This is a genomic window from Streptomyces sp. NPDC111606, assembly GCF_055656945.1.
Window position 1 is genome coordinate 112,069 of sequence record NZ_JBVKBY010000014.1, and the last position, 56,586, is coordinate 168,654.

The 56,586-nt window shown below is 70.6% G+C and carries 49 protein-coding genes and 1 tRNA gene (2 of these 50 cut by a window edge); 23 read left to right on the forward strand and 27 right to left on the reverse strand.

Translation table 11 applies throughout. The annotated features are described in order from the left end of the window. The 8 genes from ACZ7M7_RS38420 to ACZ7M7_RS38455 all read right to left on the reverse strand — a co-directional run. Positions 1–544: the 5' portion of a transglycosylase family protein gene (locus tag ACZ7M7_RS38420; RefSeq protein WP_472125231.1), read on the reverse strand. The gene continues 485 nt to the left of window position 1, outside the view; the window shows 544 of its 1,029 coding nt (coding positions 1–544); its start codon is at positions 542–544; its stop codon lies off the left edge, out of view. 167 nt (positions 545–711) lie between these two features. Beyond that, entirely contained in the window at positions 712–2,001 is a 1,290-nt protein-coding gene (locus tag ACZ7M7_RS38425) for a cytochrome P450 family protein (protein ID WP_472125233.1), read from the reverse strand. A 78-nt stretch (positions 2,002–2,079) separates the two neighbouring features. Continuing rightward, entirely contained in the window at positions 2,080–3,060 is a 981-nt protein-coding gene (locus tag ACZ7M7_RS38430; protein ID WP_472125236.1) for a nucleoside triphosphate pyrophosphohydrolase, read from the reverse strand. Positions 3,061–3,129: 69 nt separating this feature from the next. Further along, the gene (locus tag ACZ7M7_RS38435; RefSeq protein WP_472125239.1) at positions 3,130–3,774 is read right to left on the reverse strand and encodes a SurA N-terminal domain-containing protein; all 645 of its coding nucleotides are present in this window, start codon (positions 3,772–3,774) and stop codon (positions 3,130–3,132) included. A gap of 174 nt (positions 3,775–3,948) precedes the next feature. Then, a complete protein-coding gene (locus ACZ7M7_RS38440) occupies positions 3,949–5,442 on the reverse strand; it encodes a protein kinase domain-containing protein (RefSeq protein WP_472125490.1) in 1,494 nt (497 codons plus the stop codon). A 38-nt stretch (positions 5,443–5,480) separates the two neighbouring features. Continuing rightward, positions 5,481–6,134 (reverse strand): hypothetical protein, encoded by a 654-nt coding sequence (locus ACZ7M7_RS38445; protein ID WP_472125242.1) that lies wholly within the window; start codon positions 6,132–6,134, stop codon positions 5,481–5,483. Between the two features lie 188 nt (positions 6,135–6,322). Further along, positions 6,323–7,066: an N-acetyltransferase gene (locus tag ACZ7M7_RS38450; RefSeq protein WP_383613522.1), complete on the reverse strand. Its 744-nt coding sequence runs from the start codon at positions 7,064–7,066 to the stop codon at positions 6,323–6,325. 64 nt (positions 7,067–7,130) lie between these two features. Beyond that, positions 7,131–7,907, reverse strand: coding sequence for an HNH endonuclease family protein (locus ACZ7M7_RS38455; protein WP_472125493.1), 777 nt, complete (start codon positions 7,905–7,907; stop codon positions 7,131–7,133). Positions 7,908–8,099: 192 nt separating this feature from the next. Between ACZ7M7_RS38455 and ACZ7M7_RS38460 the strand changes: the two genes are divergently transcribed. Beyond that, entirely contained in the window at positions 8,100–8,285 is a 186-nt protein-coding gene (locus ACZ7M7_RS38460; protein ID WP_383613525.1) for an Rv0909 family putative TA system antitoxin, read from the forward strand. A gap of 227 nt (positions 8,286–8,512) precedes the next feature. Here ACZ7M7_RS38460 and ACZ7M7_RS38465 read toward each other — a convergent pair whose 3' ends face one another. Then, entirely contained in the window at positions 8,513–9,394 is an 882-nt protein-coding gene (locus ACZ7M7_RS38465; RefSeq protein WP_472125246.1) for an SCO6745 family protein, read from the reverse strand. A 113-nt stretch (positions 9,395–9,507) separates the two neighbouring features. Between ACZ7M7_RS38465 and ACZ7M7_RS38470 the strand changes: the two genes are divergently transcribed. Beyond that, positions 9,508–10,131 carry a TetR/AcrR family transcriptional regulator gene (locus ACZ7M7_RS38470; RefSeq protein WP_472125249.1) on the forward strand — a complete coding sequence of 208 codons (624 nt, stop codon included), beginning with the start codon at positions 9,508–9,510 and terminating at the stop codon, positions 10,129–10,131. A gap of 46 nt (positions 10,132–10,177) precedes the next feature. Beyond that, positions 10,178–10,666: an SgcJ/EcaC family oxidoreductase gene (locus ACZ7M7_RS38475; RefSeq protein ID WP_472125252.1), complete on the forward strand. Its 489-nt coding sequence runs from the start codon at positions 10,178–10,180 to the stop codon at positions 10,664–10,666. A 76-nt stretch (positions 10,667–10,742) separates the two neighbouring features. On the opposite strand, the gene mfd is transcribed toward ACZ7M7_RS38475, so the two are convergent. After that, the gene (mfd, locus tag ACZ7M7_RS38480) at positions 10,743–14,273 is read right to left on the reverse strand and encodes a transcription-repair coupling factor (RefSeq protein ID WP_383613537.1); all 3,531 of its coding nucleotides are present in this window, start codon (positions 14,271–14,273) and stop codon (positions 10,743–10,745) included. A gap of 364 nt (positions 14,274–14,637) precedes the next feature. Between mfd and ACZ7M7_RS38485 the strand changes: the two genes are divergently transcribed. After that, the gene (locus tag ACZ7M7_RS38485; RefSeq protein ID WP_472125255.1) at positions 14,638–16,089 is read left to right on the forward strand and encodes a DUF2079 domain-containing protein; all 1,452 of its coding nucleotides are present in this window, start codon (positions 14,638–14,640) and stop codon (positions 16,087–16,089) included. 100 nt (positions 16,090–16,189) lie between these two features. On the opposite strand, the gene ACZ7M7_RS38490 is transcribed toward ACZ7M7_RS38485, so the two are convergent. Further along, complete coding sequence (locus tag ACZ7M7_RS38490; protein ID WP_472125258.1) at positions 16,190–18,760, reverse strand: ABC transporter permease; 2,571 nt, start codon at positions 18,758–18,760, stop codon at positions 16,190–16,192. Next, a complete protein-coding gene (locus tag ACZ7M7_RS38495; protein WP_328427153.1) occupies positions 18,757–19,545 on the reverse strand; it encodes an ABC transporter ATP-binding protein in 789 nt (262 codons plus the stop codon). Before ACZ7M7_RS38495 ends, ACZ7M7_RS38490 begins: the two co-directional genes overlap by 4 nt. 384 nt (positions 19,546–19,929) lie before the next feature. Between ACZ7M7_RS38495 and ACZ7M7_RS38500 the strand changes: the two genes are divergently transcribed. Then, the gene (locus ACZ7M7_RS38500) at positions 19,930–21,489 is read left to right on the forward strand and encodes an MFS transporter (RefSeq protein WP_472125262.1); all 1,560 of its coding nucleotides are present in this window, start codon (positions 19,930–19,932) and stop codon (positions 21,487–21,489) included. On the opposite strand, the gene ACZ7M7_RS38505 is transcribed toward ACZ7M7_RS38500, so the two are convergent. Beyond that, complete coding sequence (locus tag ACZ7M7_RS38505) at positions 21,451–22,647, reverse strand: alpha/beta hydrolase family protein (RefSeq protein WP_472125265.1); 1,197 nt, start codon at positions 22,645–22,647, stop codon at positions 21,451–21,453. The two genes, ACZ7M7_RS38500 and ACZ7M7_RS38505, sit on opposite strands and share 39 nt — an antisense overlap. Before the next feature lie 100 nt (positions 22,648–22,747). On the opposite strand from ACZ7M7_RS38505, the gene ACZ7M7_RS38510 reads away from it, so the two are divergent. The 3 genes from ACZ7M7_RS38510 to ACZ7M7_RS38520 all read left to right on the forward strand — a co-directional run bounded on the left by ACZ7M7_RS38510 (position 22,748) and on the right by ACZ7M7_RS38520 (position 25,539). Beyond that, positions 22,748–23,254: a GNAT family N-acetyltransferase gene (locus ACZ7M7_RS38510; protein ID WP_472125268.1), complete on the forward strand. Its 507-nt coding sequence runs from the start codon at positions 22,748–22,750 to the stop codon at positions 23,252–23,254. A gap of 225 nt (positions 23,255–23,479) precedes the next feature. After that, positions 23,480–23,932 carry a DUF485 domain-containing protein gene (locus ACZ7M7_RS38515; protein ID WP_472125271.1) on the forward strand — a complete coding sequence of 151 codons (453 nt, stop codon included), beginning with the start codon at positions 23,480–23,482 and terminating at the stop codon, positions 23,930–23,932. Further along, entirely contained in the window at positions 23,929–25,539 is a 1,611-nt protein-coding gene (locus ACZ7M7_RS38520) for a sodium/solute symporter (RefSeq protein ID WP_383613556.1), read from the forward strand. The genes ACZ7M7_RS38515 and ACZ7M7_RS38520 overlap by 4 nt, the downstream gene beginning before the upstream one ends. 69 nt (positions 25,540–25,608) lie before the next feature. On the opposite strand, the gene ACZ7M7_RS38525 is transcribed toward ACZ7M7_RS38520, so the two are convergent. From ACZ7M7_RS38525 to ACZ7M7_RS38535, 3 genes are all read right to left on the reverse strand, one after another. Beyond that, positions 25,609–26,496 (reverse strand): cellulose-binding protein, encoded by an 888-nt coding sequence (locus ACZ7M7_RS38525; RefSeq protein ID WP_472125274.1) that lies wholly within the window; start codon positions 26,494–26,496, stop codon positions 25,609–25,611. 260 nt (positions 26,497–26,756) lie between these two features. Beyond that, a complete protein-coding gene (locus ACZ7M7_RS38530; protein WP_472125277.1) occupies positions 26,757–29,633 on the reverse strand; it encodes an SUKH-4 family immunity protein in 2,877 nt (958 codons plus the stop codon). A gap of 8 nt (positions 29,634–29,641) precedes the next feature. Then, complete coding sequence (locus ACZ7M7_RS38535; protein ID WP_472125280.1) at positions 29,642–30,667, reverse strand: SMI1/KNR4 family protein; 1,026 nt, start codon at positions 30,665–30,667, stop codon at positions 29,642–29,644. A 316-nt stretch (positions 30,668–30,983) separates the two neighbouring features. Between ACZ7M7_RS38535 and ACZ7M7_RS38540 the strand changes: the two genes are divergently transcribed. Both ACZ7M7_RS38540 and ACZ7M7_RS38545 read left to right on the forward strand, forming a co-directional pair. Continuing rightward, positions 30,984–31,499 (forward strand): YwqJ-related putative deaminase, encoded by a 516-nt coding sequence (locus ACZ7M7_RS38540; RefSeq protein ID WP_383613568.1) that lies wholly within the window; start codon positions 30,984–30,986, stop codon positions 31,497–31,499. Between the two features lie 76 nt (positions 31,500–31,575). Next, a complete protein-coding gene (locus ACZ7M7_RS38545; protein ID WP_383613571.1) occupies positions 31,576–32,070 on the forward strand; it encodes an SUKH-3 domain-containing protein in 495 nt (164 codons plus the stop codon). Between the two features lie 52 nt (positions 32,071–32,122). Here ACZ7M7_RS38545 and ACZ7M7_RS38550 read toward each other — a convergent pair whose 3' ends face one another. Beyond that, positions 32,123–33,475, reverse strand: a complete 1,353-nt coding sequence (locus ACZ7M7_RS38550; RefSeq protein WP_383626526.1) for a sensor histidine kinase — start codon at positions 33,473–33,475, stop codon at positions 32,123–32,125. Between the two features lie 264 nt (positions 33,476–33,739). Here ACZ7M7_RS38550 and ACZ7M7_RS38555 point away from each other — a divergent pair. The 7 genes from ACZ7M7_RS38555 to ACZ7M7_RS38585 all read left to right on the forward strand — a co-directional run bounded on the left by ACZ7M7_RS38555 (position 33,740) and on the right by ACZ7M7_RS38585 (position 39,424). Beyond that, a tRNA-Gln gene (locus ACZ7M7_RS38555) sits at positions 33,740–33,811 on the forward strand. Between the two features lie 123 nt (positions 33,812–33,934). Further along, positions 33,935–35,383 (forward strand): bifunctional UDP-N-acetylglucosamine diphosphorylase/glucosamine-1-phosphate N-acetyltransferase GlmU, encoded by a 1,449-nt coding sequence (glmU, locus tag ACZ7M7_RS38560; protein ID WP_383626528.1) that lies wholly within the window; start codon positions 33,935–33,937, stop codon positions 35,381–35,383. Between the two features lie 133 nt (positions 35,384–35,516). Continuing rightward, positions 35,517–36,497 carry a ribose-phosphate diphosphokinase gene (locus ACZ7M7_RS38565; RefSeq protein WP_383613580.1) on the forward strand — a complete coding sequence of 327 codons (981 nt, stop codon included), beginning with the start codon at positions 35,517–35,519 and terminating at the stop codon, positions 36,495–36,497. A gap of 181 nt (positions 36,498–36,678) precedes the next feature. After that, positions 36,679–37,278 carry a 50S ribosomal protein L25/general stress protein Ctc gene (locus ACZ7M7_RS38570; RefSeq protein ID WP_472125285.1) on the forward strand — a complete coding sequence of 200 codons (600 nt, stop codon included), beginning with the start codon at positions 36,679–36,681 and terminating at the stop codon, positions 37,276–37,278. Positions 37,279–37,467: 189 nt separating this feature from the next. Continuing rightward, positions 37,468–38,070 carry an aminoacyl-tRNA hydrolase gene (gene pth / locus ACZ7M7_RS38575; RefSeq protein WP_328427139.1) on the forward strand — a complete coding sequence of 201 codons (603 nt, stop codon included), beginning with the start codon at positions 37,468–37,470 and terminating at the stop codon, positions 38,068–38,070. Between the two features lie 65 nt (positions 38,071–38,135). Next, entirely contained in the window at positions 38,136–38,624 is a 489-nt protein-coding gene (locus tag ACZ7M7_RS38580) for a hypothetical protein (protein ID WP_383613586.1), read from the forward strand. A gap of 137 nt (positions 38,625–38,761) precedes the next feature. Continuing rightward, the gene (locus tag ACZ7M7_RS38585; RefSeq protein ID WP_383626534.1) at positions 38,762–39,424 is read left to right on the forward strand and encodes an LPXTG cell wall anchor domain-containing protein; all 663 of its coding nucleotides are present in this window, start codon (positions 38,762–38,764) and stop codon (positions 39,422–39,424) included. A gap of 81 nt (positions 39,425–39,505) precedes the next feature. Here the strand turns inward: ACZ7M7_RS38585 and ppc are convergent, their stop codons facing one another. Further along, positions 39,506–42,238, reverse strand: coding sequence for a phosphoenolpyruvate carboxylase (gene ppc, locus ACZ7M7_RS38590; RefSeq protein ID WP_383626536.1), 2,733 nt, complete (start codon positions 42,236–42,238; stop codon positions 39,506–39,508). 307 nt (positions 42,239–42,545) lie between these two features. Here ppc and ACZ7M7_RS38595 point away from each other — a divergent pair, with 307 nt between their 5' ends. Then, positions 42,546–43,553 (forward strand): acyl-CoA desaturase, encoded by a 1,008-nt coding sequence (locus ACZ7M7_RS38595; protein ID WP_383617112.1) that lies wholly within the window; start codon positions 42,546–42,548, stop codon positions 43,551–43,553. Beyond that, positions 43,550–44,227, forward strand: a complete 678-nt coding sequence (locus ACZ7M7_RS38600) for a TetR/AcrR family transcriptional regulator (RefSeq protein ID WP_427840923.1) — start codon at positions 43,550–43,552, stop codon at positions 44,225–44,227. Before ACZ7M7_RS38595 ends, ACZ7M7_RS38600 begins: the two co-directional genes overlap by 4 nt. A gap of 23 nt (positions 44,228–44,250) precedes the next feature. Here ACZ7M7_RS38600 and ACZ7M7_RS38605 read toward each other — a convergent pair whose 3' ends face one another. From ACZ7M7_RS38605 to ACZ7M7_RS38615, 3 genes are all read right to left on the reverse strand, one after another. Beyond that, a complete protein-coding gene (locus tag ACZ7M7_RS38605) occupies positions 44,251–44,424 on the reverse strand; it encodes a CsbD family protein (RefSeq protein WP_363039606.1) in 174 nt (57 codons plus the stop codon). Between the two features lie 63 nt (positions 44,425–44,487). Beyond that, positions 44,488–44,871: a VOC family protein gene (locus tag ACZ7M7_RS38610; RefSeq protein ID WP_472125289.1), complete on the reverse strand. Its 384-nt coding sequence runs from the start codon at positions 44,869–44,871 to the stop codon at positions 44,488–44,490. Further along, positions 44,871–45,680 carry a trans-aconitate 2-methyltransferase gene (locus ACZ7M7_RS38615; protein ID WP_472125292.1) on the reverse strand — a complete coding sequence of 270 codons (810 nt, stop codon included), beginning with the start codon at positions 45,678–45,680 and terminating at the stop codon, positions 44,871–44,873. Before ACZ7M7_RS38615 ends, ACZ7M7_RS38610 begins: the two co-directional genes overlap by 1 nt. A 103-nt stretch (positions 45,681–45,783) precedes the next feature. Here ACZ7M7_RS38615 and tamR point away from each other — a divergent pair, with 103 nt between their 5' ends. Continuing rightward, on the forward strand, positions 45,784–46,281 hold the full coding sequence (gene tamR, locus ACZ7M7_RS38620) for a MarR family transcriptional regulator TamR (RefSeq protein WP_059196100.1): 498 nt from the start codon (positions 45,784–45,786) through the stop codon (positions 46,279–46,281). Between the two features lie 128 nt (positions 46,282–46,409). On the opposite strand, the gene ACZ7M7_RS38625 is transcribed toward tamR, so the two are convergent. Then, positions 46,410–47,183 carry a LuxR C-terminal-related transcriptional regulator gene (locus tag ACZ7M7_RS38625; RefSeq protein WP_383617100.1) on the reverse strand — a complete coding sequence of 258 codons (774 nt, stop codon included), beginning with the start codon at positions 47,181–47,183 and terminating at the stop codon, positions 46,410–46,412. Positions 47,184–47,455: 272 nt separating this feature from the next. Between ACZ7M7_RS38625 and ACZ7M7_RS38630 the strand changes: the two genes are divergently transcribed. Further along, positions 47,456–47,911 carry a GNAT family N-acetyltransferase gene (locus ACZ7M7_RS38630; RefSeq protein WP_427842214.1) on the forward strand — a complete coding sequence of 152 codons (456 nt, stop codon included), beginning with the start codon at positions 47,456–47,458 and terminating at the stop codon, positions 47,909–47,911. Between the two features lie 5 nt (positions 47,912–47,916). Here the strand turns inward: ACZ7M7_RS38630 and galK are convergent, their stop codons facing one another. The 3 genes from galK to galT all read right to left on the reverse strand — a co-directional run bounded on the left by galK (position 47,917) and on the right by galT (position 51,250). Beyond that, positions 47,917–49,080 (reverse strand): galactokinase, encoded by a 1,164-nt coding sequence (gene galK, locus ACZ7M7_RS38635; protein WP_427840925.1) that lies wholly within the window; start codon positions 49,078–49,080, stop codon positions 47,917–47,919. A gap of 125 nt (positions 49,081–49,205) precedes the next feature. Then, entirely contained in the window at positions 49,206–50,168 is a 963-nt protein-coding gene (gene galE, locus ACZ7M7_RS38640) for a UDP-glucose 4-epimerase GalE (protein WP_472125295.1), read from the reverse strand. Then, a complete protein-coding gene (gene galT, locus ACZ7M7_RS38645; RefSeq protein WP_472125298.1) occupies positions 50,165–51,250 on the reverse strand; it encodes a galactose-1-phosphate uridylyltransferase in 1,086 nt (361 codons plus the stop codon). The genes galE and galT overlap by 4 nt, the downstream gene beginning before the upstream one ends. Positions 51,251–51,411: 161 nt before the next feature. On the opposite strand from galT, the gene ACZ7M7_RS38650 reads away from it, so the two are divergent. Further along, positions 51,412–53,103 (forward strand): sodium:solute symporter family protein, encoded by a 1,692-nt coding sequence (locus tag ACZ7M7_RS38650; RefSeq protein WP_472125301.1) that lies wholly within the window; start codon positions 51,412–51,414, stop codon positions 53,101–53,103. Positions 53,104–53,123: 20 nt separating this feature from the next. Beyond that, a complete protein-coding gene (locus ACZ7M7_RS38655) occupies positions 53,124–53,456 on the forward strand; it encodes a hypothetical protein (RefSeq protein ID WP_472125305.1) in 333 nt (110 codons plus the stop codon). 360 nt (positions 53,457–53,816) lie between these two features. Here ACZ7M7_RS38655 and ACZ7M7_RS38660 read toward each other — a convergent pair whose 3' ends face one another. Both ACZ7M7_RS38660 and ACZ7M7_RS38665 read right to left on the reverse strand, forming a co-directional pair. Then, entirely contained in the window at positions 53,817–54,494 is a 678-nt protein-coding gene (locus tag ACZ7M7_RS38660) for a helix-turn-helix transcriptional regulator (RefSeq protein ID WP_383606265.1), read from the reverse strand. A 307-nt stretch (positions 54,495–54,801) separates the two neighbouring features. Next, positions 54,802–56,586, reverse strand: the 3' portion of a protein-coding gene (locus ACZ7M7_RS38665) for an outer membrane protein assembly factor BamB family protein (RefSeq protein WP_472125308.1). 51 nt of this gene lie beyond the right edge of the window; only the last 1,785 of its 1,836 coding nucleotides appear in the window; the start codon falls outside the window, past its right edge; it ends in the stop codon at positions 54,802–54,804.

Below are 56,586 nucleotides of genomic sequence, written 5' to 3' on the forward strand. Positions count from 1 at the left end.
TCGACGAGCTCGACGGGCCGTCGCTCGCGTTCGACGAGTTCGAGGAGCCCGGCGAGTCGGACGAATTGGACGAATTCGATGAGCCGGGCGAATCGAGCAAGCCGGAGGATCCGGACACCTCGGAGGGTGAATCGCCCTCCACTCCGGTGTCGAGGTCGGCCAAGCCGTTCTTCGGGGTGAGCCCATTGAGCACCGCACAGGTACCCCAGGGCTTGGTTCCCTGGTCGGCGAGGACGGCCTGCGCCACGGAGATCTGCTGGGAGCGGCTCGCCAGGTCAGGGCGCGGGGCGTAGTCGAGGCCGCCGTACTGCTCCCAGTCGTCCTGGGTCAGTTGCAGGCCGCCGTAGCGCCCGTTGCCCTCGTCCGTGCTCCAGGAGCCGCCGCTCTCGCACTCGGCCACCTTGTCCCACACGGTGCCGTCGGCGGCGCTCGCGCTCGTGGCGCCGAGCAGCGGGATGGCGATGGCGGACCCGGTCACTCCGGCCGCGACGAGGAGAGCCGGGGCCTGACGGGGGCGACGGTGACGACCGTTCCCGGAGAGCATGCGGGGACCTTTCACGAGGCAGCATTGACCGCGGCGTTTGAAACCTCGACGCCGTCGTTGATCCGTGAACGTATAGGCAGACGATCACTTGTCACAAGTTAATGCCGCGTAGATCACGTGAAGATCACAGAATTGAGCGCGTGTCACGTTTGACGAGGTGGACACACTCACTCAACTGGTGTGAAATCCACCGGAAGTGTGCGCAGCCCGCGCATGATGAGACCTCCGCGCCACCTCAACTCCCCCGGGTCCACGGCGAGTCGGAGATCCGGGAGACGGGCGAGGAGCGTGGCGAGAGCCGTCTGGCCCTCCAGTCGGGCCAGCGGAGCGCCGAGGCAGTAGTGGATGCCGTGGCCGTAGCCGAGGTGCTGGTTGTCGCGGCGGCCGAGGTCGAGGACGTCGGGGTCGGCGAACCGCTCCGGGTCACGGTCGGCGGCGGCCAGGACGACGAGAACGGGGTCGCCGGCCGCGATGTCCTGCCCGCCGATGGTGAGCGGCTCGGTGGCGAAACGCCAGGTGGCGAGCTCGACGGGGCCGTCGTAGCGCAGGAGTTCCTCCACACCGGTTTCGAGGAGGCCGGTCTCCTCGGCGGCGAGGGACGCCTGCAGGCGGGCACGTTGCTCGGGGTGGGTGAGCAGCGCGTAGACGCCGTTGCCGATCAGATTCACGGTCGTCTCAAAACCGGCAAAAAGGAGGATGAAGGCCATCGCTGCGGCCTCGTTCTCGGTGAGGTGCTCTCCGTGGTCGGAGGCCCGGATGAGACCGGAGATGAGGTCCTCACCGGGCGTGGGTTCCTCGGGCAGGGCTTCCCGCTTGCGGTGGATGAGCTCGGCCAGATAGCCGCGCATCTTCTTCACCGACCGCGCGACACCGCCGCGAGGGCCGCCCTGGTGGCGGATCATCATGCCCGCCCAGTCCCGGAAGTCGTCCTGGTCCTCGCGGGGGACGCCGAGCAGGTCGCAGATGGCGTAGATGGGGAGCGGGAAGGCGAACTCGTGGATGAGGTCGGCGCTCCCCTTCGCCGCGAACTGGTCGATCAGACGGTCCGTGAGCTCCTGCACCCGAGACTCGAACTCGGCGACCCTGCGGGGCGTGAAGGCCTTGGAGACGAGCCTGCGCAGCCTGGTGTGGTCCGGCGGGTCGATGTTGAGCAGATGCGTCATGAGCTCGGCCTTGCGCTCACCGGGGATGCCGGTCTTGCCCTTGGCGTGCGCGGGCTCGTCGTGGTGGGCCGGGTTCTTGGAGAGCCGGTTGTCGGCGAGGGTCTGCTTGGCATCGGCGTACCGGGTGACCAGCCAGGCCTCCACGCCGCTGGGCAGCCGGGTCCGGTGGACCGGGGCGTGCTCGCGGAGCCAGGCGTAGGCGGGGTACGGGTCGGTCGCGAACTCCCAGGTGAAGAGCTCGGTGGGTTCGGGGGATCCGGAGGTGGTGCCGGTGGGGGTGGGCTGGTTGGTCACTCCCTGACGGTATCCGTTGCCGGTCCGGCCCCCGCTCCCTGTTCCGGCCCCCGTCGCCCTGTCACCGGCCCCCTCTCCCTACTGAGGGGACACCCCCTCGACGGCCCGCACCGCGTCCCGGTAGGTCCGGGCCGCGACTCTCAGGGCCGCCTCCGGGTCCACCCCGGCGGCCTCCGCGCGGACCGCCATCGCGAGGAGCTCGTAGCCGAGGCCGTCCCCCGTCGGCAGGGGCACCTCCAGGCCCGCCGTACGCACCCGGGAGGCCAGCTTCGCGGCCAGTGCCAGGCCCGGCTGTCCCAGCGGGATTCCGTCCGTCACCGACTCGCGCTGCTTCTCCGCCGCCTTCGTGCGCAGCCAGTGCTCCTTGACCTCCTCGGGGGTCGTCGCCGTCTCGTCGCCGAAGACGTGCGGGTGGCGGTGGATGAGCTTGGTGACGATGCCGCCGGCCACGTCGTCGATGGAGAAGGGGGACTCCGGGTCCTCCTCGGCTATCCGGGCGTGGAAGACGACCTGCAGCAGGACGTCGCCCAGTTCCTCGCGGAGTTCGTCGCGGTCGCCGTCCTCGATCGCCTCGACGAGTTCGTAGGCCTCCTCGATGCCGTACTTCGCGAGGCCCTTGTGGGTCTGCTGGGAGGACCACGGGCACTCGAGGCGGATGCGGTCCATGACCTGGACCAGGTCGAGGAGTCGGGCGCCGGGCAGGTCGTAGGAGGCGGGGAGCAGTTCCAGGTCCGGCATGCTGACGCGTCCGGAGCCCGCGAGGCGTGCCAGGCCGTCCGTCAGGGCCGGCTCGCCCTCGCCCGTCGCCACGACCACGACCGTGCGGCCGCCTCCGCACGCGTCGATCAGCTGCTCGGCGGTCGGAGCGTTCTCGTCGACCGCTATGCCTGCCTCGCGCAGATACGGCAGCTGGGGGTGCGCGCCGTCCGCGCACAGCACACGGTCGGCCGCGTGCAGCGCCTGCCAGGCGGGCCAGGACAGCAGGCCGGGCGCGACACGGTGGCTGGTGGTGAGCAGGACGATGCGGCCGGGGGCGGCTTCGGGACTGGTTGCGTTCACGATCCGAACGTAACCCACGTCACCGACAGCGCCCCGAGTTGTCCACAGGCAGCGCGGCTGCCCCTGCCGCTACGCCGTCTGCTGCGTCCCCGTCGCCGTCACCTCGCGCACCCACGGCGTCTTCGCGTCCGCCCGGCCGCTCTTTTGGACGTCCCAGGCGCCGTAGCGCGGGTTGAGGTCGATGTCGAGCTTCTTGGACGCCTCGGCCAGGGCGTTCCAGAAGGCGGGCTTGCCGGTGTCGGTACCGAGGGAGGTGGCGAGTTTCTGGGCCTCGAGCTGGAGGCGGAGGTTCTCGTCGAGGCGCTGCGGGGGGATGCCGTACTGCTGGAGCCAGGCCGTCTCCAGCGCCTTGGCGCCGCCGACCTGCTTCTCCAGGCCGCCGCGCATTTCCTGGAGCTCCTTGCGGGTGACGGTCACGCCCGCGTCCTGGGCGGCCCGGTGCAGCACCTGGTCGAGAACCATGGTGTGCAGGACGTCCCGCGGGAGGGTGCCGGACTTGGCGATGACCTGCGCGTACTGGGCGTCGTCGGGGACGGCCTCGCGCTGTGCGGCGCGTACCTCGCCGACCCGGTTCTCCAGCTGCGCGACGGTGATCCGCTGGCCGCCCACGACGGCCGCCGCACCGGGATGCGCGTCGCTTCCGCAGGCGGTCAGCAGGGGCGCCGCGGCGATCGCGGCGGAGAGAAGGAGCGCGGTACGACGGCGGCGGTGCAAGGAGACCTCCTGGGGGGAGCTTGTGCGGCGGTGCACAAAGTCTTGCGGTGATCGATGGTAGGCAGTGGGCAAGCTCTGGCCAACCCATTCGACCAACGATTCGCCAGGACTTCGGGCACCGGAGCACCCCCGCCCGGCCCACCGGCGCCGGGCAGCCGGGCAGCCGGGCAGGAACTAGCCGCGCACCTGCCCCAGCCACTGCAAGGTCCGCCGTACCTCCGTCGCGAGCGGGTGGCCGGGGCCGTGCAGGCGTTCCACGTCGTGCAGCAGGCGGGCCAGGGTGTCGTGGGCGGCGGGCCGGTCGCCGAGGGCGAGCAGGAGGTGGCCGATGCGGCGGCGGACGTCGTGGGCGAGCTGGGGGTCGCCGGAGACGTACTGGTTCTCGTAGTACGGCAGCAGCCGGCGGTACTCGGCGAGCGCGGCCGCGGGTTCGCCGAGCTGTTCCAGGCACTGGGCGGAGTCGTAGCGAAAGCGCAGGGACTGCGGGTCGGCCTGGCCGGCCTCGGCAGCGCGCTCGTCGGCGAGGCGGCGCAGCTCCGGCAGCGCGCGCCGGTACTGGCCGTCGTCCATGAGCGTGGCCGCGTACTGCTTGCGCAGGCTGCGCACGACCGGGGAGTGCTCGCCGTGCTGTTCGGCGGCGGCGGGCAGGATCGAGCCGAGGATGTCGACGGCCTGGGTGATACGGCCCTCGCCGAGGAGGCGCTTGACCTCGTCGACGGCGCGCGCGACGTCCGGCTTGTCGGTGGCGGGCGGGCCGGGTGTGGCCGGGGCGGGCTGCGGCGCGGGAGTGCGGGCGCGGTCCGGCCAGGGTGCGTGCGGGCGCAGGAAGGGGCGCGTGGGGTCGAGGGGTGAGCCGGTGGGCGTCCCGCGCGCGGGCAGGAGCGGTGCCAGATCCTCGTACACCTCCTGGGCGGAGGCGGGGCGCTGCTGCGGGTCCTTCGTGAGCAGGCGCAGGACCAGGGCCTCGAGTGCCTCGGGGACCTCGGGGCGGATACGGCGCACGGGCAGCGGCGGCTCGTACAGGTGCCGGTGCAGCACGCCGAGCGCGGTCGAGCCGGAGAACGGCACGTCACCGCTGAGGAGTTCGTGCAGGACCACGCCGAGCGCGTACAGGTCGGTGTACGGGCCGACCGCGCCGCCCATCGCCTGCTCGGGGGCCATGTAGGCGGGCGAGCCGATGGGGGTGCCGGTGTGGGTGAGGCGGGTGGTGTCGGCGTCCATGACGGAGGCGACGCCGAGGTCGAGGACGGTGACGGTGCCGTCCTGCTTCACCATCACGTTGCGCGGCTTGAGGTCGCGGTGGACGATCGGCACGGCGTGCACGGCGCTCAGTACGGCGCACAGTTGCGCGGCGACCGCCACGGCCCACTGCCAGGGATAGGGGTCGTGCTCGGCGAGATGGCCGGCGAGGTCGACGCCGTCGACGTACTGCATGACGAGGAACAGTTCCTCGCCCGCGCTGCCCGCGTCGTGCACGGTGACGAGCCCGGGGTGGTCGACCTGTGCGGTGACCCGGCACTCGCGCTCGAACCGGCGGCGCAGTTCGCCCGCCTCCTGCCCGGCCACCTTGTCGGGGCGCAGCAGCTTCACGGCCACGCGCCGGTCGAGCCGCTGGTCGTACGCCGTCCAGACCTGCCCCATGCCGCCCTGCCCGATGAGCGTGGACAGTTCATAGCGGTCGGCGACGACACGTCCTGTCGTCACGGTCACCTGTCGCCCTCGTGGGTGCCGTCCTGGCGGCCGTCGTGCTTGCGCAGGTAGTCACTGAGCTCGTCGAGTTCGGCGCGCACCTGGTCGATGCGCGCGGGCGCGGGACGCTGCGGGGGCGGCGGGACGGGGGTCCGGGGCATCGGCGTCTGGGACGTCGGGGTCTGGGGGCCCGGTGCCTGGGGTATCGGCGCCCGGGGTATCGGCGTCGACTGCGGCACCGTCGTGGCGGTGTACGGCGACCCGGCCTGCGGATAGCCGTACGACTGGGACGGGACGGAGGGCCGCTGGGCGCTGTAGCCCGGGAAGCGGAGCTGGTGGAAGTGGCGTATGTCCGCGGAGAGGTAGTACGCGATCGCGGCCACGAGGCCGCCCAGGAGGAGGGCGAGACCCAACCAGCCGCCCGCGGTGTGGATCTCGTCGCCGGGCTCGGAGCCGATCATGTACAGGCCGAGGAACTCCACCACGATCGACGCCGCGAACAGGCCCCAGTCGAGGGGCTTGCGGGTCACGATGGCCAGCCGCAGCATCATCGTCCACGTCAGCAGGCCGAAGCTCAGCACCGAGATCACGACGAACAGCAGGCGCAGGAAGACCAGCCACCCGGTGGGCGGCGGCTGCTTCACCGGCTGCGTGTAGCCGTGGCCTTGCATGGCTGCTCCTGATGCCTGAAGTGGGCGTACGGACGGCCGGTCCTGCCCGGTGCGGGGCAACCTCGGTCGTGCGATTGTCGCTTCGAGCGTATAGGCCGACACCGACATACGGTCACCGGTTGTACCGAACCGTTGCCGAGCTGATCACTTCGTACAACGGCGGAGGTCGCGGAGGCCTCGCTTCCGGGTCACAGCGGGTGCCGCATCCACACGTTGGGCTCGACATACACCGCGCAGTCCCGCTCCGGCTCGCAGCGCACCGGCACCAGCGCGCCCGGCACCTCGATGTCGCCCGCCGTGTCGAAGGGCAGTCCGGTCCAGTGGCGCCACTGCTCCAGGGAGCCGGCGACGGTCATGGAGGCCGGGGCAATGGAGTCGATGGTGGCGCCGGCGCGGGCATGGACGCGCAGCCACGGGTCGTGCGGCAGGCCGTCGGGGCGTACGCGGTGGGCGTACTCCTCGATGGGGGTGTGCGGTTCGAGGTGCTTGGCGCTGGGGCGGACCGGGGCGACGACCTCGCTGAAGCCGTGGGCCCGGGCGTTGTCGCGCATCGCGGAGAGCATCCGGGCGGACAGGCCGCTGCCCTGGGCGTGCGGGGAGACGACGACGGAGATGGCGCTGACCGTGTCGGGGCGGACGCCGGCGCGCAGGTCGGCGAAGGCCCACACGAGCACCTCGTCCCAGCCTCGGGCGGGCAGCCGGCCTCGGTCCTCGGCGGCGAGGGCGAACGGGACGCTGAAGGCGTGGGCGACGACCTCGCCGCGCTCGTCCTCGGCGAACAGCGCGTACTCGGGGAGTTCGCGCGGGATCCGGCCGTAGTGGGCGTTGCCCACCGGGTCCTGGGTCGTGAACCGGTGCCAGGTGTCCGGCATTTCCATGACCCGGTCGAGCATCTCGGGGCGTTCCGCGAGGCTCGATGTCTTCAGCTCCATGCCGGTCACCGTAGGCGTGGGACGGCCACACCGGGAAGCTGTTTTCGGGGCGTGGACCAGGATGTCAGCCGGCGCACTGGCTGAGCATCATCTCCTTGTCGGCGGCCGTCACCGGAAGTTCGTACTTCAGCGAGACCTGGGCGAAACGCACCGCGTACGAGCAGCGGATCCGCTTGTTCGGGGGCAGCCAGGACGCGGGGCCGGAGTCGCCCTTGGAGCTGTTGGTCGGGCCGTCGACCGGCATGAGGTTGAGGGGGTCGTTGGCGATGTCCTGGCGCTTGCCCTTGGGCCAACGGGCGGCTCCCATCTGCCAGTCGTACGACAGCGGCATGACATGGTCGATCTGTACGGTCGTGGCGCGGGACTTGGCCCACTCGATCGTCCGGCCCGTGTACGGGTCGTGCAGGGTCATGGAGGCCACGACACAGTCGGAGCCGGAACGGAACCGGACCTCCTCGCCGTCGCGCTTGAGCAGGTCGTTGCGGGTGTCGCAACCGTTGCGGGAGAACGGGATGCCGCCCGGGGCCGAGTCCATCCAGGCGTAGCCGAACTCGTCGCGGTCGTAGCCCGTCCTCGGGCCGCGGCCCTTGGTCGCCACCTTCTCGATCAGGGCCCGTGCCTCGGCCCGGTCGGCGTCCGAGGTGAGGGGCGCGAGGCCGACTTTCGTGCCGTCCGGGTTGTCCAGTGGGCTCACTGCCCGGCCGGTGCCCGCGGCCGGGGCGGAGCCGGAGGGCTCCTCGTCCACGTGCAGATCGACGTTCTCGCACCCCGCCAGTACCAGCACCATGCCGAGCACCGCGGCGGCGCCGGCCGCCCCGCCCCTTCGACCCCTTCGACGCATCACGATGCGTCCCCTCCCCTGCCGCCCGTGCCGCCCCGCACAGGCGGCTTTCCCCGGTACACCGTCGTGCACACGGTAGCGACCCGGCGCACGGCGGCGTTCGAGAGGTCCAGACCACCCCTGGGCCAGGCGGGCATACTTCGCAACTCGGGCGTATCGTCGGTGGTGAGTCACCTCGGGAAGGAGCTCTGCATGGGCATCTTCGACAAGTTCAAGAACCGTCACGCGCAGGACAAGGCCAGGGACATGTCCGACACCGCGGAACGGAAGGCGAACGAGAAGACGGGCAACAAGTACGAGAGCCAGGTCGACGACGCGCAGCAACGCATGGAGCGCGGAATGGGCATGGATCGCGACCGGCCGCCCGAGCAGCCGTAGGACCCAAGGCCCACGGAGGACCACGCGACCGTAAGGCAGGGCGCCGACGCCGGGGCACACCCCAGCGCACCCGTCGGCGCCCGCGTCACAGGCTTTCAGCGCGCCACCTCAGACCCGGAGGCCGTCCGCGGGACCCAACTCCCGCGGGCGGCTTCACGGTTGCCGGGTTGCATCCAGCCCTCCTGCTCCCCGGCTCCCGCTCCCCCAGCGGGCCTCCCCGGAACTCCTCAGACCTTCCCGATCCCCAACGTGGTCTCCGACGGCAGCAGGCCGGAGGACAGCACGGCCACCCAGAACTCCCCCAGCAGCTCCACGAGACGGTCGATCTCGTCCCGAGCAAGTGACTGCCAAGGCCCGGCGGCGAGTTGGTCGGTGTGCTCCTCGACGGTACGGCGGAGTTCCCGGCCCGCCTCCGTGGCCGTACCGTCGGCATCGATCAGGCCCCGGGCGGTAAGGCGTTCTCGGGCTGACGTCCATTGCGCCGGGGTCCAGCCGCGACTCTCGAAGCGCTCGACCGACGCGGCACCTATCGCGGCGAAGGACACCAGGGACTCGACCGGGTCGAGGCCGGCCACCATCAGGGCCGCTATGTGACCGTCACCTCGGTGCTCGCGCAGGATTGTGGCCGCGTGCCAGAGCTGGAGGTGCGGGGCGCGCGGCCACTCCAGGGCGGCATTGGCCGCGGCGAGCGGGCGGCCCGCGATGTCCGCCGCCTCGGCAGCGCGGCGGGCGAGGGCTGCGGCTTCCGCCAGCTCGGGGCTGTCCGCCCGGTCGGCGAGTATCGCGCGATACGCCCGGTCGATCCCCCGCACCCGCGCCTGAAGCAGAGCCTCGGCACTCGCGATCTTCCAAGCGGGGTCGATGTGTTCGACGACCATGCGAGGGCTGAAGCTGTAGAACGCGGACGTGACCCGTTCCGCACCGATCGCCCCCAACGGCGCGGCACGGTAAGGGAAGTAGCTCTGCCAGCGCTCCTCGGTGTCATAACCGAGCGCCGCGGCCTCCTCGAAGACGGCCGGCGCGTAGTACAGCACCGCGTGAAGAGGCTCCAGCAGGTGCCAGAGCTGACGTACGCGGTCCAGTCCCAGCTGCCCCTCGTGCTTGACCATGACGCAATCCCCAGTTCGAAGTTCCGGATCCCCACCCCTGCAACTTGACACTGACAAGATTGCCCGACGCGCCAAAACTTGTCAATGCCTAGATTGTGCGTACGCTGCTGCCCATGCCCCCCGCACCGCAGCCATCCCCTTCCCAGCAGCCGGCGCCCCGCGGCGCTCGCAGCCCCCGCCGCCCCTACCACCACGGCGACCTGCGCCGCGCCATCCTCACCGCCGCACTGGATGTCATCGCCACCGACGGCCCCTCCGCACTGAGCCTGCGTGACCTCGCCCGGCGCGCCGGTGTCTCGCACGCCGCACCGGCCCACCACTTCAAGGACCGCACCGGGCTGCTCACGGCGATCGCCGCAGAGGGATTCGGTCTGCTCGCGGACACGCTCAACGAGGCCGCGGAACTGAAGGACGCCGGCGTGCGCTACGTCCGCTTCGCACGCGAGCACCCTGCACATTTCCAGGTGATGTTCACACCCGAACTACTGCGCGCCGACGATCTGGAACTGACGACGGCGCGCACCCTGGCCGGCGACGCGCTGCGCGGCGCCGTCTCCGCCGTACGGCCCGAGAGCCTCGGTATCGACGCCCGCCTGGCCGGCGTCGCCGCCTGGTCCCTGGCGCACGGCTTCGCCACGCTGCTCCTCGGCCACAACCTGGACGGCCCGGTCGGCGACAAGGACCCCGAGGAGGTGTTCCGGACACTGGCGGCGACGCTGTTCCGGACCGGGCCCTGAGACATCGCTTGACCTCAAGTCAACTTGAGGTCCCAGAGTGGTCCGCATGACCACCGAAACCGCAGACGCCAATTCCGCGCAGCCCGCCGGCAGCGAGGCCGGCCAGACCGCCGAGACCGAGTCCGTCCGGACCGCCGGCATCAAGGCCGTCGAAGAGGCGGACCTCAAGGCCATCGCACAGGTCGTCGCCACCGTCGAGCGCACCCAGCGCGCCAAGGACGCCGAAGGCTTCCTCGCGCTCTTCCACCCCGACGCCCTGTGGACGACCGCCCACGGCAAGGTCCTCATCGGCTTCGACGCCATCGCCGAGTTCACCCGTGCCGTGCTGCCCGCCGCCACCTGGGACGGCGAGGTCACCTACGAGGTGGCGCACGCGCAGTTCCTGCGGCCCGACGTGGCGGCCGTCAAGGTCCGGCAGGTGTACCACTCACCGAGCGGCGACACGGAGGGTGCCCCGCTGTACGTCATGACCAGGCAGGACGACGGACGGTGGCTGCTGCACGCCTGCCAGAACACCGAGGTGCGGGTCGACTAGGACGCGCCCGGGCCCGCCGCCGACCGCCCGTTCACGGCATCGGGATCGCCCGCTCACGATCCCGGCACCGCCCCGCTCACGACCCCAGAATCGACGCCAGGAACTCCCCGACCCACCCCAGCAACTCCCGCCCGACCAGCGGCTTCCCGCCCACCTTCGCGGTCTTCGGGCGCGGGACCAGCAACTGGTGCACCGCCGGCTTGATGACGGTGCCGGGGTACAGGCGCTTGACCCTGAGTTCCTGGGACTCGCGCAGCTCCACGGGGGCGAAGCGGATGTTGGTGCCCTGCAGGACGATCTCGCCGACGCCGCACGCGCGGGCCAGCATGCGCAGGCCCGCCACGAGGAGGAGGTTCTCGACGGGCTCGGGCAACTTGCCGTAGCGGTCGACGAGTTCCTCGCGTACGGACTTGATGTCCTCCTCCGTGTTGGCGGAGGCGATGGCGCGGTAGGCCTGCAGGCGGAGGCGTTCGCCGGGTGCGTAGTCGTGGGGGACGTGGGCGTCGACGGGGAGCTCGATCTTGACCTCGAGCGGGGGCTCCTCCTCGACGCCGCCTTCCAGGGACGCCCGGTAGTCCGCCACGGCCTCGCCGACCATGCGGACGTACAGGTCGAAGCCGACTCCGGCGATGTGCCCGGACTGCTCGCCGCCGAGGAGGTTGCCCGCGCCTCGGATCTCCAGGTCCTTCATCGCCACGTACATGCCCGCGCCCATCTCCGTGTGCTGGGCGATGGTGGCGAGGCGCTCGTGGGCGGTCTCGGTCAGCGGCTTCTCCGGCGGGTACAGGAAGTACGCGTACCCGCGCTCGCGCCCACGGCCGACGCGGCCGCGCAGCTGGTGCAGCTGGGAGAGGCCGAAGTTGTCGCCGCGCTCCACGATCAGGGTGTTGGCGTTGGAGATGTCGATGCCGGACTCGACGATCGTGGTCGACACCAGGACGTCGAACTTCTTCTCCCAGAAGTCGACGACCACCTGCTCCAGCGACTGCTCGGACATCTGGCCGTGCGCCGTCGCGATGCGTGCCTCGGGGACGATCTCGCGCAGGCGCGCGGCCGCCCGGTCGATCGACTCGACCCGGTTGTGGATGTAGAAGACCTGGCCCTCGCGCAGCAGTTCACGGCGGATCGCGGCGCCGATCTGCTTCTCCTCGTACGGGCCGACGAAGGTCAGGACCGGGTGGCGCTCCTCGGGCGGGGTCGTGATGGTCGACATCTCCCGGATGCCGGTGACCGCCATCTCCAGCGTTCTCGGGATCGGGGTCGCGGACATCGTCAGGACGTCGACGTTCGCGCGCAGCTTCTTCAGCTGCTCCTTGTGCTCGACGCCGAAGCGCTGCTCCTCGTCGACGATGACCAGGCCCAGGTCCTTGAACTTGGTCTCCGAGGAGAACAGCCGGTGCGTGCCGATCACGATGTCCACCGCGCCCTCGCGCAGACCCTCCAGGACCGCCTTCGCCTCGGTGTCGGTCTGGAAGCGGGACAGGGCCCGGGTGTTCACCGGGAACTGGGAGTAGCGCTCGGAGAACGTCCCGAAGTGCTGCTGCACCAGCAGGGTCGTGGGCACCAGTACGGCCACCTGCTTGCCGTCCTGGACCGCCTTGAAGGCGGCGCGGACCGCGATCTCCGTCTTGCCGTAGCCGACGTCGCCGCAGATCAGGCGGTCCATCGGGACCGACTTCTCCATGTCCTCCTTGACCTCGGCGATGGTCGTCAGCTGGTCGGGAGTCTCGGCGTACGGGAAGGCGTCCTCCAGCTCGCGCTGCCAGGGGGTGTCCGAGCCGAAGGCGTGCCCGGGGGCCGCCATGCGCGCGCTGTACAGCTTGATCAGGTCGGCCGCGATCTCCTTGACGGCCTTCTTGGCCCGCGCCTTGGTCTTCGTCCAGTCCGCGCCGCCCAGGCGGTGCAGGGTGGGGGCCTCGCCACCGACGTACTTGGTGATCTGCTCCAGCTGGTCGGTGGGGATGTAGAGCCGGTCGCCGGGCTGGCCGCGCTTGGCCGGGGCGTACTCCACCACGAGGTACTCGCGCGTGGCGCCCTGCACGGTCCGCTGCACCATCTCGATGTAGCGGCCGACGCCGTGCTGCTCGTGGACGATGTAGTCGCCCGCCTCCAGGCTGAGCGGGTCGATCGTCTTGCGGCGGCGGGCGGGCATGCGGGCGCCGTCCTTGCCGGCCGCCTTCTGCCCGGACAGGTCGGTCTCGGTCAGGACGGCCAGCCGGAGCGCCGGGTCCACGAAGCCGTAGTCGATCGAGCCGCAGGCGACATGGACGACCGACGGGGAGATCTCCCCGAGGTCGGACTCCAGACGGGCCGCCACGCCCTCGCTGCCGAGCACCTCGACCGTGCGGGCCGCGGGGCCGTGCGCCTCGGTCACGAAGACCGTGCGCCAGCCGTCGGCGAGCCAGCCCTTGGTGTCGGCGAGGGCCTTCGCGGTGTCGCCGCGGTACGACTCGGGCGCGTGCATGCCCAGCTTGAGAGTGTCCGCGTCGAGCGTCTCGTCGGCGGCGAACGGCGACACCGACCACCACATCATCTCCAGCTCGCGCGCCCTGTCCCGGACGTCCGCGATGGACCACAGGGAGGCCGCGCCGACGTCGATGGGCGCCTCGCCGCCGCCGGCCGTGGCGGCCCAGGAGGCCTGCAGGAACTCCTGCGAGGTCGCCACGAGATCGGCGGCCCGCGTGCGCACCCGCTCCGGGTCGCATACGGCGGCCATGGCGCCCTTGGGCAGCACGTCGAGCAGCAGCTCCATGTCGTCGACGAGGACGGGGGCGAGGGACTCCATGCCCTCGACCGCGATGCCCTCGGCGATCTTGCCCAGCAGTTCGCCGAGCTCCGGGTGCTGTTCGGCGAGGGCACGCGCGCGTGCCCGTACGTCGTCGGTGAGGAGGAGCTCGCGGCAGGGCGGGGCCCACAGGCCGTGCTCGGCCACTTCGAGGGAGCGCTGGTCGGCGACCTTGAAGTAGCGGATCTCCTCGATGTCGTCGCCCCAGAACTCGATGCGCAGGGGGTGTTCCTCGGTGGGCGGGAAGACATCCAGGATGCCGCCTCGTACGGCGAACTCACCGCGCTTCTCGACGAGCTCCACGCGCGCGTACGCGGCGGCCGCCAGGGCGTCCACGACGGCGTTCAGGTCGGCGGTCCGGCCAGTTCTCAGAGCCACCGGCTCCAGATCGCCGAGGCCCTTGACCTGCGGCTGGAGCACGGAGCGTACGGGCGCCACGACCACGGAGACCGGGCCCGTCTCGGGGTCGTCGGTGCTGGGGTGGGCGAGGCGGCGCAGGACCGCGAGGCGGCGGCCGACGGTGTCGCTGCGAGGGCTGAGGCGCTCGTGCGGGAGGGTCTCCCAGGACGGGTACTCCACGACGCCCTCCGGAGGGAGGAGGGAGCGCAGGGCTGCCGCGAGGTCCTCGGCCTCCCGGCCCGTCGCCGTCACCGCGAGGACCGGGCGGTCCGTCTCACGGGCGAGGGCGGCGATCGCGAACGGACGGGCCGCCGGGGGGCCGACGAGGTCGACGTGCATGCGGTTGCCGTCTGCGGCCGCCGTGATCGCTTCCGCGAGGGCGGTGTCCTTGACTACGGCGTCGAGCAGACCGTGCAGGCTCATGGAGGGGGGCTTTCCGTCCTGGGTGGGCAACACGAAGGGCCCGACGCGTGTTGCGGGCCGGGGGCTTCCAGCGTACGTCGCTGCGGGGGCGGGTGCCGGGGCTGTGGATAACGTCCGTTCTCCGGTCGCCGGCGTTGACGTGACGTCGTGAAGAGGCTCCGCCCCTTCGACCCCGCCGGCGCTGCCGCCCCGGACCCCGCTTCGGCCCTGAACGGGCCTCGTCCTCGAACGCCGGACGGGCCGGATTGCCCGGACCGGCGCCTCACACGTCCGACCAGCCGGAGTGCCCGGACCGACACCTGGAAGTGACCGAGTCGCACAGGCAGGCGAAAACTCGAACGCGCGTACCGCGTAAGGTCCCCCCATGCCCACCCCCGCCACCTCCCCGACCCGGGACACGTCCTCGGACCCCCACATACCGGCGCCCGCCGCGCGCGAGCCGGAGCACGGACAGCCCGGTCCCGGGCGGCGTGATCCCTGGGTGCTCGCCGTCGTGCTGTTCGTCGGGTATGCGGTCATCTCGGTCGGTCGTTACCGGCATCTGGGGCAGCGGTCGTGGGATCTGGGGATATTCGAGCAGGTCATCCGGTCGTACGCGCATCTTCAGGCGCCCGTCGCCGATCTGAAGGGGCCGGGGTTCAACATCCTGGGGGATCACTTCAGCCCGGTGACCGTGCTGCTGGCCCCGGTGTACCGGGTCTTCCCCTCGTCGGTGACGCTGCTCGTCGCGCAGGCGGCGCTGTTCGCGCTGTCCGCCGTGCCCGTCACGCGCGCCGCGGCCCGGCTCCTCGGGCGGCGGCAGGGGCTCGCGATCGGTATCGCGTACGGGCTGTCGTGGGGGCTTCAGCAGGCCGTCGACTTCGACTTCCACGAGATCTGCTTCGCCGTCCCGCTCATCGCCTTCAGCCTCGAGGCGCTTCTCGGGCAGCGCTGGCGCGCCGCTCTGCTGTGGGCCGTTCCGCTCGTCCTCGTGAAGGAGGACCTGGGGTTCACCGTCACCGCCCTCGCCCTGGTCGTCGCCTGGCGGGCCCGCCACCTCTCGCCGCGCGCGTTCCGGTACGCGCTCGGTGTCGCCGTGTTCGGCGTGGTGGCCGTCGCTCTCACGCTGCTCCTGGTCATACCGAGCTTCAACTCCGCCGGCACCTACGACTACTGGAACAAGGTGAGCGAGTCCGGCGGCGGCGGACCCTTCGACGGTCTCGACACCAAGCTCCGCACGCTGTGCTGGCTGCTCATCCCCACCACCGGGCTGCTCGCGCTGCGGTCCCCGATCCTGCTCATCGCCCTGCCCACCATCGGCTGGCGTTTCGTCTCCTCCTACTCGCAGTACTGGGGCACCGACTGGCACTACAGCGCCGTACTCATGCCCGTCGTCACCCTCGCGCTCGTCGACGCCCTCAACACCGCCCGGCACAGCACGCGCGCGTGGCTGCGGTCCTATGTCCAGCACCTGCCGGCCGCCGTCGCCGCGGCCTCGGTCGCGCTGACGACCTCGCTGCCGCTGTCCGCGCTGGCCGAGGGGGAGATCTATCGCAAGCCCGCGCGCGTGAGTGCCATCGAGCGGCTGCTGGGCACGGTTCCGGACGGCGCCTCGGTCGAGGCGAACATCGCCCCGATCAGCCGGCTCACCTCGCGCTGCCGCGTCTTCTGGGTCACCAACACGCGCGGCATCGAGCCGGACTTCATCGCCCTCGACAACTCCCGCAAGCGCTACCGCGATGTCGAGGCCTACGCCCGCACCCTGCACCCCGACGCCCGGTACACGATCAAGGGCACCGCCTACGGGGTCGTACTCCTGGAACGCCGGACGGGATAGCGGACGGAGCGGCAGGGGGCGCCCCCGCACACGTCCGGGCCCGGTCCGAAGGTGTCGCCTTCGGACCGGGCCCGTCCCCCGCAACCCCCGTGTGCGGTGGCTATTCGGTCGCGATCGCGTTGAGTACGTTCATCCGGCCCGCCCGGAACGCCGGCACCAGGGCCGCGAACAGGCCCACGAAGGCCGAGCCGATGAAGACCCCGATGATCGTCGGCCACGGGATGTCGAGGACGTTCAGGCCCTCCAGGGCGAGCAGCCGCTGGGCCGTCGCGCCCCAGCCCATGCCGAGCCCGAGGCCCAGCAGGGCACCGAACAGGGCGATCACCACGGACTCCATACGGATCATGCGGCGCAGCTGGCGGCGGGAGAGGCCGATGGCGCGCATCAGGCCGATCTCGCGGGTGCGTTCCACCACCGACAGGGCCAGGGTGTTCACCACGCCCAGGACCGCCACGATGATCGCCAGGGCGAGCAGGCCGTAGACCATGTTCAGGAGCTGGCCGACCTGGTCCTTCAGCTCCTCCTTGTAGTCGGTCTGGTCGCGGACCTGGTACTGCGGGTAGCCGTCGAGCGACTTCTTCAGGGCCGCGTACGCCGCCTCCTCCTGGCCCTCCTTCGCCTTGCCGAACATGATCACGCTCTGCGGGGTCCGGTCGGCGGGAAGGTACTTCGACAGGGTCTCGATGCTCATGTAGCGAGCGCCCTGGTCGATGGAGGTGTCGTCGTCCGTGATGGCCGCGACCTTCAGCTTGGCCGTCTCGCCGCCCTTGAAGGCGACCGTGATGGTGTCGCCGACCCGCACGCCGTGCTTCTTGGCGTAGTCGGAGCCGACCGACATGGCGTCCTTGCCGTAGGCGGCGGAGAGGGTGCCCGCGGTGGTGGTGCGGCGCAGGTCCTCGGCGTACGTCGGGTCGGCGGCCGTGAGCCCCTCGTCGTCGGTCTTGCCGTCGGGCGAGGTCAGGGTGGCGTCGACGTCCTTGTAGCGGGTGACGTGGGCGAGGCCCGGCGTCTGCTCCATCGCCTTCTCGGCCTGCGGCACGATGCGCCCCTGCTGGGGCATGACGATGAAGTCCGCGCCCACCGACTTGTCCAGCTCGCTCGTCGCCGAGGCGACCATCGAGGAGCCGACCACCGACAGACAGGCGACCAGCGCGAGGCCGATCATCAGGGCGGCGCCCGTGGCACCGGTACGGCGCGGGTTGCGCAGGGCGTTGCGCTCGGCCATGCGGCCGACGGGGCCGAAGGCACGCAGCAGCACCGCGCTGATCACGCGGACCACGGCGCCCGCGAGGAGCGGGCCGATGACCACGAAGCCGATCAGGGACAGCACCACGCCGCCGCCCAGCATCAGCGCGCCGTCGCTCGCCTTGTCGGCGGTGGCGGCCGCGAAGAGGGCGAAGGCGCCCGCGCCCGTCAGGACCAGTCCGATCAGACCGCGGATCCAGCCCGCCTTGCCGTCGGCCGGCGTACCGGCGTCGCGCAGGGCGGCCATCGGGGAGACCTTGCCGGCTCGGCGGGCCGGCAGGTAGGCGGCCAGCACCGTGACCACGACGCCGAGGATCAGGCCGACCACCGGGGTCGTGACCTTGACCGTGAGGTCGTCGGTGGAGAGGTTCATGCCGGCCATCGACATGAGCTTCATCAGGCCGACCGCGATGCCGACACCGGCGCCCACGCCGAGGACGGAGCCGATGAAGCCGAGCAGCAACGCCTCCACCAGCACCGACCGGTTGACCTGCCGGCGCGAGGAGCCGATCGCCCGCATCAGGCCGATCTCACGGGTGCGCTGGGCGACCAGCATCGAGAAGGTGTTGATGATCAGGAAGATGCCGACCAGGAACGCGATCCCGGCGAAGCCGAGCATGGCGTACTTGATGACGTCCATGAACGCGCCGACGTCCTTGCGGTTCTCGTCGGAGTTCTCCTTGGCCGTCTGGATCTTGTACGTGCCGTCCAGGGACTGTGCGACGTTCTGCTTGAGCTGCGCGTCGCTCACACCGTCCGCCGCGGTGACGGAGACCTGCGTGAAGCGGCCGGTGGCGCCGAGCAGGGTGCGCTGGGCGGTCTCGGTGTCGAAGTAGACGACGGCCGCGCCCGGGTTGGTGACCTTCCAGGAGGCGATGCCGACGATCCGCGCGCGGGTGTCGCCGGTGGCGGCGATGGTGCGCAACTCGTCGCCCAGCCCGAGGTCGTGCTTGTCGGCGGTGTCCGCGTCGACCATCACCTCGGTGGGCCCGCGCGGGGCGTGCCCGGAGGTGATCTCCATGGACCTCTTGTCGTTCTCGGTCCAGTTGCCGGCGAAGGTGGGCGCACCGGTGGAGGAACCCATGTTGTCGTTCTCGGAGTTGACGACGGTCACGCTCGTCGAGGCGACCGCGCCCTCCGCCTTCTTGACGCCGTCGACGGCCGCGACCTGCTCGACGGCCGAGGCGGGCAGCGAGACGGGCTTGCCCGTGCCGCCGCCGTTGTCCTCATCCTCGGCGTCCTTGGGGCTGACGGTGACGTCGGAGGAGGTGACGGCGAAGAGCTTGTCGAAGGTCGTGTTCATCGTGTCGGTGAACACGAGCGTGCCGCACACGAAGGCGACCGACAGGAGCACCGCCACGGCCGAGAGGGCCATGCGTCCCTTGTGCGCGAAGAAGTTGCGCATCGAGGTCTTCAGGACGGTCATGACGTACGTCCCCGGGCGTCGAAGTCCTTCATGCGGTCCAGGACGGCCTCGGCGGTCGGCTTGTACATCTCGTCGACGATGCGCCCGTCGGCGAGGTACAGCACCCGGTCCGCGTACGAGGCGGCGACGGGGTCGTGCGTGACCATCACGATGGTCTGCCCGAGCTCGTCGACGGACCGCCGCAGGAAGCCGAGGACTTCGGCGCCCGCGCGCGAGTCGAGGTTTCCGGTCGGCTCGTCCCCGAAGATGATCTCCGGCCGCGCGGCGAGCGCACGGGCGACGGCGACACGCTGCTGCTGGCCGCCGGAGAGCTGGGTGGGCCGGTGCTTGAGCCGGTCGGAGAGCCCCACCGTGTCGACGACACGTCCCAGCCAGGCCCGGTCCGGCTTGCGGCCGGCGATGTCCATGGGCAGCGTGATGTTCTCGAGGGCGTTGAGCGTCGGCAGCAGGTTGAACGCCTGGAAGATGAAGCCGATCCGGTCCCGGCGCAGTTGCGTGAGCTTCTTGTCCTTGAGCCCGGTGATCTCGGTCTCGTCGAGGTAGATCTGGCCGCCGGTGACGGTGTCGAGCCCGGCGAGGCAGTGCATCAGGGTGGACTTGCCGGACCCGGAGGGGCCCATGATCGCGGTGAACTGGCCCCGCGCGATGTCCACGTCGACGTGGTCGAGAGCGACGACCCGGGTCTCCCCCGACCCGTACGCCTTGACGACCTGCCGCGCCCGCGCGGCAACGGCCGTACGCCCTCCAGTACCCCCGTGCCTGGGAATGGTTACAGCCGATGTCACGGTATGTCTCCTATGTCTTGCGACGGTCGGTCACTGCTACGACCGTCAGTCTCGTGGTGGGAGAGGGGCCGGCGCGCTGGTGCCCAGCCCCCTCTTGTGCGGGGGAAAACCCCACCCCCGCCGGTTCGGTGAGCCGCCCCCCAGCGGCGTAAAGCCAGGTTAAGGACGGGCACCGGGGCGTCTCGTCCTCCGCCGGTACGAACCCTCCCCGACCCCTGGTACGGAGGTACCCCTAGGGGCACTCCACCCTTCGATGGAGAACAGCTCGGGGTCGTCTCCTCCCTCGGACCCATTGAGCCTCCACCCTCCCGCCGCGTGAGGGTCAAGTGGGAAGCTGTTCCGCGGCAGATAGGTGCAAGGGGAAAGCAACAGGAGAGGACCCCGGTGGGCAGTACGGGACCCGCGATACGCGACACCGCGCAGAGCACCGGAACCCCGAAGCGGGGAGCCGTGGTTGCGGCCCTGATGCTCGCGATGGCGCTGGCGGCACTCGACGCCACCATCGTCTCCACCGCCGTACCGCAGATCGTCGGCGACCTCGGCGGCTTCTCCGTCTTCTCCTGGCTGTTCTCCGGCTATCTGCTGGCCGTGACGGTGACCCTCCCGGTCTACGGCAAGCTCTCCGACTCCTTCGGCCGCAAGCCGGTGCTGATCGCGGGCTCGGCGCTGTTCCTGCTGGGGTCGCTGCTGTGCGCGGTGGCCTGGAACATGGGGGCGCTGATCGCGTTCCGGATCGTGCAGGGGCTGGGCGGCGGGGCCCTTCAGGGGACGGTGCAGACGCTGGCCGCCGACCTGTACCCGCTCAAGGAACGCCCGAAGATCCAGTCCAAGCTGTCGACGGTGTGGGCGGTCTCGGCCGTGGCCGGTCCCGGGGTGGGCGGGGTCCTGGCGGCCTACGCGGACTGGCGCTGGATCTACCTGATCAACCTGCCCATCGGGGCGGTGGCGTTGTGGCTGATCGTGCGGTACCTGCACGAGCCGCAGCGCGCCAAGGACGCACGTGCGGATACGACGGCCACGCGCGCGCGTGTCGACTGGGCGGGCGCGCTGGCGGTGTTCGCGTGCGGGGGCGTGCTGCTGACGGCGCTGGTGCAGGGCGGGGTGGCGTGGCCGTGGCTGTCGGTGCCGTCGATCGCCTTGTTCGCCACGGGACTTGCGCTCGCCGCGGTCGTGGTGATCGTGGAGCGCCGGGCGGCCGACCCGATCATCCCCGGGTGGGTGTGGCGGCGCCGGACGATCGCGGCGGTAAATCTGGCGCTGGGCGCGCTGGGGCTGCTGATGGTGGCGCCGGCGGTGTTCCTGCCGACGTACGCCCAGTCGGTGCTCGGGCTGGCGCCGGTGGCGGCCGGATTCGTGCTGTCCGTGTGGACGTTGAGCTGGCCGGTGTCGGCGGCGCTGAGCCAGCACGTGTATCGCAGGATCGGCTTTCGCAACACGGCGATGCTGGGCATCGGGACGGCGTCGCTGATCCTGCTGGCGTTTCCGTTCCTGCCGTATCCCGGGCAGGCGTGGCAGCCGACGCTGCTGATGCTTTTGCTGGGGGCGGCGCTGGGGTTGTTCCAACTGCCGCTGATCGTGGGCGTGCAGTCGACGGTGGGCTGGTCGGAGCGGGGTACGGCGACGGCGTCGGTGCTGTTCTGCCGTCAGACGGGGCAGACGCTGGGCGCTGCGATCTTCGGCGCCGTCGCCAACGGGGTGCTGGCGTCGAGGCTCGGCGGGGCGAGCGACCTGGACTCGGTGACGCGGGCCCTGGATTCCGGCAGCGCGGCGCCGGAGGCGACCAGGCGGGCCATCGCCGACGCGGTGCACGCCGTGTACCTGGGGGCGTCCGCCGCGGCGGCACTGGCGTTCCTGATGCTGTTGCTGCTGGCGCCGAGACGGTTCCCGGTACTCGACGAGGACGGCTCACGGAAGACGGACATGGACCTCGGGGTTGGCCGGTGACGGCCCGTCGAGGACGGGCTGCGGGACGCCCTTCAGGTGCAGGTCGAAGAATGCGGCGACGTACGCACGCGTGAGGGCCAGTGAACGCCCGTAGGGCAGCGGCGCGGTGTCCGGGATGCCGAGGAGTTCCCCGAGCAGAGGCGCGTCGGTGAACGAGCCGTGGTCGGTTCCGTCGAAGGTGAGCCAGCGCTTCCAGCCGTCGAGGTCGGCCCAGGCCTCGTCCCATGTCGTGTCGCGCGGGGGCCTGTTCTCGGCTCCGATCATCAGGAAGGGCCGGCCGTCGAGTCCGCCTGCCGGCACCGGGGAGAAGAAGGTGCCGTCCATGTTCACGCCGGCCTTCACGCGCGCGTCGGCGGCCATCGTCGCGGCGGCTGCGTTGCCGCCGATGGAGTGCCCGGCCATGCCGATCCGCTTCGCGTCGATCACGCGCGCGTACCGCCACGCAGGGTGCCGCCCCGTCAGCCGGTCGAGCACGAAGGAGACGTCCTCGGCACGGCTCCGAGCAACGGCCGAACCGCCGATCGAGGAGAACTCGTCGCAGATGGCGCAGGGCAGCGTCCGCCCGTCGGGGAGGGTCGTACCGGCGTTCTCGTACGGGTGGTCGACCAGCGCGACGACGTATCCGCGGCTGGCGAGGTCCTCGGCGAGAGCGGTCAGGGTCGCGCGCGGCAACGTGAAGCCGGGCGAGAGCACGACGAGCGGGAACCGGCCGTGCGCCGGACGGGCCTCCCTGTGTGCCCAGGTGCGTACGCCGCTGATCTCCTCCGGCGGAATCGTGGCGTCCGGGACCCTCAACTCCAGCAGCAGACGTGCCTCTTCGGGGGTCATGTAGGGAGCCGTCGGTCCGCCCGTGCCGGGGCGGGCGGGGTAGTACATGGACACCATCAGCTGACGGGCGCCGGCGGACGGCACCCAGGGGTCCGGTCGGTCGTGGTCGACGAGGTGGAGGGTGCTGCGGCCGACGGCGTGCAGACCGGTGGGGCCCGGGAGCCGGGCCGACCCGGCGAGGGTGGTGGAGGCCGCGGGGTCGGCGAGGGCAGAACCGGCGGACACGGGCGCGGCGGAGCCGGGCCCCGTGGCGACGGCGGGCGCGGTCAGGGCGGGCGCGAGCGCGAGGACGGCGGCCGCGGCGACGGCTGAGAAGCGTGATCGGTTCATGCAAAGGACGGTAGGCCGCTGCCCCTGACCGGGCGTCGCCCCGGAGTCCCCTCCTCCGGACGCCCGGTGGTACCGCGGACGGACCCTTACCCTGGCCGTCATGCTGACCCTCGAACGCCTGCGCGCCGACCACGCGCCCGCCCTTCTCGCCTTCGAGGCGGAGAACCGGGCGTACTTCGCCCGTACCATCCCGGACCGCGGCGACGCGTACTTCGAAGCCGCCGGGTTCGCCGCCCGGCACCAGGCCCTGCTGGCCGAACAGGACGCCGGAATCTGCCACTTCCATGTCGTACTGGACGACGAAGGCCACATCGTCGGACGGGTCAACCTGATGGACGCCGAGGACGGCTGCGCCGAACTCGGGTACCGCGTCGGTGAGCGAGCGGCCGGCAAGGGCGTCGCCACGGCGGCGGTGGCACAGTTGTGCCGGATGGCCGCGACGACGTACGGACTGACGTCGCTGGTCGCCGTCACCACCCTGGACAACCGCGCCTCCCGGATCGTCCTGGAGAGGAATGCCTTCACGGTGGTGGAGGACATCACCATCGACGGACGGCCCGGGGTCCGCTACCGGCGCTCGCCTGACGCGCCGGCTCACCTGAAGTAGCGCAACCGTCGCCTGCTGTAGCTCATAGCCGACTCAAAAGTCAGAGTTAACGGGGGTAACACACCAGGTCAGACACGGTTCGGTGAAGGAAGTGCATACCGACCACTCAGTTTGACGAAACCCTCGCGTTCAACAGGTACTCCGAAGTAACGTGCGTGGCTCGCCCGCCCCCCACACTCCCTGCGGTCCGCCGCACCGGACCCGAGTCACGCAAGGAGCACCGGGATGTCCTCCCCGTACGACCCATACGCCGGGTACCCCTGGCAAACCCCCGACCCGCCGCAACCACCCCCACCCCCACAGCACCGAACCCCCGATCACCCACCCCTCGGCCACCACCGTGACCTGCGGATCCTGCGCACCGCCTACCGCTGGCAGCGGCGCGTGGCGACGCTCACCGCGCTCGGCTACTTCACCCTCTTCCTGATCCTGTCCGCGTTCGCGCCCGGGTTCATGTCGAGTACGGTCGCCGACGGTCTGCCCGCGGGCCTGCTGCTCGCGCTGCTCCAATTGCCGGTCACCTGGCTGGCGATATGGCTGTACGAGCACACCGCCCGGCGTTACGTCGACCCGCTCGCGGACCGTATCCGCAGGGAGGCCGCGGTGGACGCCAAGCGGGAAGCGGGCAAGCGGGAAGCGGGCAGGCAGAGCACGGGGCAGAGGGAGACGTGGCGATGACGGACTTCAGCGATAACGCGCAGGCGATGTCGCTGGTCGCCTTCTGCGCGGTGGCCACCGTCACGCTGCTGTTGTGCGTGATGACCGGCCCGGACCGGGACGACCTCGACGAGTTCTACACGGGCTACAGCTCCCTGTCGCCGATGCGCAACGGCCTGGCGATCGGCGGCGACTACATCAGCGCGGCCACCGTCCTCGGGACCACCGGTGTGGTCGCGCTGTGCGGTTACGACGGGATCGTGCTGGCCCTGAGTACCGCCCTGTCGCTGATGCTGCTGATGTTCCTGCTGGCCGAACCCCTGCGCAATGCGGGCCGGTTCACCATGGGCGACGCGCTCGCGCGCCGGATGCCGGGGCGGGGTGTACGGATCGCCGCCTGCGCGGTGACGCTGGCCGCGCTGGTGCCGCTGATGCTCGTGCAGCTGGCCGGGACCGGGCAGCTGCTGGCGTTCATCCTCGGATTCTCGAGCGACAGCCTGAAGACGGGGTGCATCGTCGGCCTGGGCGTGCTGATGATCAGCTACGCGGCGATCGGCGGAATGAAGGGCACCGCGCTCATCCAGATCCTGAAGCTGGTCATGCTGCTCGGATCGGGCGCCGTGGTCGCCGTAATGGTGCTGGACCGGTTCGACTGGGACCCGGGCGCCCTGTTCAACGCGGCAGCGGACGGGAGCGGGGTCGGCTCGGCGTTCCTGGAGTCGGGCCTGCAGTTCGCGGGTGGTCCGCACCCCCGGCTCGACATGATCAGCTCCCAGCTCGCGGTCGTCCTCGGCGGTGCGGTCCTGCCGCACATCACCATGCGCATGTACACGGCGTCGGGCGCCCGTCAGGTGCGCCGCTCCATGTCCTGGGCGGTGTCGAGCGTGGCGCTGTTCGTGCTGGTGATCACGGTGGTCGGCTTCGGCGCGACGGCACTGATCGGACGCGAGGTGATCGCCGGGGCGGACCCGCAGGGCAACACGGCGTATCTGCTGGGCTCCAGGGCCGCGTTCGGCGCCGAGGTCTCCACCGCGGAGACGCTGCTGTTCACGGCGGTCACCACGGCCATCTTCCTGACCGTGCTCGCCTCGGTCGCCGGCATGATCCTCGCCTGCGCCAACTCCCTGGCCCACGACGTGTTCGCCACCCGGCTGCGGGAGCTGTCCGGCCGCCGCGAGATGATGGTGGCCCGGCTGGCGGCGCTGGCGGTGGGCGTCCCGGCGATCGTGCTGGCGACGATGGTCCAGCACCGCAGTCTTCAGCCCTTGGTGACGCTGTCCTTCACGCTGGGCGCCTCGGCGATCGCCCCGGCCCTGGTCTACAGCCTCTTCTGGCGCCGGTACACGCGGTCCGGTCTGCTGTGGACGCTGATCGGCGGCTCGCTGGTCGTGCTGGTGCTGATGCCGGGGACCAATCTGGTCTCCGGGTCGCCGATCTCGGCCTTCCCCGAAGCCGACTTCAACTGGTTCCCGTTCACCACACCCGGGCTCGTGTCGATTCCGGCCGGGTTCCTCTTCGGCTGGCTGGGGACGGTCGTGTCGGGACGGGGCAAGTCGGAGGAACATCGGCGGCAGTACGAGGCCGTCGAGGGGTGGATTCTGGCGGGGGCGGTACGCAGGGGGAACTGAGCCTGCCTCACGAAGGCCGGGGCCTCACGGAGGCCGGGGTCGGGGTCCGCCCCGGATCCCGGCCCCGCTTCACTCCAGGGCCGCCTGCCGCTCCAGCGTCGAGAGGCTGTTGCGCATCTGGTCCATCTGCATGCGCACCTCGTCCCACGTCTCCCCGTGCTCGCGCAGCACCTGCTCCGTGTCCCGGGCGATCTCCTCCGCCCGCTTGCGCGCCTGCTCGACCACCTCCTCCGCCCGTGCCCGCGCCTCCTCCTGGAGGGTCTTCGACGTGGTCTCCGCGTCCTTGAGCTCCTGCTGTGCCTCGGCCAACGAGGCCTCGGCCCGCGCCACCCCCTCCTGCTCCGACGTCTCCACCGCGGCCAGCCCCTTCTCGGCCTCCCGCGCGGCCTCCTCCTCCCGCTCGGCGTGCTCCTTGGCCTGCTGGGCGAGCAACACCTTGGTGCGCTGGCGCGCCTCACGCATCGGGCCGAGCACCTCCCCGCGTTCCTCCTTCACCTCACGCCGGGCGGCGATGCGGATCTCGCCCGCCTCACCGCGCGCGGCGAGCAACCGCTGACGGGCGCACTCCTCGGCCTCGGCGTTCACGGCGTCGGCGTGCGCCTGTGCCGCGTCACGCACCTCGTCCGCGTACGTCTGAGCCTCCTCCATCAGCCGCTGCGCCTCCTTGCGCGCGCCCTCCCGCACGGCGGCGGCCTCCTCCTGCACCATCTCGAACAGCCGCCACGCCCGATGCCCGAGTTCCTCGTACGTCTGCGGGTCGAGTTCGTCCACCACCTCGCGCAGCCGCTCCGCCTCCGCATCCATCTCCCTGGCGAGCACGGTGAGCCGGGCGGCCCGCTCCCAGGCGGCGTCACGGTCGCGAAACAGGTCGTCGATGTAGGCGTCGACCTGTTCGGGACGGTAGCCACGCCCTCGTACGACCACGAAGTCGTAGAGCGGGACCGGTGCGCTGCTCATCCTTGAACCCCTCTCCGCCGAACGGATGCGAAATGATGATTTAGCGCACATCTTGATGTATCGGGCGGAAGCGTTCATAACGCGACACTCCGCGCAGGAGGCACGGCTCGGTGGGCACAGAGGCACAAAGGCGCGGCGAGTAGCGCATACGCAAAGGGCCGGCCCCGGTCGCACAACCGGGAGCCGGCCCTTTCACAACCCGCACGCCGCCGTCAGCGGCAGTCGGGTGACATCACCTCACATCGAGCAGCCGCACGGCGTCACAGCAGCCCGTCCCACATCTGCTCCAGCAGCACCGACCACCAGCTCTCCGGCGACCCGAGCGCCGCCGGGTCGAGCGAGGCGAGCTGGGCCTGGAAGTCGACGGTCCAGCGGCCCGCCTGCTCCTGGTTCAGGCCGAAGCGAAGACGCCACATCCGGCCCAGCAGCGCCAGACAGCGCTGGAACTCGGGCAGGCCCGTATTCACGAACTGCGGCGGTACGGGCGCGCCGCCCGGGCCCGCCTCCACGGGCACGGCGACGATGTTCGCCGTCCCGTACTGCACACAGAGCGCCTTGCCGAAGTCGCTGCCCATCACCAGGTACGACCCCGCGTCCGACGCCGGCTGCACCCCGCGCTCCTGCGCCAGCTCCGCCAGCGTCGGAACGGGCCGCCCCGGCTGGGCCTGCGCCCAGAAGAACGGACCCATGTCCATCGGCAGACCACCGACCACCAGGCAGTGCGCCACGACCGGCGGCACACCCTGCCGGGACACGGCGGCCTGCTCGAACCGGAAGAGCCCCGGCCCGAACGCCCCCGCCAGCTCCTGCGCCACACCCTCCGGCGGAATCGGCGGCACCGGCTGCACCGGCTGCACCGGGACACGCACCGGCGCCGGCCGGGCGGGCCCGTCGGCGACCTGGTGCAACTCGCCCTGATGGGCGATCAGCTGCTGCATGCCCTGCTGCCGGCTCGCGTGGTCCGTGCCGTACGGCGCGATCGACGTGATCCGCGCCTGCGGCCACTGCTCCCGGATCATCCGCGCGCAGTACGCGCCCGGCAGCTCACACGACTCCAGCTCGGTGTGCAGCTCCAGTACCTGGTCCGGGGGCACGTTCATGCCCCGCAGCTCGTGGAAGATCTGCCACTCCGGATGCGGCGTACCCGGCGCCGAACGCCGGATCAGCTGCTGCTCCGACCCGTCCTGCGCGCGGTAGCGGAGAACGGCCTGGTAGCCGGGGCCCACGGTCGGCTGACCGGCGGGCGGCTGCGGGTAGCCGTACGCCGGGGGCTGCCCCGGGCCGGGCGGCATCGGGGGCTGGGGGGCGCCGGGCGGCGTGCCCATCGCACCGGGCGGCATACCCGGGGCTCCGGGCGGGGCACCGGGGACGCCGGGCGGCACGCCGAGTGCGCCCGGCGGCATGCCTGGAGCCCCGGGCGGCTGCGGCGCGCCGGGCGCGGACGGTGGGGGCGGCACACCGGGTCCGCCCACCGAAGGTGCGGCGAACACCGTCTCCGCGTGGTGAACGCCATCGCGAGCGCCGCCAGGGGCACCCGGAGCACCGGGCGCGCCAGGGGCACCCGGCGGCTGCGGCGCACCGGGCATACCCGGAGCGCCCGGAGCACCGGGCGGGTTCGGGATGCCGGGCGCATGCGGCGCACCAGGCATACCCGGAGCGCCGGGAGCACCAGGCGGGTTGGGAAGACCGGACGGATTCGGCGCACCCGGCGCCCCAGGAGGTCCAGGCGGTCCCGGCGGCTGCGGGGCGCCGCCCATCAGGCTCGGGTCGGCCAGCACGGTCGCGGCATGGTGCACACCGCCCGGGGGCGTACCGCCGGGCGTGCCGGGCGGGTTGGGGATGCCCGGAGGCTGCGGGGCGCCGGGCATGCCGGGCGCACCCGGGGCACCCGGCGGCTGCGGAATACCGGGCCCGCTCGCGGCACCCGGACCCTGCGGAGCCCCCGGCCCGGCAGCGCCCTCGGGCCCGTCGGGGCCGAGCGACGACACCAGCTGCGTCGGAACGTACCCGCCCCCCGGCGTACCCGGAGCGCCCGGTGTCCCCGGAGCCCCTGGCGGAGGCGGCGGCGTGGCCCCACCCCGCGCACGAGGGGGCGCCGCCTTGCTGGTCGCGGCATCGGCGATGTCACCGGCGTTGGGCGCGAGCGAGCGCCCGGGCGTCTCCGGAGCCTGCGGCGCACCCTGCGGGTATCCGTAGGAAGGTGCGGGCGGCGGCGTGGCACCCGCCCCGGGGACACCCGGCGCAGGCGTACCCGGCGCACCCGGTCCCTGCGGATAGCCGTACGAAGGCGCACCCGGCGGCGGAGGCGGCGTACCCGGACCGGCCGCACCTTGCGGATACCCGTACGAAGGAGGCGCCCCCTGCGGCGGAGGCGTCGCGCCCGGCACGTCGGAACCGTCCAGCGCCGGCGAGACCGCGGTCTTCGGAAGCTGGCTGCCGCCCGACATCAGTGCCGTCTTGGCGTCCGGCGGCGTGGCGTCGTCACCGCTCAGCGGCGGTGCGAACACCGTCTCCGGCAACGGCACCGAACGGTCCTCGCCGGCATCGGCGTTGGTGTCCGTACCGGCCCAGGGAGTCGCCCCTTCAGGCACCCCGGGCTCCCGCGGCGGAGGAGTGGACGAAGACGCGGCACCCACCGGCACCCCGCCCTGCGTCTCGGGCAACGACCCGGCACCCGACGTACCGCCGACCGCACCGGTGTCGAAGTCCGAAACCGAAGCCGAGCCCGAACCGGAACCCGAGCCCCCGTCCCGCCGGTCCGGAACCCCTATCCGGTCCGCCGCCTCCTGCAACCACTCCGGCGGAGTCAGCAGGAACGACGTCTGATTCAGATCCACCCGCGCCGGAGCCGCCGGCGCCGGTTGCGCAGCCGCGTCCCCACGGCCGTACTCCTCCTCGTACCGGCGAATCACCTCACCCACCGGCAGCCCGGGCCACAACGTGGCCTCCCCGCTGTCCCGGGCGATCACCAGCCGCTGCGCGCCCCCGTCCGACCGCGGACCGTCGGCGCGGTCCTCGGCCCACACCACGAAGCCGAGCCCGAACTCCCGTACCCGCACCTCACGATGCTGGTACGCCGGCACCTCGCCGTTGATCCACTCTTCCGCACGCTCCTGCGCCTGTGCGAACGTCACCATCGCGAAGCTCACTCCCCCACAGCCGCGGCAGCGACGGGCACCACACGCGCGAACCCACCGTCCACCATCAGATTCGCCACCGTCTCCAACTCCGGCGGAGAACCCGCCAGCCGGGACAGAAACGCGTCGAAGTCCTCACCGCAGGGCATCAACAGCCGCTCCACACGCTCCGCAGGCGCCCACGAAGGATCGACGTCCCGCGCGTCGTCGTACGCGCAGAACCACACCGAACCCAGCCGGTCGCCCTTCACCTTCACGGCCAGCAACCCGCCCTGCACGAACCCGACGCCCAGGTAGTCCTTGGTCAGATGGTCGCGCAGACACTTGTTGACATAGACCAGGTCATTGACCGCGGCCTCGTCCCGCACCGTGAACAGCGGCTGGTCGACCAGCAGACCCAACTCCGCGTCCAACGCCGTCCCCACCGGCGCACATCCGCCCGCGGCCTTCAGGAACGACCGATACGCCCCCGGCAACCGGTACCCGAGATCCTCCTCGACCCCCAGCGCCTGCGCCTCCGTCACCGCCACACCCGACTTCGGCAGCCGGAAGTGCGCCGGCCGCGTCTCCTGCAACGGCCGTGTCCCCCGCTTGTCGTGCTCCACCGCCGACGTCGCGATACCGCCGTGATGCCGCAGCAACGCCTTCACCTCGACCGGAACCAGCTCCAGCCGCCGCGAACCCACCACGTGATGCCACGTCCAGCCGTGCGGCGTCGCCACCGCCGGCACCGTGTCCCACAACTCGTGCCCCGACGCCGCCAGCGCCGCGTTCGCCGACACATAGTCCGTCAGCCGCAACTCGTCGACCCCGAAGCCCTCCGGCGGCTCCGCGATCTCCACCGCCGCGCGCGCATACGGCGAGAATTCGGGGTGACCACGCTCGTCCACCCGTACTCCTCTCGGGTGACGCGACGCGCGAACCGGATCCGGGAAATGCACGACCTGCCCGGCGTAGGCCGCGTTCGGCGGCGCGGCGTGTCCCCCGGCCTGGCGGCCGGGAGGTGCCCCCAGCCCGAGCCGACCTGTCGTCATGGCGGTTGCCCCCTGCGGCGTTCAGATACGGTCCGCCATGACCACTCTCGGTCACAACGCCCCGTATCAACTGTCTCGTCCCCGTCCACACGTCACTGCATGGAAAGCGGTGCCGACAGCCTATGCGGTACGACGACACCGGTCACCGGCGCCGGTTGTGACCCCCTCCGCTTCCGTGACCAGCCGTCACCCTGCCGTGACAGCCTGCCCAAACCCGGGCGTGTCGCGGCGCCCCAGCTTCCGCACCCGCCACGCCATTTGGCACTCTGTGACGTCCGAGAGCATGCCCGGGGGATGCTCGGGAGGGGATGAGAACATGAACGCGACGCAGACAGGCCAACCCGCCGCCAGATCAGGCGACCCCCGCATCGGCTGGAGCGCCACCGAAAACCCCCACGCGCCCGCCCTCCGCCACCGCCGCGACGGCATACTCCCCACCGTCGCCGCCGCCCTCTCCGTCCGCGGCGAAACCCTCACCGGCACCGCCGCCCGCGGCGACCAGCCCCCCGCACTGCACCCGCTCGTCCAGGACTTCCTCGACACCCTCACCAGCGGTCAACGCGACCGCTTCACCGGCCGCTGCGCCGAAACCATCCTCATCTCACGCCACATCGCCGCGGCCGACACCACGCGCAGCAAACGCGCCGCCCGCAAACCCATGACCAACGGCGAAGCCCGCAAAGCTCTCAAACAGGCCAAACTCACCGCCCGCCGGATCCGCGAGGACGGCGACCCCCTGCACGGCAGCTTCGCCACCCCCTGCCGCGCCTGCACCGCCCTCAGCGCCCACTTCGGCGTCCGCGTCGTCGACCCGGCAGCGGCGGACGGCTGACCTCACCCCGCCACGGACTGCCGACCCACCCCCACCCCACACGCACATCCCATAGGCACCGACGAACGAAGGGCAGATGCACACCGACCGCACCTCCACCACCCGCTTCCCCGTCCCCGTCGACGCCGCCCTGCGCGCCGCCGGCTGGCAACCCGGACGCTGGGACATCAAACAAGCGGAGATCTGGGCCGACACCCTGCGCGAACACGCCTCACCCGCGGGCCACCGCCACGCCGTCTTCCCCGCCGCCGTGGAAGCCTGGGCCGAATTCGGCGGTCTGCACCTCGCACCCACCGGCCCCGGCCGCCAGGTCGCCCCCGCCACCCTCCACTTCGACCCGCTCCACGGCCTCCACATGGCCCGCACCCTCGGCGACCTCGGCCGCGCCCTCGACACCGAGGTCTGCCCCCTCGGTGCCGAAACCGACACCGAGGCCCTCCTCGCCATCGACACCGAGGGCCGCATCTACGCCCTCGACCACACCGGCGACTGGTACCTCGGCCCCGACATCGACCAGGCCCTCGCCGGCCTCGTCGCCGGGATAGAACCGGCACGGCTGACAGCGGGCTGACACACGAAGACGGCCGCACCGGCACCACCGGCCCAGCGTCCGTGGACTGCGGCTACGCCGCCGGAATCACCGCCGACACCCGGAAACCCCCGGCATCCGTCGGCCCCGACACAAACACCCCGCCGAGCGCCACGACCCGCTCCTTCATCCCCACCAGGCCGTTGCCCCCCGACGGCAGCCGGGCCAGCGACGCCGACGACAGCTCCGGCGGCGGCTCGTTCTCCACCTGCATCGCGATCTCCGACACCCGATGCGCGAGCCGTACATGCGTCTTCGCGCCCGCCGCATGCTTGTGGACGTTCGTCAGTGCCTCCTGCACCACCCGGAACGCCGTCTGCTCGATCTCCGGCGCGTACGCCCGCGAGTCCCCCTCCACGGACAGATCTACCACCATCCCCGCCGCGGCCGACTGCCCGATCAGCTCGTCCAACTCCGACAGGCAAGGCCCCTCGGCGCCGACGTCGTCCCCGCCGACGCCACGCCCCCGATCGGCCGCCGCAGCGGCAGCGGCCCCCACAGCGGCAAGCGGTACGGCAGCCCCCCGGGGCTGATCCACATCCGAAGGCTGCCGCGCGGCACCCCCACTGCGCAGCACCCCGAGCATCTCCCGCAACTCGGTCAACGCCTGTCGTCCCATGTCTCCCACGAGCGCGGCGTTCTTCACGGCCTTCTCGGGGTCCTTCCGCGCCACGGCCTGGAGCGCCGCCGCATGCACCACCATCAAGCTCACCCGATGCGCGACGACGTCATGCATCTCCCGCGCGATCCGTGTCCGCTCCTCGTTGCGCGCCCACTCCGCACGCTCCTCCGCGCGCTCCGCGAGCAACTGAAGCTCCCGCTCGAGACTGTCCGCCCGCTCGCGCAGGCTCTCCATCAGCCGTCGCCGGGCGCCCACATACAGCCCGAGCAGCAGCGGAGGCGCCGTGACACCGAGAGCTGTGGTGATCGACGCGAATGGGATCACCCAGTCCCCGAAGGTCAGATTCCCCCGCGCCACGTCCTGGCGCACCCACACGAACGTCACGATCAGCGTCCCGACGAACGACATCCCGGCGAGCGACGCGATGATCCGCCGCGGCAGCTCGGACGCGGCGAGGGTATAGAGGCCCACGATGCCCAGCAGGATGCCCATCTGGGCGGGCATGACGGCGATCGACACGAGCACGACGGCTATCGGCCACCGGCGCCGCACCAGGAGCACCGACCCGGCAAGAACCCCGAACACCACCCCCGCGGCCACCGGAATCCCGGCATCCCGCGCGAACCGAACCCCCTCGGCTCCGCACTCCAGCGCGGAAACGACGGCCAGACTCACGTCCAGCACGGCACTGCGCAACCTGCCCCACCACCACGGCCCCGCCCCCGGTGGCGGTTCCCCGGCCTGCTCTTCCCCCGTCGTGGTCATGCCTCCAGCCTACGGGCGGGCAGCCGTGGTTTTCCGGCGACTTTTATGGACTGGCCTACACCACACTCCGTGACCGGCCGTAAGCGAAACAACCCGATATCCCTCGAACTGCGAAGCCGGCCGCAGGCGCCGCCGCGGCGCCGTCCCGAGAGCGCCGGCGATCGCCGGGCCGACCTGTACCGTCGCGTGGAAGGCGCCCGGTACGGCATAGTGTTGGGTGCCGACTCGGCGACCCGACCAAAGGTCCGGTTCAGTCGAGTTAATTCCCCCGTGGTGTAATTGGCAGCACTGTGGCTTTTGGTGCCATCTGTCCGGGTTCGAGTCCTGGCGGGGGAGCACATGCTCGGTTCGGGCTCTGACTGCTGACAGCTCAGTCAGGGCCCGCTCCCATGTCCCCCACGAAACACCCCGGTATCCTGCGGATGTCACCCCACCCCCTCCACAGCCGAAGGGCATCCCGTGAGCGCCATTCGCCCGGCAGCCGTCGTCGTTCTCGCAGCGGGTGAGGGCACCCGTATGAAGTCGGCCACACCGAAGGTCCTGCACGAGATCTGCGGACGCAGCCTCGTGGGTCATGTGCTCGCCGCCGCGGGTGAGTTGCAGCCCGAGAACCTGGTCGTGGTCGTGGGGCACGCCCGCGAGAAGGTCTCCGCACACCTCGGTGAGATCGACCCCGGCGTACGCACCGCCGTACAGGCGGAGCAGAACGGCACCGGGCACGCCGTACGGATGGCCCTGGAGGAGCTCGGCGGGGCCGTCGACGGGACCGTGGTGGTCGTCTGCGGCGACACTCCCCTGCTGACCGGCGAGACCCTGACCCGCCTCGCCGCCACCCACTCCGCCGACGGCAACGCCGTGACGGTGCTGACCGCCGAGGTCCCGGACGCGACCGGGTACGGGCGGATCGTGCGCGACGGCGCCTCGGGTGCCGTGACGGCCATCGTGGAGCACAAGGACGCGAGTGAGTCGCAGCGGGCGATCCGGGAGATCAACTCGGGCGTGTTCGCCTTCGACGGGCAGCTGCTGGCCGACGCCCTCGGGAAGGTCCGTACGGACAACTCGCAGGGCGAGGAGTACCTGACCGACGTGCTCGGGATTCTGCGCGAGGCCGGTCACCGGGTCGGCGCCTCCGTGGCGGGCGATCACCGCGAGATCGCCGGGATCAACAACCGTGTGCAGCTGTCCGAGGCCCGTCGGATTCTCAACGACCGGCTGCTGACCGACGCGATGCTCGCCGGCGTCACCGTCGTCGACCCGGCGACGACCTGGGTCGATGTGACCGTCACGTTCGAGCAGGATGCCGTCGTCCTGCCCGGTACGCAGTTGCAGGGGTCCACCCATCTCGGCGAGGGCGCGGAGGTCGGCCCCAACAGCCGGCTGAAGGACACGCGTGTCGATGCGGGTGCCCGTGTGGACAACACGGTGGCCGAGGGTGCGCATGTGGGCGCGAACGCGACGGTGGGGCCGTTCGCGTATCTGCGGCCGGGAACGCGGCTGGGCGCGAAGGGCAAGATCGGTACGTACGTCGAGACGAAGAACGCCTCGATCGGTGAGGGGACGAAGGTGCCTCACCTCTCTTATGTCGGTGACGCGACCATCGGCGAGTACACGAACATCGGCGCCGCGAGTGTCTTCGTGAACTACGACGGACAGGACAAACACCACACGACGGTCGGCTCGCACTGCCGTACCGGCTCGGACAACATGTTTGTGGCGCCTGTCACGGTCGGGGACGGTGCCTATACGGCGGCCGGGTCCGTGATCACGAAGGACGTGCCGCCCGGTTCGCTGGCTGTGGCCCGCGGTCAGCAGCGGAATATCGAGGGTTGGGTGGCCCGTAAGCGTCCGGGCAGTGCGGCCGCGAAGGCGGCTGAGGCGGCGTCTCGCCAGGAGGACGGCGAGGGCTGACCGGAAACAGGTGCGTCAAACACGGCGTACCGTGATAAGTGCACACCCGCACCCCACCAGCTGAGACGGCCTCCACCATGCCCAGCCGAGGTCGCTCTACAGGCAGCTGAGACACCTCTGAGGAGACAGTGCTGTGACCGGGATCAAGACGACCGGCGAGAAGAAGTTGATGTTCTTCTCCGGCCGCGCCCACCCCGAGCTTGCCGAGGAGGTCGCCCAGCAGCTGGGTGTCGGGGTTGTCCCGACGAAGGCCTTCGACTTCGCGAACGGTGAGATCTACGTCCGCTATCAGGAGTCGGCGCGCGGTGCGGACTGCTTTGTGATCCAGAGCCACACGGCTCCGATCAATCAGTGGATCATGGAGCAGCTGATCATGATCGACGCACTGAAGCGTGCGTCGGCGCGCTCCATCACCGTGATCGTGCCGTTCTACGGTTACGCACGTCAGGACAAGAAGCACCGTGGGCGTGAACCGATTTCGGCGCGTCTGATCGCGGATCTGATGAAGACGGCGGGTGCGGACCGCATCCTGACCGTGGATCTGCACACGGACCAGATCCAGGGCTTCTTCGACGGCCCTGTCGACCACCTCTTCGCTCTGCCGCTGCTCGCGGACTACGTGGGCCGGAAGGTGGACCGGGAGAAGCTGACGGTCGTGTCTCCCGACGCGGGGCGTGTGCGGGTGGCCGACCGGTGGTGCGACCGGCTGGGTGCGCCGCTCGCGATCGTGCACAAGCGTCGTGACAAGGACGTGGCGAACCAGGTGACCGTCCACGAGGTCGTGGGTGAGGTCAAGGGCCGGGTGTGTGTGCTGGTCGACGACATGATCGACACCGGTGGGACGATCTGTGCCGCGGCCGACGCGCTGTTCGCGCACGGCGCCGAGGACGTCATCGTGACGGCGACGCACGGTGTGCTGTCGGGTCCGGCGGCGGACCGGCTGAAGAACTCCCGGGTGAGCGAGTTCGTGTTCACGAACACGCTGCCGACGCCGGGTGAGCTGAGCCGTGACCTGGACAAGCTGACGGTGCTGTCGATCGCGCCGACGGTCGCGAACGCGGTGCGTGAGGTGTTCGAGGACGGTTCGGTGACGAGCCTGTTCGACGAGCAGTGATCGCGGGATAGAGATCCTTTTGGGAACGGCCTCCCTGTCCGAGTAGACTGCTTCAGTTGCTCGGCGAGGGAGGCCGTACCTGTTCGCGCAGGTGCCGGCGATCCGTTATCGACGCGCTCTTCGTAGCAGGCCGTTCGTGGCCGGGTGACCACGTCCGTCTCTAGTTCTACGAGGAGTGAATATGTCCGAGGTCAAGATCTCCGCCGCGACCCGCAGCGAGTTCGGCAAGGGTGCAGCCCGTCGTATCCGTCGTGACTCGAAGGTTCCGGGTGTCCTGTACGGCCACGGCACCGACCCGCTGCACCTGACCCTGCCGGGTCACGAGCTGCTGCTCGCCCTGCGTACGCCGAACGTCCTGATCGCCCTGGACATCGACGGCAAGACCAACGAGCTGGCGATCCCGAAGTCCGTGCAGCGTGACCCGATCAAGGGCTTCCTGGAGCACGTCGACCTGCTGCTGGTGAAGCGCGGCGAGAAGGTCACCGTCGAGGTCCCCGTCCACGCCGAGGGCGAGCTGGCCGCGGGTGGCAACCTGCTCGAGCACGTGCTGAACGCGCTGCCGGTCGAGGCCGAGGCCACGCACATCCCCGAGGCCGTCACCGTGTCCGTCGAGGGCCTGGAGGCCGGCGCCTCCATCCTGGCGAAGGACATCACGCTGCCCAAGGGCACCACGCTGGCCGTCGAGGGGGACACTGTCGTCCTGCAGGTCCTGGCCGCGCAGGCCGAGGAGGCCCCGGAGGGCGAAGAGGCCGCCGAGGGCGAGGAAGTCGCCGAGGCCTGATCCTCAGCTCTGGCAGAGGCGTGATCCTCGGCTCTGTCATCGGTTCGTCAGCCGCTGTTCCCGATGGGGGCAGCGGCTGGCGTGCATCACTCAAGCTTGCCTGGCAGTGTCCGCGCCGGTCACGCCGGCGGACCGGCGTTTCTGCTGGGGGTCCGGGGGTTACCCCCCGGGAAAGCACAGCAAGGAGACATGGACGTGACGACCGACCCGAGCGCCCCTTGGCTGATCGCCGGCCTCGGCAATCCCGGACCGGAGTACGCCAGGAACCGGCACAACGTCGGGTTCATGGTGGTGGATCTGCTGGCCGAGCGGATCGGCGGGAAGTTCAAGCGGGCCGGCCGGGCTCAGGCGCAGGTCGTCGAGGGGCGGATCGGGCCGCCCGGGCCGTTGAACCGGCGGGTGATCGTGGCGAAGCCGATGTCGTACATGAATCTCTCCGGCGGCCCGCTGAACGCTCTTCGGGATTTCTACAAGGTGCCGGTGGGCAATATCGTCGCTGTTCATGACGAGTTGGACATCGACTTCGGCACGCTGCGGTTGAAGCTGGGTGGCGGGGACAACGGGCACAACGGGCTCAAGTCGATGACCAAGGCGATGGGTTCGGAGTACCACCGGGTGCGGTTCGGGATCGGGCGGCCGCCGGGGCGCATGCCCGTCGCGGACTTTGTGCTGAAGGATTTCTCGGCGGCGGAGCGCAAGGAGCTGGACTACTTCGTGGACCGGGCGTCGGACGCGGTGGAGGCTCTGGTGATCGAAGGGCTGGAGCGGGCGCAAAGCACGTACAACTCCTGACTTGTCCGCCCACCCGAACGGGCCCAGGTTGACCGGCAGTAGGGGCATGGCCAAGGATCGCGGCCATGCCTTCTGCCGTTGTCTCCAGTCAGGGCGCTTTCGCCGCGCTGCGGTTCGGGCGGCTCGCGGCGATGGGCACGGTCGTGGTGCTGATTCTGATCGCGGGCGTGTGGGCGTCGTGGGGCACCGCGCAGCACGTGATGCTCACGAAGGGCCGGGAGAGCGGCACGATCGAGGTGGCCCGGTGCGGTGCGGACTCGTGCAGCGGGCCGTACACGCCGATCTCGGCGGGGTCGCAGCCGCGGAAGTCGGTCGTCATCGAGAAGAACGTGGCCGTGCGTAAGGGGCAGACGTACACGGTCGTGATCAAGCCGAGCGGTGACACCGTCGTGCGGTCCGGGCCCGCGGGGATCCTGTACTCCTGGGTTCCGCTGGGCGGCGCGCTGTTGCTGGCCTCGGTCGTCGTCGCGGGCGGACTGCGGCGCACGCGGCTGGCGTGGGTGATGGCGGGGTCGGGGGTCGCGCTGCTCACGGCCGTATTCGTGACGGTCTGAGGTGTCCGCCGTTCTCCATGTCTGTGGAGGATCTGAGTGTTGTCTGTTCGTGATTGACCCGGCGTCAACGCGGGCTGGATGCTGAGCCGCCCCCTCCACATCTTCCCGCTCCTTTCACGAAGATGGACTCCTGCCTCATGCGAACCACCCTCACCCGCGTCGGCGCCCTGTCCGCCGTCGCCGCGGCCGCTGTCTTCTGCGCACCGGCCGCTGCTCACGCCACTCCCGCCGGTGACAACGGCACCGTCAAGATCCATGACGCCACCACCGGCGAGGAACTGCGCAAGAACGAGCCCCACGTGTGCGAGTTCTACCTGGACGCGTTCGGTTTCGACAGCGCGCAGAAGGTCGACTGGCACATCGAGGCGTGGGCGCCGACAGCCGCCGTCAAGGGCGAGACGGTGAAGTCGGGCGCCATCACTCTGGACGGTGAGGGTCATGGCCGTACGGCGGACATGACCCTGGCCGACGGTCACTACAAGCTGTTCTGGAACTTCGAGGGCGAGAAGGGGTCCGCCAAGCACAAGGTGTTCTGGACGGACTGCGAGGACGAGGAGGAGGGCGGCGCCACGGCCACGCCGTCCGCCTCGTCGCCCAGTTCCGAGCCCGAGCCCGAGACGCCGGGCGGCTCCACGCCCGAACCGAACGCCACGCCGTCGTCGTCCCCGTCGCCGCAGGGCGGCGCGGACGGCGACCTCGCCGAGACCGGGAACGGTGCCCCGGTGGGCCTGCTGTCCGCGGCTGCCGCGGCGCTGTTGGGCGCGGGCGGATACCTGGTGTTCCGGCGTCGTAAGGCCTGATGTGAAGCGGTGCAGAAACCGGTGAAAGAGGGGTGCCCCCGTGCTTCGTACGAAGCACGGGGGCACCCCTCTTTTCGCTGATCAGCCGGTGTTGCGCAGGCCTGCCGCCACGCCGTTGACGGTGAGCAGCAGGGCGCGGGCGAGGAGCGGGTCGGGCTCGGCGCCGGCGGCCGCCGCGTCGCGCTGGCGCTTGAGGAGGGTGACCTGGAGGTAGGAGATCGGGTCCAGGTAGGCGTCGCGGATGGTGAAGGTCTGCTTGAGGACCGGGGCGGCGTCGAGGAGTTCCTTCTCGCCGGTGATCTTCAGGACCTCGGCGACGGTGAGTTCGTGCTCGGCGCGGATGGTGTCGAAGACGTGCTTGAGGTCGTCCGGCACGAGGGTGTCGACGTAATGGGCGGCGATCCGCAGGTCGGTCTTGGCGAGGGTCATCTCCACGTTGGAGATGAAGTTGCGGAAGAAGTGCCACTGCTCGTGCATCTCGTCGAGCACGGTGTCCAGGCCCGCCTCGCGCAGCGCCTTCAGGCCGGAGCCGACACCGAACCAGCCGGGCACGATCTGCCGGGACTGGGTCCAGCCGAAGACCCACGGGATGGCGCGCAGTCCGTCGAGCGAGACGCCCGAGCCGGGGCGGCGGGACGGCCGCGAGCCCAGGTGCAGGTCGGCGAGCTGGTCCACCGGCGTCGACGCGAGGAAGTAGGACGGCAGGTCCGGGTCCTCGACGAGCTTGCGGTAGGCGGCGTGGGCCGCGTCGCTCGCCACGTCCATGGCGGCGTCCCAGCGGGCGAGAGCCTCGTCGGACTGGCGCGGCGCGGTGTGCAGGGCGGAGGCCTGGAGGGTGGCCGCGACGGTCAGTTCCAGGTTCTCCCGGGCCAGTGACGGCACCAGGTACTTGTCGCTGATCACCTCACCCTGCTCGGTGACCTTGATCTCGCCCTCCAGGGTTCCCCAGGGCTGGGCGAGGATCGCGTCGTGGGACGGGCCGCCGCCGCGGCCGACGGTGCCGCCACGTCCGTGGAAGAGGCGCAGCCGGACGCCGTAGCGGTGGGCGACGTCACGCAGCCGGCGCTGGGCGCGGTGGATCTCCCACTGCGAGGTGGTGATGCCGCCGAACTTGGAGGAGTCGGAGTAGCCGAGCATGACCTCCTGGACGTCGCCGCGCAGGGCGACGAGGCGCCGGTACGACGGGTCGGAGAGCATGTCCTCCAGGATCGTGTCGGCCGCCTTGAGCTCGTCCGTGGTCTCCAGGAGCGGCACGATGCCGATCTTCGCCCAGCCGGCGTGCAGGTCGATCAGGCCGGCCTCGCGGGCGAGCACGCTCGCCGCGAAGACGTCGTCGGCACCCTGGCACATGGAGATGATGTACGACTCGATGACCTCGGGTCCGAACACCTCGAGGGCCCGCTTGACGGTCTGGAACACGCCGAGGGTCTTCTCGCCGGCCGCGTCCACGGGTGCCGGGGTGGGGGCGAGGGGGCGGCGGGAGCGCAGTTCCTTGGCCAGCAGCTTGGCGCGGTAGTCGCGCGGCATGTCGGCGTAGCGCCAGGACTCCTCGCCGAGGCGGTCGAAGAGCTGGCCGAGGGCATGGTGGTGGGCGTCGGCGTGTTCGCGTACGTCCATGGTGGCGAGCTGGAGGCCGAACGCGGACAGGGTGCGGATGGTCCGGTTCATCCGGCCTTCGGCGAAGAGGCCGCCGCGGTTTTCCCTCAGCGAGGTCTGGATCAGCTTCAGATCGTGCAGGAGCTCGCCGGTGCCGAGGTAGTCGCGCCCTGCCTCGTGCGGGATGTTCCTGGCCAGGCGTGTCTTGGTGTTCTCCAGCTTCTGCCGGATGCAGGTGGCCTTGAGCCGGTAGGGCTCCTCGGCGTTGAGGCGCTTGTAGCGGGGGCTGATCTCGGGGAGGTTCTCCAGGTCGGCCTGGAGGGAGGTCAGCAGGTCCTCGGTGGCGCCGGTGTAGCGGATGGAGTTCGACAGGAAGCCGCGCAGCTCGTCGATCATCTCCAGGGCGTCGTTGATGCCGTGCTCGTGCTGGAGGATGAGGACGTCCCAGGTCACCTGGGGGGTGACGTTGGGGTTGCCGTCGCGGTCGCCGCCGATCCAGGTGCCGAAGGTGAGGGGGCGGGTGGCGTCGGGGAGCTTGTGGCCGACGCGCTCCAGTTCCGCGGTGAGGTCCTCCAGGACGTCGCCGACGGCGCCGGCGTGCAGTTCGTCGAGGTAGTAGATGGCGTTGCGGGCCTCGTCGGCGGGCTCGGGGCGTACGACGCGCAGCTCGTCCGTCTGCCAAACGAGGTCGATGTTCTCGGCCAGTCGGGTGTCGTGCCGGCGCCGGTCCCCTTCGAGGACGGGGGTCTCCAGGAGCGCGGCGACACGCCGAAGCTTGTTGAGGACGGAGCGGCGGGCGGCCTCGGTGGGGTGCGCGGTGAAGACGGGGCGCACGTTGAGGTGCTGGATGGTCTGGCGCAGGTGCTCGGGGTCGGCGTCCTTGAGGCGGTCCGCCGTACGGGCGAGCAGGCCGCCCTCGGCGGCGCGGCGGGCGCGCAGCTCGCGGCCGCGGTGGACCTGCTCGGTGACGTTGGCCAGGTGGAAGTAGGTGGAGAAGGCGCGGACCAGCTTGGCCGCGGTGTCCAGCTCCGTGCCACGCAGCAGTTCGGCGGCGGCCTCGCCGTCCTCGCGGGTGAGGCGGCGGACCTTTTCGACGAGGTCGAGGAGCTCGGGGCCTTCCTGCCGGACGAGGCTCTCCCCGAGGAGGTCACCCAGTCGGCGGATGTCGGCACGCAGCTCACTGCTGGTCGTCGTGGTCTGGTCGTCGGCACTGCTCACAGGTGCGGCTCCTTGCAGTGTTGAAGCTCGTCCGGGAGGGAACTCGGGCCCGGGGGCCGCGCGGCGGGGGCCGCATACGGCTCCTGGCATCCGGGAAGAATTCAGAGCGGACCGCGCTGTCCGACCGACTCCAAGGATAGGTGTCCATGCGGACGCGCAGACTCTCGGGCTCTTGCTGCCGGGCGACGCACTGCCATACTTACGACGCCGTAGGTTACGTAGCCGTAGGGACCGATGTAACGGAACCTGGGAACAGTTCCTGCGACCCCGGCACCTGCCACAACCCTCGACCCCACAGGGGACGCCCATGACCACGAGCTCCGATGTGATCGAAGACGCCCCGAAGGCGAACGACGACACCACCCCCTCTGCCACGCTCGGCGGTGAGAAGAAGGGAACGCTCGAGCAGTTCGCGCTCCTCCTGTTCATCGTCGTCCCGTTCCTGGCGCTGGCCGCCGCGGTGCCCCTGGTCTGGGGCTGGGGCGTGAGCTGGCTCGACCTGGGTCTGCTGGTCTTCTTCTACTTCTTCGCCTGCCACGGCGTCACGATCGGCTACCACCGCTACTTCACCCACGGCTCCTTCAAGGCGAAGCGCCCCCTGCGCATCGCCCTCGCCATCGCGGGCTCGATGGCAGTGGAAGGCCCCCTGGTCCGCTGGGTCGCGGACCACCGCAAGCACCACAAGTTCTCCGATGCGGAGGGTGACCCGCACTCCCCGTGGCGCTACGGCGAGACGGTCCCTGCTCTGATGAAGGGCCTGTGGTGGGCGCACATCGGCTGGATGTTCGACGAGGAGCGCACGTCGCAGGAGAAGTACGCGCCGGATCTGATCAAGGACACGGCGATCCGGACGATCTCCCGTCAGTTCATCTACTGGACGATTCTGTCGCTGGCGCTGCCCGCCCTGATCGGCGGTCTGGTGACGATGTCCTGGTGGGGCGCGTTCACCGGCTTCTTCTGGGGCTCGCTCGTGCGGGTGGCGCTGCTGCACCACGTGACGTGGTCGATCAACTCGATCTGCCACGCGGTGGGCAAGCGCCCGTTCAAGTCGCGTGACATGTCCGGCAACGTCTGGTGGCTGGCGGTCCTGTCCTGCGGTGAGTCCTGGCACAACCTGCACCACGCGGACCCGACGTCGGCGCGGCACGGTGTGGAGCGCGGGCAGATCGACTCCTCGGCGCGGATCATCCGCTGGTGCGAGCAGCTCGGCCTGGCCTACGACGTGCGCTGGCCGTCACGCTCGCGTATCGATTCTCGCCGGAACAGCGAGGAAGGCGGCTCCCGGCGCCGGAAGGAACCCGTAAAGGCGGCATGATTGACGCCGTGGCGACCGACTCCAGCAGTACCCCCAGCAACGACAAGCCGCGGCGGACGCGCCGTACCCGGATGACCGGTGCGGAGCGCCGCCAGCAGCTGCTGGAGATCGGTCGGACCCTGTTCGCCGCGAAGGGCTTCGAAGGCACGTCGGTGGAGGAGATCGCGGCGAAGGCCGGGGTCTCCAAGCCGGTGGTGTACGAGCACTTCGGCGGCAAGGAGGGGCTGTACGCGGTGGTGGTGGACCGCGAGATGCGGCGGCTGCTGGACATGGTGACCAGCTCGCTGACGGCCGGCCACCCGCGTGAACTGTGCGAGCAGGCGGCGTTCGCTCTCCTGGACTACATCGAGGAGTACACGGACGGCTTCCGCATCCTGGTCCGTGACTCGCCCATCCCGCAGTCGACGGGTTCCTTCGCCTCGCTGATCTCCGACATCGCGACCCAGGTGGAGGACATCCTGGGCCGCGAGTTCAAGAACCGCGGCTTCGACTCCAAGCTGGCCCCGCTGTATGCGCAGGCCCTGGTCGGAATGGTCGCCCTGACCGGCCAGTGGTGGCTGGACGTTCGCCGCCCGAAGAAGGCGGAGGTGGCCGCCCACCTGGTCAATCTGGCGTGGCACGGGCTGGACGGGCTGGAGCCGAAGCCGCGGCTGATAGGGCACCGCAAGAGCTGACACGCTCCGCGGTGCCGGCGCACTCAGTGCTTGAAGGTGTCCTTCCCCTTCTCCTTCGCCTGGCGCGCGTCGCCCTTCATCTGGTCGGCCTTGCCTTCGGCGGTCATCCGCTCGTTGCCGGCCATACGACCCATCGCTTCCTTGGCCTTGCCCTTGAGCTGTTCCTTCTTGGCCCGGGTCTTCTCTTCCTTCGCCACGTTCCTCACTCCCGTAAGGCTCGACGTCGGTTTCACCGCAGCGGGTGACCCCCTGCGGGGCCCTCAAACGGGGATCCCCGGCCTCGCGCCGATCGGCTCCACGAACTCCAGCCGGTTCCCCACGGGGTCGTTCGAGTAGAACCGGCGGTGCCCCGGCAGGTCCTCGTCCCAGGTCACGGCCGCTCCCCGGGCCGCCAGCCGGGCGGCGTACGCCTCGATGCCGGTGACCCGCAGCCCGAGGTGGGCCTTCTTGGCGGGCCGGAAGTCCGTCTCGACACCGAGGTGCAGCTGCACGGGCCCCGCCCGGAACCAGCAGCCTCCGCGCGCGGCGAGCACAGGCGGCTTGGGGATCTCGGTCATCCCGAGGACGCCCGCGTAGTACGCCCGAAGCCGGTCCTCCGAGCCGGGCGGCGCCGCAAGCTGGACATGGTCGACGGCGGCGATCATCACGCTCCCCGGCGTGCCACGGCGAAGATCCGCCGGAACGGGAAGGGGGTGCCGTGGGCGCCGGGCGGATAGGCCTCGCGCAGGGCCGCCCGGTAGTCGTGCAGGAAGGCTTCCCGCTGGTCGGGGGCGTCGGCGAGTGCTGTCAGGACCGGACGCAGTCCGGTGCCCTTCACCCAGTCGAGGACGGGGTCGTCGCCGGTGAGGAGATGGATGTACGTCGTCTCCCACACGTCGGCCGTGCAGTCCAGGCCGGTCAGGCGGGCGAGGTAGTCCTGCGGGGTGAGGACGGCGTCGGTGTGACGCAGGGTGTCGGTGAGGCCGTGACGACGGGCGAGGTCGCGCATCAGGCGGTGGCTCGGGGCGTCGAAGTTGCCGGGGACCTGGAAGGCGAAGGTGCCGCCCGGTTGCAGGCCCCGCACCCACTCGCCGAAGCGGTCCGCGTGCCCCGGCACCCACTGCAGCGTGGCGTTGCTGATGATCAGGTCGTACGGCTCGTCGGGCGTCCACGTCCGCACGTCGGCGTGGGCGAAGTCGAGGTGGCCTCCACCGGCTGTCGGCCCTTCGTGGTCGACGTGGGCCTTGTCGAGCATCTCGGCGGAGTTGTCGTGGCCGGTGATGTGCGCGGTGGGCCAGCGCTCGGCGAGGACGGCGGTGACGTTGCCGGGGCCGCAGCCGAGGTCGGCGATGCGCGGCCGGTCGCCCGGGAGGTCGGGGACGCGGGCGAGGAGGTCGGTGAAGGGTCGGGCACGGTGATCGGCGTGGCGCAGGTACTGGCCGGGGTCCCAGGTGGGGGTGGCGGCAGCGGACATCGCGGCGTCTCCTGTCGGTCGCTTCTGTCGCCCTCCAGCCTGCCCCGCAAGATATCTTGACGTCAAGAGACTTCACGTCGACACAACCACTACACTGATCGTCATGGAGGACGAGGTCGATCGGCTGGTCGCAGCATGGCGCCGGGAGCGCCCGGACCTCGACGTGGAACCGCTCGAGGTGCTCAGCCGGGTGAGCAGACTGGCCCGGCATCTGGACCGCGCACGCCGGCTGGCCTTCTCCGAGCACAGCCTGGAGCCCTGGGAGTTCGACGTGCTGACCGCGCTCAGGCGCGCGGGGACGCCGTATCAGCTCTCCCCGGGGCAGTTGCTGACACAGACCCTGGTCACCTCGGGCACGATGACGAACCGCATCGACCGGCTGGCCAAGAAGGGCCTGGTGGAGCGCCTCCCCGACCCCAGCGACCGGCGCGGGGTGCTGGTCCGCCTCACGGACGAGGGCCGCGACCGGGCGGACCAGGCACTTGCCGGGCTGCTGGACCAGGAGCGGGCGATCCTCGCGGAGCTGTCGCGTGCCCAGCGGGGTGAACTGGCGGGGCTGCTGCGGCAGTTGACGGCGCCGTTCGACAACATCCCCGGCTAGGCGCTCCGCTGGGAGAGCCGCGCTGGGAAGTGCCGCGCTGCGCCGTCGATCGTCTGCTGCGCCGTTGTGGCTGGTCGCGCAGTTCCGGCCGCGCCCCTCACAGGGGCGCGGCCGCTCAGCCCCGCTGATCAGGCGCTGCTGCTTTCCTCCGGCATGATCCTGCCGGTCGGCCCCAGGTCCACCGGGCCGACCCCCGCCCGTCGCGCGAGCGCTACCGCGGCCAGTGTGGAGTGGACGCCCAGTTTGCCCAGGACGTTTTGCATATGGGTGCGGACGGTGTGCGGGGAGAGGTACAGGCGCTCGGCGACGGCCTTGCGCCCCAGTCCCGCCACCATGCACCGGAGGACTTCCCGCTCGCGCGGGGTCAGCGACTCCACCAGCCGCTCGCTCTCGGTGCGATGCTTGCGCGCGGCCGTCAGCTCCCGCAGAACCCCTGTGAGCAGGGCGGGCGGCAGATGCGTCTCGTCGCGCAGCACCCCGCGGATGACGGTGAGCAGCCGGGACAGCGAGCAGTCCTTGGCGACCCACCCGGAGGCGCCGGCCTGCAGGGCGAGCGCGGCCCGGCGCGGATCGTCCTTCTCTGCGAGGACGACGATCCGTACCGCCGGCTGCGCGGAGCGGACGCCGACGACCAGCGAGATGCCGTCGACGAGCCCGTCCTCGCCCACCTCCTGAACGGGTACGGCCGGCCGTATGCCCGGCGCGTTGCCGCCCAGGTCGGCGTCGACGAGCAGCACGTCGTAACGGCGCCCCTCGGCCGCCGCGCGCTCCAGACTGCGCAGCGCGGCCGGGCCGCTGCCGGCGGCGGAGACGTCGACGTCGGGCTCGGCCGCCAGCGCGGCGGCGAGTGACTCGGCGAAGATGCGATGGTCGTCGACGACCAGGACTCGGATGCGAACCACGAAACCCCCTTCCCCAGGCTCCCGAAGAGCAGGGGATACCCCATCGTCATGAGGACGACATCGGGAGACGAACACCGTCGCGGGCACGGCGCCCGAAGCGTGGATGGCCGCACGGCCGCCGCCGTGCAAGAACTGCTACCCCCACTTCGGGCGTCGTACCCGACCTGTCTCGCCCCCTGATCAGCACCGGCCCCCACCGGTGCTGCTCATCAGAGTACGGGCGGGGCGCAGGAGCGGAAGGTAATTTGCAGAACTGGCTGGCCGACGCGTTTATGGTGAGCCGCATGTTTCGTCTGGAGACAGAAGTCGACAAATCTCGCCAGGATCTGCTCCGCCGGCGACTGCGGGACACCAACACCGCGGTCTCCCCGATTCTGCGCGCCCTGCGCGGAACCCCAGGTGAACGCGAACATCCGCTCCAGGTCTGGGCGTTGGACGAGTCAGGTGCCGTGGCCGGCGGGCTCGTGGGTCACACCTGGACCACCTGGCTCCATGTCACGTACCTCTGGGTCGACGAACGCCACCGCGGTGCCCGCCTGGGTTCGCAGTTGCTCGCAACTGCAGAGCGCATGGCCCGTGACGAACGGGCCTGCACGGCCGTACGCCTGGAGACATGGGACTTCCAGGCGCCGGAGTTCTACCGCAAACGCGGGTACGACGTGGTGTGTGTGATCCCCGACTATCCGCCGGGGATCACGGAGTACACGCTCACCAAGCGACTGGCGTGAGCGGGTCAGCGCACCCGGCGCGCACCCGCCGCCGGCACCGCCTCGAACACCCGCGGTGCCGTGAACCCGGCGGCGGCGAAGGCCTCCTCGACGGACTTGGTGACGGTCTCGACGTCGGCCGCCTCGGCCAGGACGATCGCCGAGCCGCCGAAGCCGCCGCCGGTCATGCGGGCACCCAGGGCGCCGCCGGCCAGGGCGGTGTCCACGACCAGGTCCAGCTCCGGGCACGAGATGCGGAAATCGTCGCGCAGTGAGGCGTGGCCGGCGGTGAGGACCGGACCGATCGCGCGGGTGTCGCCCGACTCCAGCAGGGCGACGACCTGCTCGACGCGCTGGTCCTCGGTGACGACGTGGCGCACCAGCCGGCGCACCTCCTCGTCGTCGCCGAGCCGGTCGAGCGCCGCGTCCAGCTCGTCGTACGCCACGTCCCTGAGCGCGTCCACGCCCAGCAGCGCCGCGCCCTTCTCGCAGCCCGCGCGCCGCTTGCCGTACTCCCCCTCGCTGTGGGAGTGCTTGACCTGGGTGTCGACGACGAGCAGGCGCATGCCCTCGGCGGCCAGGTCGAAGGGGATCTGCTTCTGGGAGAGGTCCCGGGTGTCGAGGAACAGGGCGTGCCCGGCCTCGCAGCAGGCGGACGCGGTCTGGTCCATGATGCCGACGGGGGCGCCGACGTAGACGTTCTCCGCGCGCTGGCACAGGCGGGCCAGCTGCCAGCCCTTGAGGCCGAGGTCGTAGAGGTCGTTCAGAGCGAGCGCCACGACGACCTCCAGCGCCGCCGACGACGACAGGCCCGCGCCCGCCGGGACCGTCGAGGCCAGGTGGATGTCGGCGCCGGTCACCGCGTGGCCGGCCTGGCGCAGCGCCCAGACCACACCCGACGGGTACGCCGTCCAGTTCCGGTCCGACTCGGGCTCCAGCTTCTCGACGCGCAGTTCCACGACGCCGCCCTCGACGTCCGCCGAGTGCAGCCGCAGGGCGCCGTCCGTGCGCCGCGAGACCGCGGCGACCGCGGTGTGCGGCAGGGCGAACGGCATGACGAAGCCGTCGTTGTAGTCGGTGTGCTCGCCGATCAGGTTGACCCGGCCCGGCGCGGCCCACACCCCCTCCGGCTCTGCCCCGTACAGCTCCCTGAACCGCTCGGTGACCGCGGCTGCCGTGTCGACGCTCATCCCCTGACCCTGACCTTCCCTGCTGCTGCATCCGACAGCCGCTACGCGGCGGGGGCCGAAGCGGCCGGTGAGTTGACCGGCCGAACAGCCGTAGAACGTACGGCCGTCCCTAACGGCCGTAGAACCTAGCCTTCGCGCCGCTGGGCGAACTCCCACGCGTCGGCGACGATCCCCGCGAGGTCCGCGCGGGACGGGTTCCAGCCGAGCCGCTCGCGGGCGGTGTCGGCGGAGGCGACCAGGACCGCCGGGTCGCCGCCCCGGCGCGGGGCCACGACCTCGGGGATCGGGTGCCCGGTGACCTGGCGGACGGTCTCGACGACCTCGCGGACGGAGAAGCCGTTGCCGTTGCCGAGGTTGCAGATGAGGTGCTCGCCCGGCTCGGCGGCCTTGAGCGCCAGCAGGTGGGCGTCGGCGAGGTCGGCTACGTGGATGTAGTCGCGCACACAGGTGCCGTCCGGCGTCGGGTAGTCGTCGCCGAAGACGGAGATCGCGTCGCGCCGGCCCTGGGCGACCTGCAGGACGAGCGGGATGAGGTGCGACTCGGGGTCGTGGCGCTCGCCGCAGTCGCCGTAGGCGCCCGCCACGTTGAAGTACCTGAGCGACACGGCACCGAGGCCGTGGGCCGCCGCCTCGCCGCTGATCATGTGGTCGACGGCGAGCTTGGAGGCGCCGTACGGGTTCGTGGGCTGCGTCGGGGCCGACTCGACGATCGGCACCTCCTCGGGCTCGCCGTAGGTGGCGGCGGTGGAGGAGAAGACGAGCTTGCGCACGCCGGCGTCGCGCATCGCGCCGAGCAGCGCCATGGTGCCGCCGACGTTGTTGTCCCAGTACTTCTCCGGCTTCACGACCGACTCGCCGACCTGCGAGAACGCAGCGAAGTGCAGCACGGCGTCGAAGGAGGAGTCCAGCCACTTGGCGGCGTCGCGGATGTCGCCCTCGATGAAGGAAGCCCCGGCCGGCACGCCCTTGCGGAATCCGGTCGAGAGGTTGTCCAGGACGACGACCTCGTCTCCCGCCTCCAGCAGATGCTGGGCGACCACGCTGCCCACATAGCCGGCGCCACCGGTGACCAGGTACTTCCCACTCATGAACTCGCTACCTCTCGCAGTCGCTCGGCCGCGCGCTCCGGCGGCACGTCGTTGATGAACACGTTCATGCCGGACTCGGAACCCGCGAGAAACTTAAGCTTGCCGGAAGTGCGTCGGATGGTGAAAAGCTCGAGGTGAAGAGCGAAGTCCGCACGCACCACGCCCTCGAATTCCTCCAGTGTGCCGAACGGCGCCTGGTGCCAGGCGGCGATGTACGGCGTCGGAGGCTCACCCGCGGAGTTCTCCCCTCCGTCCCGTCCGTCGAAGATCCGGTCGAAGCGCCTCAAGAGTTCCAGATAAACCTTGGGGAACTCTGAGCGCGCCTCTTCGTCGAGCGCGAGCAGATCGGGCACCCGGCGCTTCGGGTACAGGTGGACCTCGTAGGGCCAGTGCGCGGCGTACGGCACGAAGGCCGCCCAGTGTTCACTCTCCAGGACGACCCGCCGGCCGGCGAGTTCACGCTCCAGGACCGCGTCGAAGAGGTTCCCCCCGCCGGTGGCGTCCTTGTGGGCGGCCAGCGAGCGCAGCATCAGGGCCGTACGCGGGGTGGTGAAGGGGTAGGCGTAGATCTGCCCGTGGGGATGGCCGAGGGTGACACCGATCTCGGCGCCGCGGTTCTCGAAGCAGAAGACCTGCTCCACGGAGGGCAGGGACGACAGTTCGGAGGTCCGGTCGGTCCACGCGTCCAGGACCAGCCGGGCCTGCTCCTCGGTGAGGTCGGCGAAGGAGGCGTGGTGGTCGGAGGTGAAGCAGACGACCTCGCAGCGCCCGGAGTCACCGGCGAGTGAGGGGAAACGGTTCTCGAAGACCACGACGTCGTAGGAGGAGTCGGGGATCTCGCTCAGTCGCTCACCCTCCGAAGGGCACAGCGGGCACTCGTCGGCCGGCGGGTGATAGGTCCGCCCCTGCCGGTGCGAGGCGATGGCGACCGCGTCCCCGAGCAGCGCGTCCCGACGGACCTCGGACGTCGTGACGGTCCGGTCCAGCGGCCGCCGGTCGACAGCGTCCCGCACGGTGTCGTCGCGCAGGTCGTAGTAGACGAGCTCACGACCGTCGGCCAGACGGGTCGAGGTCTTCTTCACGCTGAACTCCTCCATCAAACATAACTAAACACAGAGAAACACAACGCACCACCTCAGTCAACATCACAATCAAACAAAGACCATCACCAGACGTGTTCAATTACTGAACACGGCGGCGTAGGTTCCGCTCTGTATCGGTTCGCGCAACGAAGCGAGTACAAATGCAAACCCCCACACAATCCCCCACCTACCTCGCCGCCGAGCTACGGCTCCCCACGAACTGGCTCGACTACACGCTGCTGGGCATCTACTTCGTCGTCGTGCTGGGCATCGGCTTCGCCGCCCGCCGGTCGGTGAAGACCAGCCTCGACTTCTTCCTCTCCGGCCGCTCCCTGCCCGCCTGGGTCACCGGTCTCGCCTTCATCTCCGCCAACCTGGCCGCCACCGAGATCCTCGGCATGGCCGCCAACAGCGCGCAGTACGGCGCCTACACCGTCCACTGGTACTGGATCGGCGCCATCCCGGCCATGGTCTTCCTCGGCCTGGTGATGATGCCCTTCTACTACGGCAGCAAGGTCCGCTCGGTTCCGGAATTCCTGCTCATGCGCTTCGACAGAGGGGCGCACCTGCTCAGTTCGATCCTGTTCGCCTTCGCCGCGATCCTGATCGCCGGGGTGAACCTCTACGCCCTGGCGATCGTGGTCGAGGCCCTCCTCGGCTGGCCCCAATGGGTCGCGATCGTCGTGGCGGGCTTCTTCGTCCTCGCCTACATCACCCTCGGCGGCCTGTCGTCGGCGATCTACAACGAGGTCCTGCAGTTCTTCGTGATCCTGGCCGCGCTGATCCCGATCACCGTGCTGGCACTGAAGAAGGCGGGCGGCTGGGACGGCCTGACGGACACGCTGACCAAGTCCCACGGCGACGACTTCGTCACCGCCTGGGGCGGCACCGGCATCGGCGACGCGAACCCGCTGGGCGCGAACTGGCTGACGATCGTCCTGGGCCTCGGCTTCGTGCTGTCCTTCGGCTACTGGACGACGAACTTCGCCGAGGTCCAGCGGGCGCTGTCGGCCAAGAACCTCTCGGCGGCCCAGCGCACTCCCCTCATCGCGGCGTTCCCGAAGATCTTCATCGTGTTCCTGGTGATGATCCCGGGGCTCGCGGCTGCGGCCCTGGTCCCCGGCTTCGGCACCGAGGAGTCGGGCTACCAGTACAACGACGCCATCCCGTACCTGATGGAGGGCCTGCTGCCCAACGGCGTCCTCGGCATCGCCGTGACCGGCCTCCTCGCCGCGTTCATGGCGGGCATGGCGGCGAACGTCTCGTCCTTCAACACGGTGTTCACCACCGACATCTGGGCGCGGTACGTGGTCAAGGACCGCGAGGACGGCTACTACGTCCGCTTCGGCCGCCTCATCACCGCGATCGGGGTGCTGGCGTCGATCGGCACGGCCTTCCTGGCGTCGTCCTTCTCCAACATCATGAGCTACCTCCAGACCCTGTTCTCCTTCTTCAACGTGCCGATGTTCGTGGTCTTCATCGTCGGCATGTTCTGGAAGCGGGCGTCGATGAAGTCGGGCTTCTGGGGCCTGCTGGCCGGCACGACGGCAGCGATGGTGAACTACTTCGTCCTCTACAAGCAGGACATCATCTCGATCCCCTCCGACCAGGGCGCGAACTTCGTCTCCGCAATCGCGGGCTTCGTGGCCGGCGGAATCGTCATGGTGGCCGTCTCCCTCTTCACGGCCCCCAAGCCGACGGAGGAACTCCAGGGCCTGGTCTACGGCACCCGCTCCCCCGGCATGGCCGAGCCGCCCGCGCCGGGTGACGAGGCGTGGTACCGCAAGCCGGCGTTGCTGGGCTGGGGCGCGGTGGTCCTCGCTGCGGCCTGCTACATCCCGTTCTCCTTCTGACGACGGAGCTCTGAGAACTCATGACCGACCACCACTCCGAACGCCCCGGCTTCTCCGAGGAGGACCTGCTGCGGCAAGTCACGGACCTGGAGGGCAAGTCCGCGACGGCCGCCCGGCTCTTCGACATCCGGCGCATCATCGGCGGGCTCTTCGTGCTCTACGGCGTCATCGTCACGATCGTGGGCCTCACCGACGACGACGCCGCGATCGACAAGGCCCAGGGCATCAACATCAACCTCTGGACCGGCCTCGGCATGCTGCTCCTGGGCCTGTTCTTCCTGACCTGGCTGAAGCTACGGCCTACGGCGCCGGCTCCTCCGGAGACCGAGCCGGAGGATGAGCCGGCCCCGTAACCCACCGAGGGGCGCAACTCCGTCGGCATGGTGCGTAGCCACCCGCGGGTGGGTGGGGGCTAGGGAGGGCACAGCCCCCGCCCCGGATGCCGGACGGGCGGAGATTACCTGGACCGGCGTCGCACAGCAGCCGTGATGGCGCACCCCCGCGGCGCAGCACCCGCGTACGGCGGCAAGGGGACGTGCCGGGGGTGTCCGCCCGCAGTGACCGGCGTCAAGAAACGGCACCACCCTGCCCGACCCCCACCGCCGGTCCGAGGACGGACACCCCCCGGCACGGCCCCGACCCACCCACCGAACCCCAGGCGCTACGCGAACCCCCACCGAAGCAGCCCCAGGCCGCCGCAGGCAGTTCAGGCGTCACGCACCACCACCCTCCCCCGCCCGATCCAGCAACCCCGTCCGCGCCGCCAAGGCGGCCGCCTCCAGCCGCGACCCCACGCCCAGCTTCATCAGCACCCGTTGGACATGGGTACGCGCAGTGGACGGTGCGATGCCCATGCCCGCCGCGATCAGGCGGGTGTCCTCGCCGTCGGCCACGCGGACCAGGACCTCGACCTCCCGGGGCGTGAGCATCTGCAGCAACCGCTGCCCCTCGTCGTCCGGTTGGGCCGCCGGGTTGAGCAACTCGCTGAACGCCCCCTGCAGCAGCTGCGGCGCCACCGCCGCCTCCCCCGCCCTGGCCTTCATGATCGCCCGCTCGACACCCTCTATCCGCTCGTCATGCCGCACATAGCCGGAGGCCCCCGCCGCAAACGCCGCCGCAATCCCCCGCGGACTCGGCACCGGCCCCAGCACCAGCACAGCCACCTGCGGCCGCTCCCGCTTGATCCTCACCACCGGATCGAACATCCCCGGCTCCGCAGGCGTCGCCGTCCCCAGCAGACACACCTCAGGCGCCCGCGTGATCACCAGCTCCGCCGCCCCCGCGGCCGGCGCCGCCGCGGCCAGCACCCGGTGCCCCCTCAGCTTCAGTGCCGAGGCCAGCGCCTCCGCGAGCAATCGGTGGTCGTCGACCACCATGAGCCGCACTCCCATCGACCAACCCCCCAAGTCCCCCAGACCCCCAGTCCCCCAGCGGAATCCGGCGAACGCCCGCTACGGAGCCCCACCACGGATACCCACTGGCCGCGCGGACAGAAGCCCCCTCCCGGCTCCCCCGCCCTTCATGCCCCCGGAAGCTACACGCTTGTTCGACGTTCCGCTCCCCCTACCGGTGAGAAGTGCCCCGGAACGGCGGATTTTCTGGCTTTCCCCGCATTCGAGAACGATGAGACGGTACGACCGTACGCACATGGCCCCGCTCCTGAACAGGAACGGGGCCATGGTCGTCGGCAGCGTCAGCTCACTCGACCGTCGTACCGAACGCGATCACATGAGCCTTCGGGTCGGCCGAACTCGTCAACTCGCTCGCGAACACGGCGGACATGTAGAGATGCCCCTGCGAGTAGATGAACTCGGAGTACTCCGGAGACATCCGCGTCTCCACGTCCCGCACCGGCCGCGCCGCCGGATTCTCCAGCAGCTTCGTCTCCTTGAAGCTGCCACCGTCCACGCTGACGATCTGCCCGCCCTTGTCGTAAGGCGGCCGCTTGTACGCGATCACGTTGCCGCCGTCCATCCGCAGCGGCGTGATCGTGTACCCGTCCCCCGCATCCGCCCGCTGCCCGGTCTGCTTGCCGGTGGCCAGGTCGAAGGCGACGATCTCGTTGGTCCGGCCGCGCTCACCGCCGCTGCTGTGCTGCTCGGTCTCCACGTAGAGCCGGTCGTTGCCCACCACGACGCCCTTGCACTGCTCGATCGTGGTGACGCCGGAGCACTTGGCCGCGAACTGGTCGGCCGGCACGGAGATACGGATGCGCAGCTTGCCGGTCTTGTTGTCGATGGCGAAGACGTCCGAGATGCCGATGGCGTCCGACTGCCCGGCCTCGGCGGCCACGACGAGCGGCTCGGTGGACACCACGCTCGCGTACTCGACGCCCTCGGCCATCTTGTACTCGGAGATCACCTTCCCGGACTTCGGGTCGATGGTCTGGATGTGCAGCTGAGGCTGGTCGTAGGAACCGCACTTGCGCACGGCGACCATCTTCTCGCCACCGGCGTACCCGAGGTCGTAGCAGCCGTCCTCGGCCTTCGGCACCCACAACTGCTTGCCGGTCTCGAGGTCGAACGCGGTGCCGCCGCTCGTCCCGCCGGCCGCGACCGTGCCGCCGCTGACGGTGAGGTTGTCGAAGCGCAGCGGCCTGCCCTCCACCTCGGTGCTCTTCGTCCACAGCTTCTTGCCGGCGTCGAGGTCGATCGCCGCGACCTCGCTGCAGCCGTACGAGGGCCGTTCCTTGGTCGGCATGTCGGGCTGGAAGGCGACGGCCGTCAGCCCGTCCTCGTTGACGTGCTTACTGGCCTGGCAGACCGGCCCCGGCAGCTTGACGGTCCACAGCTTGGTGCCCTTGTCGCGGTCGTAGCCGACGATCTCGGCGACACCGCTCTTGACGTACGCCTCGTCGGTCAGCCACGAGCCGGACACCACGACGCTGGTGTCGTCCTCGACATCGGGCGCCTTGACCTGGAAGAGCACATCGGAGTTGGTGTCGGCGGGCACCTTCTCGGTGCCGTCGGGGGCGTCGACGCCGCCGCCCCCGTCACCGTTGTCCCCGCCACCGGTGCCGCCGCTGGAGCTGGCGGTCTCGTCCTTGCCGCCCTCGTCACCGGACTTGGCGTACAGCACGCCACCGATGATCAGCGAGATCACCACGACGGCCGCCGCCACGATGACGGCAAGCTGCCCGCTGGACCGCTGCCCGCCACCGCCCGGCCCGGTGGCCTGGGCGTGCATCGGCACGGTCTGCTGCGGATAGCCGTAGCCGGCCTGCTGACCGTAGGGGTTCTGCTGCTGGCCGTAGGGGTTCTGCGGCTGCCCGTACGGAGCGGGCTGCTGGCCGGGGTAGCCGTACCCGGCAGGCGGAGTGGGCTGTTGACCCCCCTGAGGTGCCTGCGGATAGCCGTACCCCGGCTGCTGGGCCCCGGACGGCGGGCCCTGCGGGGGCGGCGGCGTCTGCGCAGGCGGCGGCGGTGTCGGCGGGCCGAAGCCGCCGCCCCCCTGCTGCTGGGGCGGCTGGTCCTGCGGCGGGCC

Excerpts from the sequence above, each read along its gene's own strand:
- ACZ7M7_RS38510 (WP_472125268.1), top strand. The coding sequence starts at position 22,748 with ATGCTGACCCTCGAACGCCTGCGCGCCGACCACGCGCCCGCCCTTCTC.
- ACZ7M7_RS38545 (WP_383613571.1), top strand. The coding sequence starts at position 31,576 with ATGCACACCGACCGCACCTCCACCACCCGCTTCCCCGTCCCCGTCGAC.
- ACZ7M7_RS38465 (WP_472125246.1), bottom strand. The coding sequence starts at position 9,394 with ATGGTCAAGCACGAGGGGCAGCTGGGACTGGACCGCGTACGTCAGCTC.
- ACZ7M7_RS38530 (WP_472125277.1), bottom strand. The coding sequence starts at position 29,633 with ATGGTGACGTTCGCACAGGCGCAGGAGCGTGCGGAAGAGTGGATCAAC.
- ACZ7M7_RS38610 (WP_472125289.1), bottom strand. The coding sequence starts at position 44,871 with ATGATCGCCGCCGTCGACCATGTCCAGCTTGCGGCGCCGCCCGGCTCG.
- ACZ7M7_RS38600 (WP_427840923.1), top strand. The coding sequence starts at position 43,550 with ATGATTGACGCCGTGGCGACCGACTCCAGCAGTACCCCCAGCAACGAC.
- ACZ7M7_RS38450 (WP_383613522.1), bottom strand. The coding sequence starts at position 7,066 with ATGGAGCTGAAGACATCGAGCCTCGCGGAACGCCCCGAGATGCTCGAC.
- ACZ7M7_RS38475 (WP_472125252.1), top strand. The coding sequence starts at position 10,178 with ATGACCACCGAAACCGCAGACGCCAATTCCGCGCAGCCCGCCGGCAGC.
- ACZ7M7_RS38650 (WP_472125301.1), top strand. The coding sequence starts at position 51,412 with ATGCAAACCCCCACACAATCCCCCACCTACCTCGCCGCCGAGCTACGG.
- ACZ7M7_RS38470 (WP_472125249.1), top strand. The coding sequence starts at position 9,508 with ATGCCCCCCGCACCGCAGCCATCCCCTTCCCAGCAGCCGGCGCCCCGC.
- ACZ7M7_RS38485 (WP_472125255.1), top strand. The coding sequence starts at position 14,638 with ATGCCCACCCCCGCCACCTCCCCGACCCGGGACACGTCCTCGGACCCC.
- ACZ7M7_RS38515 (WP_472125271.1), top strand. The coding sequence starts at position 23,480 with ATGTCCTCCCCGTACGACCCATACGCCGGGTACCCCTGGCAAACCCCC.
- ACZ7M7_RS38520 (WP_383613556.1), top strand. The coding sequence starts at position 23,929 with ATGACGGACTTCAGCGATAACGCGCAGGCGATGTCGCTGGTCGCCTTC.
- ACZ7M7_RS38460 (WP_383613525.1), top strand. The coding sequence starts at position 8,100 with ATGGGCATCTTCGACAAGTTCAAGAACCGTCACGCGCAGGACAAGGCC.
- ACZ7M7_RS38490 (WP_472125258.1), bottom strand. The coding sequence starts at position 18,760 with ATGACCGTCCTGAAGACCTCGATGCGCAACTTCTTCGCGCACAAGGGA.
- ACZ7M7_RS38660 (WP_383606265.1), bottom strand. The coding sequence starts at position 54,494 with ATGGGAGTGCGGCTCATGGTGGTCGACGACCACCGATTGCTCGCGGAG.
- mfd (WP_383613537.1), bottom strand. The coding sequence starts at position 14,273 with ATGAGCCTGCACGGTCTGCTCGACGCCGTAGTCAAGGACACCGCCCTC.
- ACZ7M7_RS38585 (WP_383626534.1), top strand. The coding sequence starts at position 38,762 with ATGCGAACCACCCTCACCCGCGTCGGCGCCCTGTCCGCCGTCGCCGCG.
- ACZ7M7_RS38535 (WP_472125280.1), bottom strand. The coding sequence starts at position 30,667 with ATGACGACAGGTCGGCTCGGGCTGGGGGCACCTCCCGGCCGCCAGGCC.
- ACZ7M7_RS38655 (WP_472125305.1), top strand. The coding sequence starts at position 53,124 with ATGACCGACCACCACTCCGAACGCCCCGGCTTCTCCGAGGAGGACCTG.
- ACZ7M7_RS38455 (WP_472125493.1), bottom strand. The coding sequence starts at position 7,907 with ATGCGTCGAAGGGGTCGAAGGGGCGGGGCGGCCGGCGCCGCCGCGGTG.
- ACZ7M7_RS38570 (WP_472125285.1), top strand. The coding sequence starts at position 36,679 with ATGTCCGAGGTCAAGATCTCCGCCGCGACCCGCAGCGAGTTCGGCAAG.
- ACZ7M7_RS38630 (WP_427842214.1), top strand. The coding sequence starts at position 47,456 with ATGGTGAGCCGCATGTTTCGTCTGGAGACAGAAGTCGACAAATCTCGC.
- ACZ7M7_RS38580 (WP_383613586.1), top strand. The coding sequence starts at position 38,136 with ATGCCTTCTGCCGTTGTCTCCAGTCAGGGCGCTTTCGCCGCGCTGCGG.
- tamR (WP_059196100.1), top strand. The coding sequence starts at position 45,784 with ATGGAGGACGAGGTCGATCGGCTGGTCGCAGCATGGCGCCGGGAGCGC.
- ACZ7M7_RS38615 (WP_472125292.1), bottom strand. The coding sequence starts at position 45,680 with ATGTCCGCTGCCGCCACCCCCACCTGGGACCCCGGCCAGTACCTGCGC.
- ACZ7M7_RS38505 (WP_472125265.1), bottom strand. The coding sequence starts at position 22,647 with ATGAACCGATCACGCTTCTCAGCCGTCGCCGCGGCCGCCGTCCTCGCG.
- pth (WP_328427139.1), top strand. The coding sequence starts at position 37,468 with ATGGACGTGACGACCGACCCGAGCGCCCCTTGGCTGATCGCCGGCCTC.
- ACZ7M7_RS38445 (WP_472125242.1), bottom strand. The coding sequence starts at position 6,134 with ATGCAAGGCCACGGCTACACGCAGCCGGTGAAGCAGCCGCCGCCCACC.
- ACZ7M7_RS38525 (WP_472125274.1), bottom strand. The coding sequence starts at position 26,496 with ATGAGCAGCGCACCGGTCCCGCTCTACGACTTCGTGGTCGTACGAGGG.
- ACZ7M7_RS38550 (WP_383626526.1), bottom strand. The coding sequence starts at position 33,475 with ATGACCACGACGGGGGAAGAGCAGGCCGGGGAACCGCCACCGGGGGCG.
- galK (WP_427840925.1), bottom strand. The coding sequence starts at position 49,080 with ATGAGCGTCGACACGGCAGCCGCGGTCACCGAGCGGTTCAGGGAGCTG.
- ACZ7M7_RS38540 (WP_383613568.1), top strand. The coding sequence starts at position 30,984 with ATGAACGCGACGCAGACAGGCCAACCCGCCGCCAGATCAGGCGACCCC.
- ACZ7M7_RS38595 (WP_383617112.1), top strand. The coding sequence starts at position 42,546 with ATGACCACGAGCTCCGATGTGATCGAAGACGCCCCGAAGGCGAACGAC.
- galE (WP_472125295.1), bottom strand. The coding sequence starts at position 50,168 with ATGAGTGGGAAGTACCTGGTCACCGGTGGCGCCGGCTATGTGGGCAGC.